Below are 51,869 nucleotides of genomic sequence, written 5' to 3' on the forward strand. Positions count from 1 at the left end.
GGGCTGCTGGCGGTGTCGCACCCGGCGCGGCGGCCGCGCTGGGAGCCGTCGCTGGGGCGGCTGACCTGGCCGAGCGGCGCGCAGGCGTTCGCTTTCTCGGCGGACCGGCCGGAGTCGCTGCGCGGGCCGCAGCACAGCCATGCCTGGTGCGACGAGATCGGCAAATGGCCCAAGGGGGAGGAGGCCTGGGACAATCTGATGCTGAGCCTGCGCCTGGGCACGCGACCGCGGGCGGTGGCGACGACGACGCCGCGGCCGGTGGCGCTGATCCGCCGGCTGGTGGCGGAGGACGGCGTGGTGCGGACGGGCGGGCGGACGGCGGCGAACCGCTCCGCGCTGCCGCCCGCGTTCCTGAAGGCGATGACGGAGAATCACGGCGGCACGCGGCTGGGCCGGCAGGAACTGGACGGCGAGCTGATCGAGGAAGTGGCGGGCGCCTTGTGGAGCCGCGCAGGCCTGGAGCGCAGCCGGCGGCGCGACGGGCCGGCGTTTCGCCGCGTGGTGGTGGGGGTGGACCCGCCGGCCTCCAGCGGCGGGGATGCATGCGGCATCGTCGCGGTGGCGCTGGGCACGGACGGCGTCGGCTATGTGCTGGAGGATGCATCGGTGGAGAAGGCGACGCCCGAGGCCTGGGCGGCGGCGGTGGCGGGATGCGCCGCGCGGCACGGGGCGGACCGGGTGGTGGCGGAGGCGAACAATGGCGGCGAGATGGTGGCCAGCGTGCTGCGCGCGGCGGATGCCAGGCTGCCGGTGAGGCTGGTCCATGCCGCGCGCGGCAAGGTGGCGCGGGCGGAGCCGGTGGCGATGCTGCATGCGGCGGGGCGCGTGCTGCTGCTGGGCGTGTTCCCCGCGCTGGAGGACGAGTTGTGCGGGCTGGTGACGGGCGGCGGCTATCAGGGGCCGGGACGCTCGCCGGACCGCGCCGACGCCATGGTCTGGGCGCTCAGCGAGCTGATGCTGGGCGGACGGGCCGAGGCGCGGGTGCGGGTGGCGTGAGCGCGGGCCAGCGGCGCTCGGCGGGCGCGCGCAGCAGGGCGGCGGTGACGCGTTCGCGGATGCGGTCGGCGCGGCCGAAGGCGGTGGGCGCATCGAGGCCGAGCGCGACATAGCGTTGCAGGGTCCGCTCGGTGGCGGCGGCAAGCCAGGGATCGGTGGCGGGCGTGTGCCGCATCAGCGTGTGCGTGAGCAGGGCGGCCTCGTCGAAAGCGGCGCAGAAGTCGGCCGCGGCCCAGCCGGCGGCGCCCGCGGCGCAGCGGCGGCTGCGGCGGGCGGCGGCGGCGGGGCCGCTGTCGGCAACGGTTTCGCGGCCTTGCGCGATGGCGGTGTCGAGGCTGGTCCTGTCGAGCGGCGGCGCCTCGCCGGGGAGCGGGGCAGGGAGATCGGGCGATGCCTCGGCAGCCGGCGCCGGAGGGGGCGGCGCGGGCGCGGCCACTGGCGCGCGCGCCTGGGCGCGCGGAAGGTCGAGTTCCTCGTTCTGGAGAACGAAGATCATGCCGACGGGCGCGGCGGTGAGCAGCAGGAGAAAGAAGCCGGGCAGCCATTTGTCGCCCGCGCCGCCGCGCTGCGGCTGCGAGGTCTTGGGCGCGGCGGGCCGGGCATGGGGATCGGCGCGGCGGCGCGGCTGCGGATGCGGGCCGGGGCGCGTGCCGGGACGCATGCCGGTGCGCGGGGGAGGGGGCGGGGCGAAGCGGGCGCGATCATAAGCGGCGCGAGGGCCGGGCTTGCCGAGCACGGCATAGGCCTCGTTGATCGCCTGGGCGCGCGAGCCGACGTCGACGCCGGGATTGGCATCGGGATGGAAACGACGGAGCAGTGCCTTCCACGCCCTGTGGATGGTGGCCTGATCCGCGGACGGAGACAGGCCGAGCACCGCATAATAATCCGGCATCGATGCCATGGGTGGCGAAACTCGCGAGAGTCCAAGCGTCTGAAACCATGACGATAGCAGCGGCGCGCGGCGCGCGCCACAGCGGGGAGCAAGCAAGCATGAAATGGTTCACCAAGGCCGCGCGCGACGGCGCGGGGGAAGGCGCGCGTCCGGCGCCGCTGAGCAATTATGCGACGGGCGCCGGGGCGGGTGTGCGCGGCGACTGGCCGGTGGGATACGAGGCGCGGGTGCGCGGGGCCTATGGCGAGAACCCGGTGGCGCAGCGCAGCGTCCGGCTGATCGCCGATGCGCTGGCCGGCGCGCCGATCACCGCGTCCGATCCGGCGATGTTGAAGCTGGTGCAGGCGCGCAGCGGGGGGCAGGCGCTGCTGGCGAGCGTGGCGGCGCAGGTGTTGTTGCACGGCAATGCGTTCGTCCAGGTGCTGCGCGATGCGGAAGGGCGGCCGGCGGAGCTGTTCGCGCTGCGCCCCGAACGGGTGACGGTGGAGCCGGATGCACGCGGCTGGCCGGCGGCGTATCTCTACCGGGTGGCGGGGGCGACCCTGCGGCTGAGGGCGGAGGGCGCACAACCGGATGTGGTGCATGTGCGCAGCTTTCACCCGCTGGACGACCATTACGGGCTGGGCGTGCTGGGCGCGGCGGCGGGCGCGGTGGCGGTGCACAATGCGGCGGCGCGGTGGAACAAGGCTCTGCTGGACAATGCGGCGCGGCCTTCGGGGGCGCTGGTGTACGAGCCGGGCGACGGCTCGGCGCTGAGCCAGGATCAGGTGGAGCGGCTGCGCGAGGAGCTGGACCGCAGCTTTTCCGGCAGCGGCAATGCCGGGCGGCCGATGCTGCTGGAAGGCGGCCTGAGGTGGCAGGCGCTGAGCCTGTCGCCGGCGGACATGGACTTTCCCGCGCTGAAGGCGGCGGCGGCGCGCGAAATTGCGTGCGCGTTCGGCGTGCCGCCGATGCTGCTCGGCCTGCCGGGCGACGCGACCTACGCCAATTACAAGGAAGCGAGCCGGGCCTTGTGGCGGCTGACGGTGCTGCCGCTGGCGGATGCGATCTTCGCCGCGCTGGCGGGCGGGCTGGCGGGATGGTTCGACGAGCCGCGGCTGGGCATCGACCTCGACCGGGTGACGGCGCTGGCGGAGGACCGTGAACGGTTGTGGCGGCAGGTGTCCGCGGCCGACTTCCTGAGCGCGGAGGAGAAGCGCGCGCTGCTGGGGCTGGGAGAAGCGGCATGACGGCGGGAACGGGCGGCGGCGTGCTGGCGCAGCTGATGGCGCAGGCGGCGGGCGAGGGCGCGGACCTGGTGGCGCTGAGGGCGATCGCGGAGGAGGCGGGCGAGCTGGGCGCGAGCCGGGCGCTGGCGCGGCTGGGGCTGAGCGACGCCGCGGCGGCGGGGGACATGGCGGAGCTGCGCGAACTGCTGGGCGCGTGGCGGGATGCCAAGAGATCGGCGTGGAAGGCGGCGGTGGCGTGGGTGCTGCGGGTGGCGGGCGCCTTGCTGCTGGCGGGGCTGGCGACGCGGCTGGGCTTCTGGGATTTCCTGAAGTGATGCGCCCCGGATCGATCAGGGTGGCGGGCTATGCCGCGGTGTTCGACCGGGTGGACCGGGGCGGCGACGTGGTGCGGCGGGGTGCTCTCGCGCGGGCTCGGGTGGTGCCGCTGCTGTGGCAGCATCGCGGCGCGCCGGTGGGGGTGATCGAGCGGATCGGCGAGGACGCGGCGGGGCTGCGCGTGGTGGCGCGGGTGGAGCATCCGGCGGCGGTGACGCTGGTGCGCTCGGGCGCGCTCCGGGGGCTGAGCATCGGGTTTCGCGTGCGCGCCGCGCGCACCGGCCGGGTGCGCGAGCTGACCGAACTGGAGCTGGTGGAGGTGAGCCTGGTGGCGCAGCCGATGCAGCCGCTGGCGACCGTGCTCCGGGTGGAGGAAGCCGCCGCCTGAGGCGAGCGGATCATGAGGTTCAATCGAGGGCGTGGCCGCAAGGCGCACGCCCTTTTCTTTGGGCGAGCGAAGGGAATGACAATGACGATCGAACAGGTTTTCGAGACGGTGGAAATGGGCGGCGCGGTGGCGCGGCCGGTGCTGGCGGGCGGCTCCGGCGAGGCGAGCGGGTTTGGCGGGTTCCTGCGCTCGGGGCAGACGCTGGAGGTGAAGGCGTTCACCGGCGCGAGCGGCGATGCGGGCGGCTATGCCGTGCCGCGCGAGGTGGACGCGAAGATCGACGCGACGCTGAAGAGCATCTCGCCGATCCGCAGCATCGCTTCCGTGGTGAAGGTGGGCTCGTCCGGCTATCGCAAGCTGGTGACCACCGGCGGCACGCCGTCCGGCTGGGCAGCGGAAACAGCGGCGCGGCCGGGCACGGACACGCCGGTGTTCGCGGAAATCGCGCCGCCGTCGGGCGAACTCTACGCCAACCCGAGCGCGAGCCAGGCGATGCTGGACGATGCCGCGTTCGACGTGGAAGCGTGGCTGGCGGGCGAGATCGCGACGGAGTTCGCCCGTGCCGAGGGTGCGGCGTTCGTGAACGGCAGCGGCGCCGGCCGGCCGCGCGGTTTCCTGGGGCAGCCGATTTCGACGGCGCCCGATGCGGCGCGGCCGTTCGGGACGCTGCAATATCTGCCGAGCGGGGCAGCGGGCGAGTTCGGCGGCACCTCGGCGGGCGAGCGGCTGATCGACCTCGTCCAGTCGCTGCGCGCGCCGTACCGGCAGGGCGCGGTGTTCGTGATGAACGCCGGCACGGTGGCGCGGCTGCGCAAGTTCAAGACCAATGACGGGCAGTTCCTGTGGTCGCCGAGCCTGGCGGCAGGTCAGCCGGCGACCCTGCTCGGCTATCCGGTGGTGGAGGCCGAGGACATGCCGGACGTGGGCGCCAACAGCCTGTCGATCGCGTTCGGCAACTTCAGGGCGGGCTATCTGATCGCCGAGCGCGAGGAAACGGCGATCCTGCGCGATCCCTATTCCAACAAGCCGTTTGTCAGCTTCTATGCGACCAAGCGGGTGGGCGGCTGCGTGAGCAACAGCGAGGCGATCAAGCTGATGAAGTTCGCCGCGAGCTGAGCTGCGGATTGCGGAAGCAATCCGCAGACTCGGCAAGGCCGGACAGCGGGGGCGGCCACGCCGCCCCCGTCTGACGGGCTTGCCGCCCCCACGGGAGTATACGGACATGGAAATGGCAAACGGCCTCGGCACCGCGGTGCTGGGGGCGGACGACCGCGTGCGCGCGACGGCGGCGGTGAAGGCCGCGCTGCGCGTGCACCTGGCGGAGGAGGACGGGCGCATCGGCGACGTGGCGGAAGCGGCGCTGGGGCTGGCGGAGCAGTTCACCGGCCGGGTGCTGCTTGCGCGGGCGCTGACGGAGACGGTGGCGGCGGACGGTTGCTGGCGGCGGCTGGCGGCGCGGCCGGTGCGCGGCATCGCGGGCGTGGAGGCGGGCGGGGCGGTGCTGCCGGTCGAGAGCTTCGCGGTGGATATCGACGGCGGCGGCACCGGCTGGGTGCGGGTGGCGGCGGGCAATGTCTCTCGCGCCACCGTGCGGTTCACGGCGGGGATGGCGGAGGGCTGGGACGCGCTGGCGCCGCCGCTGCGCGAGGGCGCGGTGTTGCTGGCGGCGCACCTGTTCCGGGAGGGCGAGGGCGCGCGGGTGCCGGCGGCGGTGGCGGCGCTGTGGCGGCCGTATCGCACGCTGTCGCTGCGCTGGGAGCGGCACGGGTGAGCGGCGCGGTGGAGCGGATCGGCGAACAGGCCGAGCGGCGCGGCGCGGGCCGGGTGGCGGCGGCGGTGCGCGGGGCGGTGCCGGGCGCGACCGTGCGGGAAGAGGGGAGCCGGGTGGTGATCGAGGGACGCGGCGTGCTTGACGAGCCGGCCTTGCGCTGGATCGGGAGCCTGGTGCGATGACGGCCGTGCAGGTGGTGCTGACCGCGGTGCGGGAGGCGCTGGCGGCGGACCCGGCGGTGGGCGGCCGGCTGAACGGCGTGTTCGATGGGCCGGTGAAGGGGGCGGCCTTGCCCCATGCCGAGATGGGCGAGGTGCTGGCGGGCGACTGGGGCACCAAGGACCGGCCGGGACGCGAGCTGCGCGTGGCGGTGGCCGTGCGCGATGCGGGCGACAGCGCGGCGCGGGTGCGCGAGGTCGCGGGTGCGATCGAGGCGCGGATCGGGGCGCTGCCGCGGATGCTGGACGGCTGGGAGGTGGCGAGCGTCGCGCCGGTGCGCTGCCGCGTGGCGGCGGAGGGCGCGGGGCGGTGGCGGGCCACCATTGAGATGCGGGTGCGGGTGCTGGCGGGGTGACCTGCCCTCACCTTCCTCTCCCCCGGGGAGAGGAGAGACAGGAGGAGAAAGAACATGGCGATCGAAAAGGGCAGCGCGTTTCTGCTGAAGGTGGGCGACGGGGCGACGCCGCCGGGCTTCACGACGGTGGCGGGGCTGCGCACCACGCAGCTGAGCGTCAATGGCGAGATGGTGGCGATCACCCACAAGGAATCGGGCGGCTGGCGCGAGCTGCTGTCGGGTGCCGGCGTGCGATCGGTCAGCGTGTCCGGGGCCGGCGTGTTCACGGGCTCTGCGGCGGAGATGCGGGTCAAGAGCAATGCGCTGGCCGGCACGATCGACGACTATCGGCTGAGCTTCGAAAGCGGGGAAAGCCTGACCGGGCGGTTCCTGGTGACGCGGCTGGATTATGCCGGCGATTACAATGGCGAGCGGTCCTACACGATGAGCCTGGAGAGTTCCGGGGCCGTGGTTTCCGGAGGGGTGTCGGCATGACTTCCGCTCACCCTGACCCTTTCCCCCGCGGGGAAAGGGAGCAGGTGGCCAATCGCTTTCGCGGCGAGGCGGCGGTGCGGGTGGCGGGGGAGAACCTGACGCTGCGGCCGAGCTTTGCCGCGCTGGTGGCGGCGGAGGCGGAGCTCGGGCCGCTGTTCGCGCTGGTGGAGCGGGCAGCGGAGGGACGGCTGTCGCTGGCCGAGCTGGTGGGGCTGTTCTGGCATTGCCGGCACGGCTGGCCCGGCGGGGTGAGCCGCGAGATGCTGGGCGAGGCGGTGGCGGCGGGCGGGCTCGCGGCGGCGGCGCCGGTGCTGAAGGTGCTGCTGGGCCAGATCCTGCAGGGGCGGTGATGTTCGGCGACGAGGCGGCGCGGCTGGCGGGGATGGCGGGCGCGGTGCTGGGCTGGTCGCCGGACCGGTTCTGGCGAGCAACGCCGGCGGAACTGGCGACGGTGGTGCGCGCGCTGACCGGCGACGCGGCGGCGGAGGGCGTGCCGCCGGACCGGGACACGCTGGCGCGGTTGAGGGAGGCATTTCCGGATGGATGAGGAGATCGAACGGCTGGTGGTGGCGGTGCGCGCCGACACCACCGGGCTGGCGCGCGACGTGGACGCGATGCGCGGCCAGCTGGAAGGGCCGCTGGCGGCGGGCGCGGACCGGGCGGGGCGGGCGATCGAGACGACCTTGCTGCGCGCGGCGCGGACGGGGAGCCTGGGGTTCGAGGATCTGCGGCGCACGGCCTTGTCGGTGCTGGGCGAGGTGGCGGCGGCGCAGGTGCGTGGCGCGGTGGGCGTGGCGACCGGCGGGCAGGGCGTCGGGGCCTCGCTGCTCGGGTTGCTCGGCGGGCTGGTCGGCGCACCGGGACGGGCAACGGGCGGGCCGGTCTCGCCGGGGCGGCCGTACTGGGTGGGCGAGCGCGGGCCGGAGCTGTTCGTGCCGACCTCAAGCGGGAGCGTGGCGGCGGCGTCCGCTCCGGCGGGGGCGCGGGAGGTGCGGGTGTCGATCGCGGTGCAGGCGGGCGGCGGTGATGCGCCGCGGGCGCTGGCGGCGTCGGGACGGCAGGTGGCGCGGGCGGTGAAGGCGGCGCTGGAGGGGTAGGCGCTTCGGGGCGGTGAAGGTTGGTTCACGCGGAGGCGCGGAGGCGCGGAGAAGGGTGAGCTCGCGCGAAGACGCGAAGACGCGAGGGGGTGGGTTGGTCGGGAGAGCTCCCGGGCTTCTCGTTGCCGAATGATGACGCGCTTTGCGCGTCCTTGCCTCTCTGCGCCCCTGCGCTTCCGCGTGAACCAACTTCTTTGCGTCTTCGCGTGAACGGAAAAGGAGTACGGCATGGGATATTGCCTCGTGGAGGAACGGCGGGCGGAGGGGGTGGTGAGCCGCTTCGACCCGCGGTTCTGGACGGTGAATTTCCCGCGGCCGATGATGGCGGCGGTGACGACCACGGCGCCGGATGCGCTGCGCGTGGATGCGGTGTTCTACCGCGCGGACGATCTGGCCGGGCTGATCTGGGAGGCCGAGGACCGGCACGACCATCCGCTGCTCGCCTATGAGACGGCGCGGGACTTTCGGGAATGCCGGCTGTCGTTCCGGTGGCGGTCGGGCGGGGTGCGCGCGCTGGATGCGGTGCATGGGCCGGTGCTGACGATCGAGGGGCGCGACGAGGCGGGGCAGCCGCGATCCTGGTATGTGCGGCTGTGGAACCATGCGACGGGCGCGCCGGAGGATGCGAAAGTCTCGATCGACTTCGCGGACGTAGCGGGCGGGTTCCTGTTGCCGGACGAGGCGGACCCGGTATGGGCGGGCGATGTCGACCGCATGTTCGTGTCGCTGGTGCCGCCGGACTACGACGGCACCGAGCGGCCGCTGGACGCGCCGGCCGAGGGCTGGGCGGAGCTGTCCGACATCCGCTGCGAGGGGCCGGGGTCCGTGCTGGCGATCGGCGACGCGGTGCTGCCGGAACACAAGCTGGGCATCGCCAGCGGCTATGACGACAGTTATCACCTGACGCCGGCGCGGCTGCTCAGGAACGCGCTGCACCTGGGCTATCGCGGGCGGCTGATCCACTATCTGGGGATGAGCCATTATTTCCGGCTCGAGGCGAACAGCGGCGGGTTCTTCGTGAGCCTGGCCGGCGGCGCGCTGAACGTGGCGGCAGCGGCGTGGCAGCGCGACTTTGCGAGCCGGGCGCGGGCGCTCGGGTTCGAGATCGTCTGGTCCTTGTCCTACGAGCTGCTGGACCAGCATTGCTGGGGCGACTGGAAGCAGCGGGCGGCGGACGGGTCGCCGGCGCTGACCGGATGGGTGCCGCCGTCCACCTTGCTGTCGCCGGCGCATGGCGGCGCGATGGCGTATCTGCAGGCGGTGGCGCGCGAGGTAATGGGGATCGCGCTGGCGGCGGGGCTCCAGCCGAAGTTCCAGGTCGGCGAGCCGTGGTGGTGGGTGAAGGATGGGAGCCCATGCCTCCACGACGCGGCGGCCAGGCTGGGCGCGGAGCGGATCGACCTGACCGCGCCGGTTTCGGAACGCGACAAGGCGAGGCTGGATGCGGCGGGGCTGCTGCTGTCGGATTCCACCGCGGCCTTGTGCGCGGCGGCCCGGCAAGCGGCGCCGGGATGCGAGACGCTGCTGCTGACGTTCCTGCCGACGGTGCTGGACCCGGCGATGCCGGAAGCGCGGCGGGCGAACCTGCCGGTCGGCTGGGCCGGCGCGTTCGATACGGTGCAGCTGGAGGATTACGACTGGGTGACGGCCGGGAACACGGCCGCGAGCGCGCGCGGGGCGCCGGTGGCGATGGCGCGGCTGGGCGTGGCGCGGGCGGAATATCTCGCCGGCTTCGTGCTGAATTCCGAGGACAAGGCGCAGTGGCGGGTGATCGAGGCGGCGGCGCGCGGGTGGCAACGCGGGCGCGCCTATCTGTGGGCGCTGCCGCAGGTGATGCGCGACGGGCTCGTGGTATGGGAGGAGGAGGAAAGCGTGCAGGATTTCGACGACGTGGCCTTTCCGCTGGCGCTGGGCCGGGAGGCGGAAGTGACGCCGGAGTTCTCCACCGCGATCCAGGCGACGGCGAGCGGGCACGAGACACGCAATGCGAGCTGGGCCGAGGCGCGCACCCGCTATGACGTGGGGCCGGGCGTCCGGAGCGAGGCGGACATCGCGGCGCTGCTGGCCTTCTTTCGCGCGCGGATGGGGCCGGCGCGCAGCTTCCGCCTGCGCGATCCGTTCGACTGGCGGGGCGAGCGGGAGCTGCTGGGGATCGGCGACGGCGTGGCGACGCGGTTCGCGCTGGCCAGAGCTTACGGCGAGGCGACGCGCGCGATCGCGCTGCCGGTGGCGGGCAGCGTGCGGGTGTTCGTGGGCGGTGCGCAGACACAGGCGTTTTCGGTGGAGAACGGGGCGGTGGCGCTGGACGCGGCACCGGCGGCCGGCGCGGAGGTGCGCGCGAGCTTCGACTTCGACGTGCGGGTGCGCTTTGCCGAGGACCGGCTTACCGTGAGCCGGGCGAGCTTCCTGGCGGGCGCGGCGCCGTCCGTGCCGCTGGTGGAGGTGCGGTGATGGCGCTGTTCACGACCGCCCTGTGCTGGCGGATCGCGCGGGGCGATGGCGTGACGATCGGGCTGACCAGCCACGATCGCGACCTGGAGGTGGGCGGACTTCTGTACCGCGCGAGCCCGGGCATGACGCCCTCGGCGGTGAAGCGCTCGGACGGGCTGGAGGCGGACACAATGGACGTGTCCGGCGCGCTGTCGAGCGCGGCGATCGGCGAGGCGGACCTGCTGGCGGGGCGCTGGGACGGAGCGAGGGTGACGCTGTTCGCGGTCGATTGGACGGGCGGCGATCCAGTGGAGATGGGGCCGGTGGAGATCGGCTGCGGATCGATCGGCGCGGTGGAAACGCGCGGCGGCGCGTTCAGCGCGGAGCTGCGCGGGGCGGCGGCGGCGTTCGAGGCGGCGGTGGCGGAAGCGACGTCGGCCGGGTGCCGGGCGGAACTGGGCGACAGGAGGTGCCGCGTGGCGATGGCCGGGCGGCGGATGATGGCGCGGGTGGTGGGGAGCGAGGGCGAGCTGCTGACGCTGGACCGGGCCGAGCCGGTGGCGGGCGGCTGGGGCGGCGGGCGGCTGCGCTGGTTCGGCGGGGCGAACAGCGGGCTGGCGGGGTGGATCGCAGGCTCGGTGGGCGCCCGCGTGACGCTGCGATCGGCGCCGGTGCTGCCGGTGGCGGCGGGCGATCTGGTGGAGGTGAGCGAGGGATGCGACAAGCGGCTGGAAACGTGCGCGGGGCGCTTTGCCAACGTGGCGAACTTTCGCGGGGAGCCGTTCCTGCCGGGAATGGACCTGCTGACCCGCTATCCAGGGGGGTGACCGCGCCCGGGCGCGGGGCCTGGCGGGTGATCGCGCGGGCGCGGGGCGCGATCGGCGCGCGGTTCCGCCTGCACGGGCGCGATCCGGAGCAGGGGCTGGACTGCGTGGGGCTGGCGGGCTGGGCGCTGGAGATCGGCAGCCTGCCGACCGGCTATGGGTTGCGCGGGGGAACGCGGGAAAGCGTGGAGGAGCGGTTGCGCGCGGCGGAACTGGGCGCGGTGGCGGAGCTGCGCGGGGGCGACCTGGTGCTGGCGGCGGCGGGGCCGGGGCAATGGCACCTGGCGATCGCCGTGCCGGGGGGCTGGGTGCATGCCGATGCGGGCTTGCGGTGCGTGGTGGAGCGGCCGGGCGCGGCGCCGTGGCCGGTGGTCTCGATCTGGCGGAGGGAATGATGGCGACTTTGGTGCTTTCGGCCGTGGGCACGGCGATCGGCGGGCCGATCGGCGGCGCGCTGGGCGCGCTGCTGGGGCAGGGGGTGGACCGCGAGGTGCTGCGCCCGCCGGGCCGGCAAGGTCCGCGGCTGACGACCCTGGCGGTGCAGACCTCCACCTATGGCACGCCGATCCCCAGGCTGTTCGGGCGGATGCGCGTGGCGGGCAGCGTGATCTGGGCGACCGACCTGATCGAGAGCCATGCGACGAGCCGGGCGGGCAAGGGGCAGCCGAGCGTCACCACCTACAGCTATTCCGCCTCGTTCGCCGTCGCCCTGTCGGCGCGGGCGATCCGGCGGGTGGGCCGGATCTGGGCGGACGGCTCGCTGCTGCGCGGGGCGGCGGGCGACCTGAAGGTGGCGGGCACCTTGCGGGTGCATCCGGGCGGCGAGGACCAGGCGGCGGACCCGCTGATCGCGTCGGCGGAAGGATCGATGGCGCCGGCGCACCGGGGGATCGCCTATGCCGTGTTCGAGAACCTTGAACTGGCGGAATTCGGCAACCGGCTGCCCTCGCTGACCTTCGAGGTGTTTGCCGACGAGGCTCCGGTGAGCGCGGGGTTCATCGCCGCCGAGCTCACGCAGGGGCGCGTGGCGGCGCGCGGAGGCACGATGCTGGACGGGTTCGCGGCCTATGGCGATTCCGCGCGCGGCGTGCTGGAAACGCTGGCGGAGGGCGGCGGCTGGTTCGCGCCGGCGGGTGACGGCTTCGTGCTGGCGCAGGACGAGGCGCCGGTCGCGACGCTGGCCGATGCGGGGCATGCGGCGGAAGGCGAGCGCGGCGCACGCGGGGCGCGGACGCTGGCGGCGGCGGAAACAGTGCCGCGGCGAGTGACGCTGGCCCATTACGACCCGGCGCGCGACTATCAGACCGGCGTCCAGTCCGCCTCGCGGCCCGGCGCCGGCGCGCGGGAGAAGCGGGCGGAGCTGCCGGCGGCGGTGGCGGCGGACACCGCGCGGGCGCTGGCCGAGCGGCGGCTGGCGGCGGCGGAGGCGGCGCGGGAGCGGCGGATGGTGACGGCGGGGCTGGACCGGCTGGCGCTGGCGCCGGGCGCGGTGGTCTCGATCGCCGGCGCGGGCGGGCGCTGGCGGGTGACGGGCTGGTCGCTGGAGAACATGGTGCTGTCGCTGAACTGCCTGCGGCTGCCCGGAGGACCGGGGCCGGTGCCGCGGGCGAGCCCCGGACGGGTGCTGGCCGCCGCCGACCGCCATGCGGGGCAGACGGTGCTGCAGGCGGTCGAGCTGCCGCCGCTGGGCGACGAGGCGCTGGCCGGGCCGATGCTGGCCGTGCTGGCGGCGGGGACGGGCGCGGGCTGGCGCCGGGCGGCCCTGCTCTACAGCCTGGACGGCGGCGCGCGCTGGATCGAGGCGGGAGGAACCGCGGCGCCGGCCGTGCTGGGGACAGTGACGGTGCCGCCGGGCGTTGCCTCCGCGCGGCTGGAGGACCGCCGCTCGATGCTGGAGGTCGAGCTGGCGGAAGCGGGCATGGCGCTGGCCGATGCCGATGCGGGCGGGCTGATGTCGGGCGCGAACCTGGCGCTGGTTGGCGAGGAGCTGCTGCAGTTCGGGCGTGCGGAGCGGATCGGCACGCGACGTTGGCGGCTGACGCGATTGTGGCGCGGGCGCCGTGGCACGGAGGCGGCGATCGGCGGGCAGGGCGCGGGCGCGCGCTTTGCGCTGCTCTCGGCCGACAGCGTGGCGACGATCGCCCTGCCGGCCAGCGCGATCGGCGGCACCGTGCAGGTGATGGCGAGCGGCGTCGGCGATGCGGAGCCGGCGATGGTGACCGTGGCGGTGACGGGAGCGTCCGTGCTGCCGCCGCCGCCCGTCGCCTTGCGGCGCGACGGCGAGGTGCTGCGCTGGACGCGGCGGAGCCGGACCGGATGGCGCTGGATCGATGGCGCGGACGCGCCGCTGGGCGAAGAGGCGGAACGCTACCACGTCACGCTGGCCACGGCCGGCGGCGCGGTGCTGCGCGAGGAGAGCGTCGGGACACCGGCGGTGGTGCTGGCGCCGGCGGAGCGGGGCGGCGACGTGCAGGTGACGGTGCGGCAGATCGGCACGTTCGGCCTTTCCGGCCCGGCGCGGATCGAGGGAGTGAGGAGAGAAGCATGAGCGACACGACGGACAGGCTGGCGCTGCCGCTGCTGGCGGCGGGGCAGGCGCAAAAGGAAATGGCGCACAACGAGGCGCTCGCGCTGCTCGACCTGCTGGTGCAGCCGGCGGTGGAGGCGATCGGGCTCGACCTGCCGCCGGCGGACCCGGCGGAGGGGGCGTGCTGGGTGGTGGGTCCGGCGCCGGTGGGCGACTGGGCGGACCAGGCGGGAGCGCTCGCCGGCTGGACCGCAGCCGGATGGCGGTTCGTGCCCGCGTTCGACGGGGCACGGGTGTGGAGCAGGCAAGGCGCCTGCGATGCCCGCTTCGTGGACGGGGCATGGCGGATCGGCGTGGTGCAGGGGCGAGCGCTGATGATCGACGGGCAACAGGTGGTCGGGCCGCGGGGCCCGGCGATCGCCGATCCGGCCGGCGGAACGATGGCCGATGCGGAGGCTCGCGCGGCTATCGGCGCGATCCTGACGGCCCTTCGCGCCCATGGATTGGTTGCGGCCTGAGCGCGAGAAAACTGTTGCGATCGGGCAACAGCCCCCGGAATTTGTTCGCTTGCGCGGAAACCAACCCAGAGGTAGTGAGTTTGCGCTGTCCGAGTGACAACCAAGAAAGGGGATTCAATGCGGAAGCTTGCCATTGCCATGGCGCTTGCCTCCACCGCGCTCGCCACGCCTGCACTTGCACGTGACGATTCGTGGTATGTCGGCATCGAAGGCGGCGCGATGATCGTCGAGGATATCGATTACGATATCGGCGCGATTGAGAATGCGGCGTCGGTCGATCACAATTATGGCTGGGACGTCGACGGCGTCATCGGTTACGATTTCGGTGGTTTCCGGGTCGAAACCGAAGTCGGCTATCGCCGCGCGTCGGTTGACAGCTACTCCTCGATCACGACCACGCCGTTCTTCAACGGTGCGGGCGCGCTCTCGAACTCGCCGGCGCAGAACTATGAGGGCGGCTACGGCCGGACCTCGGCGCTCAGCTTCATGCTGAACGGCCTTCTCGACTTCGGTGACGATGACGGCGTGCAGGGCTTTGTCGGCGGCGGCGTCGGCGTGGCTCGCGTGAAGGCGAACTACGCCGTCAGCGCCCGTGACTTCGTGGACGACTCCGACACCGTGTTCGCCTGGCAGGGCCTGGCGGGCATCCGTGCGCCGCTGAGCGACCATGTGGACGCCACGCTGAAGTATCGCTTCTTCAACGCAGCGAACGTCAAGCTGGTGGACGTGACCGGCCGTAACTTCGAGGGCCGCTTCCGCTCGCACTCGATCCTGGGTGGCCTGACCTACAACTTCGGTGAGCCGGCTGCTCCGCCGCCGCCTCCGCCGCCCCCGCCGCCGCCTCCCCCGCCGCCGCCGCCGCCGCCGGCTCCGGAACCGATCGTCTGCTCGCCTGGGCCGTACATCGTGTTCTTCGAGTGGGACAAGTCGGACATCACGCCGCAGGCGGCGTCGCTGCTCGACAACGCGATCTCGCAGTACCAGTCGTGCGGCAACGCGCAGGTCATGCTGGCCGGCCACGCCGACCGTTCGGGCTCCGCGAGCTACAACGTCGGTCTGTCGCAGCGTCGTGCAGACTCGGTCCGTGCGTATCTGTCGGCCCATTCGATCCCGGATGGTGCGATCAGCACGCAGGCGTTCGGCGAGAGCCGTCCGCGCGTCGAGACCGCCGATGGCGTTCGCGAGCTGGAGAACCGCCGCGTGGAGATCACCTACGGTCCGAACGCGGGCATGTAAGCGATCACCTTTCGGTGACTGGAACAGGGGAGGTCGGGCAACCGGCCTCCCTTTTTCTTTGTTCGCGGCGCGCCTGTGGGTGCAATGGCGCGATCTGCTCCGGCGGTTCCCGTCATGGCAGGCGTTGTGAGCTTCACCACCGCTCCACGATCCGGCGATCGCCGGGGGCGTGAAGGAGAATGGCGGCGCATGAGACGAGCTTTCCTGGCGAGCGCCTGGCTGCTGTCCGCCACCAGCCCGGCCGCGGCTGGCCAGTTCGATCCCCCCAGCCCGCAAGCGTTCATCCGCACCGAAGACCAGCAGCGCGCGCGATTGCTGAACACACCGTGCACGCCGGCGGATCTGGGACGCGGATGCTATCGGTACGACAACAGGCTGATCCGGGAAATTCCGTGCACCCTGCATTCCGCTCCTGGCGTGCTGGACTCGCTGCCGCTCGATCAATGTTACAAGATGGAGGAGCCGCGCCGGTACCGAGGCATCTGGATCGACGAGTTCGAGGGCCAGGCTTTCCTTCCGGAAGGCGCAAGTCCGCCGGAACGTCCGCGCGGCGATCCACGATCCCCGGGCTGGCGCGAGCAGGCGGAGCGCGCGCGAGCGGCACGAACCTGGCTTGATGTCAGCCGAACCGATCTACGCCACGACTTCCGGCCGGAAGGAAGACGGGTGCGCCTCGACTTTGTCGGCCGCAAGACGCTCTATCCGGGTGCCTATGGGCATATGGGCGGATCGGCCAACGAGATCATCGTCGATCGGGTGATTTCGGCGCAAGAGCAGCGCTAGCGGAACTCCCGGGCGAGCTCCTGCCACCCCCGCGCTGCGGCGCCGATCGGCGTGCAGGCTGGAAATCCTGCCTCGTTCGGCTAGAGGAGCAGCCTTCCCCAGGCGTGCCGCCTGCCAGCAAATGGACTTTCGATGCGCATCACCATGATCGGCTCTGGCTATGTCGGCCTGGTTTCCGGCGCCTGCTTCTCCGACTTCGGCCACGACGTGGTGTGCGTGGACAAGGACGCGAGCAAGATCGAGGCGCTCGAGGCGGGGCGGATGCCGATCTACGAGCCGGGGCTGGAGCAGCTCGTGGCCACCAACGTGGCGGCCGGGCGCCTGACCTTCACCACCGACCTCAAGAGCGCAGTGGCCGGTGCGGACGCGGTGTTCATCGCGGTGGGCACGCCGTCGCGGCGCGGCGATGGCCATGCCGACCTCACCTATGTGTTCGACGCGACCCGCGAGATCGCCGAGGCGGTAACCGGCCCGGCGGTGGTGGTGACGAAGTCCACGGTGCCGGTGGGCACGGGCGACAAGGTCGAGGCGATCCTGCGCGAGGTGCGTCCGGAAGTGGACGTCCAGGTCGTCTCCAACCCCGAGTTCCTGCGCGAGGGCGCGGCGATCGGCGACTTCAAGCGTCCCGACCGGATCGTGATCGGAACCGACAACGAGCGCGCGCGCGGCGTGATGCGCGCGATCTACCGGCCGCTCTATCTCAACGAGAGCCCGATCCTGTTCACCGGCCGACGCACGTCCGAGCTCATCAAATATGCCGCCAATGCGTTCCTCGCGACCAAGATCACCTTCATCAACGAGATCGCCGACCTGTGCGAGGCGGTGGGTGCCAACGTGCAGGACGTGAGCCGCGGCATCGGCCTGGACAATCGCATCGGCAAGAAGTTCCTGCATGCCGGGCCGGGCTATGGCGGGTCGTGCTTCCCCAAGGACACGCTGGCGCTGCTGAAGACCGGCGAGGATTACGAGGCGCCGCTGCGCATCGTCGAGGCGGTGGTGCAGGTGAACGACAGCCGCAAGCGCGCAATGGGCCGCAAGGTGATCCGCGCGCTGGCCGGCGACACCAACGCCGCCGCGCGCGAGGAAACGCGCGGCAAGACGGTGGCGGTGCTGGGCCTGACGTTCAAGCCGAACACCGACGACATGCGCGACGCGCCGAGTATCGCGATCATCCAGACGCTGCAGGATGCCGGCATCACGGTGCGGGCGCACGATCCGGAGGGCATGGAGGCCGCGCGGCGGGTGATGCCGGGCATCGACTACCGCACGGACGCCTATGACGCGGCGGCCGGCGCCGATGCGGTGGTGATCGTGACCGAATGGGACACCTACCGCGCGCTCGACCTCAAGCGGCTGAAGGCGGCGATGTCGGGCGACGTGATGGTGGACCTGCGCAACGTCTACCCGCCGGCTGATGCGGAGGCGGCGGGCTTCCGTTATTCCTCGATCGGGCGTGTGGCGCCGAAGGGCTGACCCTTTGCTGGACCCTGCCGTAGCGGCGGGGCAGGCGATGACCTTTCCCGGCGGGATGGTTGACGCCGCGCCGCGGCTTGGTCGAAAGCGGCCACAGGAGGGCTGACGCGACAATGCTGGAAATGCGACCCGATTGCGAGCGGTGCGGCGCGGACCTGCCGGCCAGCCAGGCGGGGGCGTTCATCTGCTCGTTCGAATGCACCTATTGCACCGAATGCGCGGAGGCGCTGGACGATCGCTGTCCCAATTGCGGCGGCGAACTGATGGACCGGCCGGCGCGCACGGGCAAGGCGCTGCAGGAGCATCCGGCCTCTACCGAGCGGCGCTTCCGCGGATGATCCCGCGCGTTCTGATCATCGCCGGATCGGACTCGGGCGGAGGCGCGGGTATCCAGGCGGACATCAAGACCGTCACCCTGCTCGGCGGCCATGCGATGACCGCGATCACGGCACTGACCGCGCAGAACACGCTGGGCGTGCAGGGCGTGCTGCCCGTGTCGCCGGAGTTCGTGGTGCAGCAGATCGATTCCTGCGTGGGGGACATCGGCGTGGATGCGGTGAAGATCGGCATGCTCGGCTCGGCCGAGATCGCCCATGCCGTGGCCGGCCGGCTGGAGGGTATCGGCGTGCCGATCGTGTTCGATCCGGTGATGGTGGCGACGAGCGGATCGGTGCTGGCGGACGACGCGACGGTCGCCGCGTTCGGGCGGCTGATGACGCTGGCGACGGTGGTGACGCCGAACCTGCCGGAGCTGGAGGCGCTGGGCGGTGAGCGGGCGGTGCTGGCGCAGGGGGCGGCGCTGCTGGTGAAAGGCGGTCATGCCGAGGGCGAGGAGGTGAAGGACCGGCTGGTGACGCCGGACGGCGAGCACCTCTGGATGCATCGCCGGATCGACACCCGCCACACGCACGGCACGGGGTGCACGCTCGCCAGCGCGATCGCGACGTGGCTTGCCGCGGGAGCGAGCCTGGCCGATGCGACCGGTCGCGCCATCGCCTTTGTCGAACAGGTCCTGGCCGCGGCGCCGGGCCTTGGCGCAGGGCACGGGCCGATGGGCCATGCCATGGGCCGCGTGCCGTTCGACGATATGCTGGCGGCGATCCATCCGGCGGGGTGGGACGGGGCGACCTTTGCCGCTAAACGGCAGCCATGCCCGGACTGAAATACGAGAAGCTGCATCCCGCGCCGGTCGTCGGCGTGGACGAGGCCGGGCGCGGGCCGCTCGCAGGGCCGGTGGTGGCGGCGGCGGTGATCCTGCCGCTGAAAGGGTGTCCCCGCGGCATCGACGATTCGAAGCGCCTGCCGGCGGCCGAGCGCGCGCGGCTGCACGATCGGCTGATTGGCTGCGCGGCGGTCGGCGTCGGCATCGTCGAGGCGGACGAGATTGACACGCTCAACATCTACTGGGCGACGATGAAGGCGATGACGCTGGCGGTGGAGGCGCTATGCGTTCGCGCCGGCTGTGCGCCGGGCCATGTGCTGGTGGACGGCAACCGGCTGCCGCGGTGGAGCTATCCGGCGACGCCGATCGTCGGCGGCGACGCGCTCAGCCGCTCCATCGCCGCGGCGTCGATCATCGCCAAGCATAGGCGCGACACAATCATGCTCGAACATGCCGCCGCGCATCCGCTGTACGGCTGGGCGAGCAACAAGGGCTATTCCGCGCCGGAGCATCTGCGCGCGCTGGCCGAGCACGGCCCGACGCCGCTGCACCGCCGCAGCTTCGCGCCGGTGCGCCTGGCCTGGGAAGCACGCGAAGGCGGGCGCCAGGGCGAGCTGCTGGTCGTGCCGGCGACGGCGGCGGGCTGAAGGGCCTCGTTCTTCCGGGAAGACCGGGAGAACCTGCGACACACTGAGCGCTTCCGGCGGAGCACGTCGGGCTTCGCGATGCGGGCGGCAGAGCTCGAGTGATCCGGCGTGGGGGCCGCGTCATGGTGAATCATTGCCCGCCGAGTCTTTTGAGTCACACACCAGAGCTTGGGGCTATGGATAAGTCTTGACTCAACATGTGCCGGCCTTCGCGGAATGTTCTGCGCCGTTAACGGGATGGCAGGGTTTTTCGTTAACCAATCAGCGCTTGACCGGAGTCCGCTTAGCCGCATTTTCATGCGCTCGAAGACGGGGGATTGGTGAATGAGTGTGCTCGAGATTGCGCGTGCGGTGCGCGCCCCCCGGACGGCGGCGACCGCGGCAGGGGAGGTCGTGCTGCCGCTCGACACCATCCTGCAGCGCGATTGCATCGGGGCGATGCGCGAGCTTCCGGCGGCGTCGATCGACATGATCTTCGCCGATCCGCCCTACAATTTGCAGCTGGGCGGCGACCTCAACCGTCCGGACGGCAGCCATGTCGATGCCGTGACCGACGCCTGGGACAAGTTCGACAGCCTGGATGCCTATGACCGCTTCACCCGCGCCTGGCTGGCGGAGGCCAAGCGCATCCTGAAGCCGAACGGCACGATCTGGGTGATCGGCAGCTACCACAACATCTTCAAGGTGGGCGCCGCGATCCAGGACCTGGGCTACTGGATCCTGAACGACATCATCTGGCGCAAGGCCAACCCGATGCCGAACTTCAAGGGGACGCGCTTCACCAACGCGCACGAGACGCTGATCTGGGCGTCGATGGGCGAGAAGGCGCGCTATACCTTCAACTATCGCAGCATGAAGACGCTGAACGACGAGCTGCAGATGCGCTCCGACTGGGAATTCCCGATCTGCGGCGGCGCCGAGCGGCTGAAGAAGGACGGGCACAAGGTGCATCCGACGCAGAAGCCGGAGGCCTTGCTGTACCGCATCCTGCTGGCCTGCACGAAGCCGGGCGACGTGGTGCTCGATCCGTTCTTCGGCACCGGGACGACCGGGGCGGTGGCCCGGCGGCTGGGGCGGCGCTGGATCGGGATCGAACGCGAAAGCCCGTATGTCGCCGCCGCGAAGGAGCGGATCGCCGCCGCCCTGCCGCTGGACGAATCGGCGCTGACCACGATGCAGAGCCCCAAGGCGGCACCGCGGGTGGCGTTTGGCACCATCGTGGAAACGGGCATGCTGGTGCCGGGCGCGGTGCTGATGGACGCCAAGCGCAAATACCGCGTGACGGTACGCGCCGACGGCAGCCTGCTCAGCGATTGCGGGCAGGTGGGGTCGATCCACAAGCTGGGCGCGAGCTTGCAGAACGCGCCGGCGTGCAACGGCTGGACCTTCTGGCATTACGAGGCGGAGGGCGCGCTGAAGCCGATCGATGCGCTGCGGCAGACGTATCTGCTGGCGACGCAGCCATAGTCGCGACACCTTGCAACTCCCCGTTCGTGCTGAGTAGGGGGCTGAGCTTGTCGAAGGCCCGTATCGAAGCAGGTGCCGCATGTCCTTCGATACACGTCTTCGCTTGCGCTCAGCCGCTACTCAGGACGAACGGGGGTGATATGAGCACATCCATGCACCTCCGCCCGATCCACTTCGTCGATACCCCGATCGGCCGCGATGGCGAGGTCGCGCGGCTGGCGGGGGGGATGCAGTGGTTCGCCGCCTATGAGGTGATCCGCTGGGCGGAGCGGCAGGTGGTGCCGATCGCCGAGTTCGAGCGGGTGCTGGGCAGCGAGGAGCGGGCCGTGGCCGTGCACCGGGCGATCACTGCCCCCCGGCCGCCGCTGGTGTTCGGCGGGCGCACCTTGCGGCTGGACCAGCCGCAGGTGGCGGGCATCCTCAACGTGACGCCCGACAGCTTTTCCGACGGGGGCAGGCTTGGCGACGACCCACAGGCGGTGGCGGAGGCGGGTTTCGCCATGGAGCAGGCCGGCGCCGCGCTGATCGACGTGGGCGGCGAATCGACCCGGCCCGGCGCGCCGGCAGTGTGGGAAGGCGACGAGGTGCAGCGGGTGGCGCCGGTGATCGAGCGGCTCGCGCGCGGCGGCACTCTGGTGTCGGTGGACACGCGCAAGGCGGCGGTGATGGAGGCGGCGCTGGCCGCGGGCGCGCACATCGTCAACGATGTCTCGGCGCTGGAATGGGACGACCGCGCAACGGAGATCGTCGCGAGGAGCGGCGCGCCCGTGGTGCTGATGCACTCGCCCGATCCGAAGGCCGGCGGGCATGGCCGGGTCGCCTACGCGAACGTGCTGACCGAGGTGTTCGACTGGCTGGAAGCGCGGATCGAGCGGGCGGTGGAGGCGGGGATCGATCGCGCGAAGATCCTGGTCGATCCGGGCATTGGCTTCGGCAAGTCGTTGCAGGACAATCTGGCGCTGCTGAACGGCCTAGCGCTGTTCCACGGGCTCGGCTGCGCGGTGATGCTGGGCGCCAGCCGCAAGCGGATGATCGGGGCCTTGTCGAGCGAGGCGCCGGTCGGGGAGCGGCTGGGCGGGTCGCTCGCGCTGGCGCTGAAGGGCGCGGACGCGGGCGTGCAGCTGCTGCGCGTGCATGACGTGGCCGAGACGGTGCAGGCGCTCCGGGTGTGGCGCGGCCTGAGGGATCAGGCGCTGGTCGGACGCTAGAACGTCACCTGCAGGTTGGTTTCCAGGAAGCGGACGGTGTTGGAGCGGGTGCCAACGGCATCGGGCGCGTCCTTGAGGAAGCGGCCCTTGAACAGCAGGGCGAAGTTGGTTTCCAGCCGGAGATGGTCCGGCACCAGCCAGAAGCGCAGCCGGCCCTCGATCTGGTGGCCGGCGAAGTTGCCGGAGCGGCCGGTTTCGTCGGTAAGGCCGGCGAACTCGTCAAAGCGGGAGGCGAGCCACACCGCGCGGTAATCGGCCAGCGCCTCCACCCTCTTGCCGGGCTTTGCCTCGAAGCGCACGCCGCCGGCGCTGATGTTCTCGCGCGCGAGCATCGCATAGGTGCCCGACGGGCCGAGATCGTCGCGCCGGCTGCCGAACAGCGTATCGAACCGGCCATAGCGGCCGCCGGGACGGTCGCCGCTCGCCCAGTCGTAGAACAGGCCGAGCCGGGCTTTCAGCGGGCCGGCGAAGGTGTAGCCCGCCGCACCGTGCACGAAGCCGGCGGAGACGGCGCGGTCGATCGCGTCGGGCTCCGTCGAGGGGCGGGCGCGGCCGAACTGATAGACGCCCTCCAGATCGTAATCGATCGTGCCGGCCTTGCCCTCGCGGAACAGGCGGGCATCCAGCGTGTGCAGGCGGCGGTCGGCGGTTTCGCGCCGGGGCGAATCGTGTTCGGCAAGGCGATACCAGGCGAGTTCGGCCTGTGTCTCCCCGAACAGCTTCTTGCGCTGGAAGTGCGCGCCGAACAGCACGTTGTCGAACGTCTCGCGGTCAAGCACCACCTTGTTGCGGCGGATCTCCCGTGCGCTGTCCGGCAGATGCTCCTGCGGCAGGACGTAGAACAAGGCGAGCTCCGTGCGGGTATCGGGCTCCAGATCGACGCGCAGTCCGGTGAAGCCGTTCACCGTGTTGCGGTACTCGTCGGTGGCGATCAGCCGGCCGGAGCCGAGGTTGAGGAGAAAGCGGCCGCCCTGCGCCGCGACCTTGCTGCCGGTGCCCAGCGCATCGTTGAGCCGAAGCTTGGCATAAAGCTGGGGCAGTTCCACCGCATTGACGTCGTCGCGTCCGATCAGCGTGCCGGGGCCGATATCATAGGCGCGGCTGTCGATCAGTTCGGCGCCGATCGCGAACGGGCCGGGGCCATATTCCACCGCGATGCCCGTGCGCACGGTGAAGGCATCCTCCGACGCCTTGTAGTCCGGACGGGGCCGCCCGGTGACGGTTTCGTAGCGGGCGCGGGTGGAGGCGGAAAGGATCAGCCCGTTGGCGTCCTGCTTGGGCGCGGTCTCCTCCTTGCCCGGCTTTTCGGTGGACGAAGCGGGCGAGGCGGGCGGCGACTGGGCAAAGGCGGAGGCGGGCAGGCCGAGCAGAAGCGCCGCACCGGCGACGATCGACGAGCGCCGGACCGACCGGCCCTTCCACACGTACCTGCGCTGCGCGTGCATCCTGCCCCCCTTTTCAGGATCGCTGCGAGCAATGTTAAGCAACATGCCGGAGACGATCGGCGCATGAATACGCCGGGGGTGCACAAGTTCCTTCAGCTCACCGCAAAGAATATCGTGCGCGGAGATCGAGGTGAAACCATCGAGAACGAAAGCGGAAACGTGACCTGTACTGTCATCCAACCGTCACGCGACTGCAATCTTCAGCGCAAAGCTATGCCGCGTTGTCGATGCCCAGCTCGCCCAGCTTGCGGTACAGGGTGGAACGCCCGATGCCGAGGCGGCGAGCGACCTCGGTCATGCGGCCGCGGTAATGGCCGATGGCGAGGCGGATCACGTCGGCTTCGATCTCGTCCAGCGGGCGCAGATTGCCGTCGGGGCGGAAAAGGGTGACGCCGCCGGATGTCGCCATGCCGGCCGGCGCAGGCGCGGCGTTGCGGCCGGCGCCCAGCGCGGCGATCTGCGGGAAGTCGGCCACGGTCAGCGCGTTGGCCTCGCACAGCACGGCGGCGCGGAACAGGGCGTTCTGCAACTGGCGGACGTTGCCCGGCCAGTCGTAGCGGGAAAGCAGCGTCAGCGCCTCGTCGGTGATGCCGAGCGGGCGGAGCCCGGGCTGCTGCGCGATGCGGGCCAGCAGATGCCGGGCGAGCGCCGGAATGTCGCCGATCCGCTCGCGCAGGGGCGGGATCGTCACCTGGACGACGTTCAGCCGGTAGAAGAGGTCCTCGCGGAAGCGGCCGGCCTCCACCTCCTCGGCCAGCCGCTTGTTGGTGGCGGCGATGACGCGCACGTCCACTTCGCGGGCATGGCGCGCGCCGAGCGGCTGGATGTCGCCGTTCTGCAGCACGCGCAGCAGCTTGACCTGCGCCTCCAGCGGCATCTCGCCGATCTCGTCGAGGAACAGCGTGCCGCCGTCCGCTTCCTGGAAGCGGCCGATCTTGCGCTCGAACGCGCCGGTGAACGCGCCCTTCTCGTGACCGAACAGTTCGGATTCGATGAGGTTGGGCGGCAGCGCGCCGCAGTTCACCGTCACCATCGGCTTCTTGGCGCGGGGAGAGGCGGCATGGACCGCCTCCGCCACCACTTCCTTGCCGACGCCGGATTCGCCTTCCAGCAGCACCGGCACGCGGGCGCGGGCGGCCTTGGCGGCGATGGCCAGCGCGGCGCGGAAATCGGGCGCGGCGCCGACGATCTCCTCGAAGGCGAGCAGCGCCGGGATCTTTTCGGATAGGGGACGCAGTTCGCCGCCCTGCGTACCGGCCACCGCGGCATCGAGCGCCGAGAGCAGGCGTTCGGGGGCGAGCGGCTTGACCAGGAAGTCCGTGGCGCCCGCGCGCATCGCGTTCACCGCCTGCGCCACCGAGCCATCGGCGGTGAGCAGCAGGATCGGCAGCGCCGGGCGCCGGGCGCGCAGCTCGATGATGAGCGCGGTCGCCTCCGCCTCCGACTGCCAATGGTCGAGCAGGATCGCGTCCAGCTGCATGCCGTCCTGCGTGCCGAGCTGCGCCACGGCCATTTCCGCGTCGGCGGCGAAGATGGTGCGCCAGGCGCGCCGCCCGGCGATCGCCGCCACCAGGCGCCGCTGGGCGGGCTCGTCGTCGACCAGCATCAGCAGCCGCTGTCCGTTGCGCATCATCGTTCCACTGTCCCCCTGGTCCCGGATCGGGATAAGGCGAAGCGGTAAAGGTCGGCTTAAGCGGCTTGCCGGGCCGGCGCGCGCAGGGACTTGAGGCGGACGAGGCGCCCCGCTAAGCAACGTTCATCCAAGGGAGAACACGGTACCATGGCCGATCGCGGCGAATTGCAGGCGCACGAGGCGACCTATAACGGCATGATCCGCATGCTGAAGTTCGGCACCGGCGTGGTGGTGGTGATCGTCCTCGCGGTGATCTGGCTGATCGCCGGCTGATCGGCGCCGCTGCATGAAGATCGCCGCCCTCCGCGAAACCGCCGCCGGAGAGCGGCGCGTTGCCGTCACGCCGGAAACGGCGAAGAAGTTCATCGCGCTGGGCGCCGAGGTGGCGGTGGAGGCAGGGGCCGGCGCTTCCGCCTCGATCGCCGATGCCGATTTTGCCGCGGCCGGCGCGACACTGGGCGACGCCGCCGCGACGGTGGCGGGGGCGGACATCGTGCTGGGCGTGCAGGGGCCGTCGCCCGCGGCGCTGGCGGGCGCGGCGCCGGGCGCCTGGGTGGTTGCCGGCCTCAACCCGTTCGGCACCGGAGAAGGCGGAGGGCGCGAGCGGGTGGACGCCTATGCCGCGGCGGGCCTGGAGGCGCTGGCCATGGAGTTCATGCCGCGCATCACGCGCGCGCAATCCATGGACATCCTGTCCTCGCAATCGAACCTTGCCGGCTACAAGGCGGTGCTGGACGCCGCGGCGGAATATGGCCGCGCGTTTCCGATGATGATGACGGCGGCGGGCACCGTCTCGGCCGCGCGCGTGTTCGTGATGGGCGTGGGCGTCGCCGGATTGCAGGCGATCGCGACGGCACGGCGGCTGGGCGCGCAGGTTTCCGCCACCGACGTGCGTTCGGCGACCAGGGAGCAGATCCTGTCGCTGGGCGCCAAGCCGGTGTTCGTGGAGAAGGTGGCCGGCATCGAAGGCGAGGGCGCGGGCGGCTATGCCGGCGAGATGTCGCCTGAATATCAGCGCGCGCAGGCGGAACTGGTGTCGAGCCATATCGCCCGGCAGGACGTGGTGATCACCACCGCGCTGATCCCGGGCCGCCCGGCGCCGCGGCTGATCTCCGACGCGCAGATCGCCACCATGCGGCCGGGCTCGGTGATCGTCGACCTGGCGGTGGAGAGCGGCGGCAATGTCGAGGGCGCGATCGCCGGCGAGATCGTGGAGCGCCACGGCGTGAAGATCGTCGGCCACCGCAACGTGCCGTCGCGCCTGGCCGCCGATGCCTCCGCGCTGTTCGCGCGCAACCTGTTCAACTTCCTGTCCGCCTTCTGGGACAAGGAAGCGGGCCGGCCGGTGCTGGACGAAGAGATCGGCGATGCGGTGCGGCTGACCAGGGCAGGCCAGGTGGTGCATCCGAGGCTGGTTTCGTGACAGGCAATCCTCCCCTGCAAGGGGAGGTGGCGCGCGCAGCGCGTCGGAGGGGTGATGCCCTCTCGATGGCGCGACACCCCTCCGTCAGGCCTGCGGCCTGCCACCTCCCCTTGCAGGGGAGGATGTGAGTGCTGCAGGGGACTGGAGATACCCAGCAAAGGGCACGAATGCTGCGGCAGCAGATGTCGCCTGCCGAGATCGCCTTGTGGCTCGCCCTGCGGGGCAAGCCAAATGGGCTGAAGTTCCGCAAGCAGCATCCCTCCGGCCCCTACGTGGCCGATTTCTACTGTCATGCAGCCCGGCTGGTGATCGAGGTCGATGGCGAGGCGCATGGCTGTGGCGATCGGCCGATGCGCGATGCTGCACGGGACCGGTGGTTCGCGGAACGAGGGCTGGAGACGTTGCGAGTGCCGGCTGTTGAAGTTCTGAAGGATTGCGATGCCGTGACGCGCGGCGTCTGTTCCGTTGCTGCCGAGCGCATCGCGCGAGCCGATCAAGGAAGCTGATATGGACTTCATCTCGATCCTGTCGATCTTCGTGCTGGCGTGTTTCGTCGGCTATTACGTGGTGTGGTCGGTGACGCCGGCGCTGCACACGCCGCTGATGGCGGTGACCAATGCGATCTCGTCCGTCATCATCGTCGGCGCGCTGATCGCGGCGGCGGCGAGCGGGGCCGGGGCGGCGGGCGGCACGTCCAAGTGGCTGGGGCTGCTGGCGGTGGTGCTGGCGAGCGTGAACATCTTCGGCGGATTCGCCGTCACGCAGCGGATGCTGGCGATGTACAGGAAGAAGGCGCCGGCGGGCGCTCAGAAGTAGGTCGTCATCCCGGCGAAGACCGGGACACACCGCGCCGCAAGCGCTGGTGGAGAGAGGGATCCCGGCCTTCGCCGGGGTGACGGAAAGAGGGGCGGGGCCAAGTGGAACATACGACAGCAGTGAACCCGTGGGTGGCCCTGGCCTATCTGATCGCGGGCGTGTGCTTCATCCTGGCGCTGCGTGGCCTCTCCAGCCCGGCGACGAGCCAGCGGGGCAACCGGATGGGCATGATCGGCATGGCCATCGCCGTCGTCACCACGCTGGTGACGCATGTGCCGGTGAACCGCATGGGGCTGGTGCTGACCGGGCCGGAGGGCGAGGTGCTGACGGCAGGGTCGTTCGTCGCCAGCATCGATACGCTTGCGGTCGTCGAGATCCTCGCCGCGATCCTTGTCGGCGCGGTTATCGGCATCGTCACCGCGCGGCGGATCGCGATGACGGCGATGCCGCAGCTGGTCGCCGCGTTCCACTCGCTGGTCGGCCTCGCCGCGGTGCTGGTGGCGTGCGCGGCGTTCCTCAATCCGGTGGCGTTCGGTATCGCGGACGTGGTGACGCCGCTGATCGGGCCGCCGTTCGCGACGATCCACCCCGTGAGCCGGATCGAGATGATCCTGGGCGTGGCGATCGGCGCGATCACGTTCTCGGGATCGGTGATCGCCTTCCTGAAGCTCAACGGCAACATGGGGGGCAAGCCGATCCTGTTGCCGCAGCGGCACGCGATCAACCTGGGCGTGGCGCTGGCGATCGTCTGGTTCGCGTTCGGTTTCTGGATGAGCCAGTCGCCGTTCGACTTCTGGATGGTGACGATCCTCTCCTTCGCGATCGGCTTCCTGCTGATCGTGCCGATCGGCGGGGCGGACATGCCGGTGGTGGTGTCGATGCTGAACAGCTATTCGGGCTGGGCGGCGGCGGCGATGGGCTTCACGCTGCACAATTCGGCGATGATCATCACCGGGGCGCTGGTGGGCTCGTCGGGCGCGATCCTGAGCTACATCATGTGCCGGGCGATGAACCGCTCGTTCCTCAGCGTGATCGCCGGCGGGTTCGGGGCGAGCGCAGAGCCGGGCGGCGCGGCGGCGGCGAGTGACCGGCCGTGGAAGCGAGGGAGCGCGGAGGATGCCGCGTTCCTGATGCAACAGGCCGAGCAGGTCATCATCGTGCCCGGCTACGGCATGGCGGTGGCGCAGGCGCAGCATGTGCTGCGCGAGATGGGAGACAAGCTGAAGGAGCACGGCGTGCGGGTGAAATACGCCATCCACCCGGTGGCCGGGCGGATGCCGGGGCACATGAACGTGCTGCTGGCGGAGGCGAACGTGCCCTATGACGAGGTGTTCGAGCTGGAGGACATCAACTCCGAGTTCGCGCAAACCGACGTTGCGTTCGTGATCGGCGCCAACGACGTGACCAACCCGGCGGCCAAGACCGACAAGAGCTCGCCCATCTACGGCATGCCGGTGCTCGACGTGGAGCGGGCCAAGACGGTGCTGTTCATCAAGCGCAGCATGGGCGGCGTGGGCTATGCCGGCGTCGACAACGACGTGTTCTACCGCGACAACACGATGATGCTGCTGGCCGATGCGAAGAAGATGGTCGAGGAGATCGTCAAGAACCTCGATTGATGCCCCCGGCATCGGTTCTTGCCGATCTCCGTCAAGAACCTAGATTGATGCCCCCGGCATCGGTTCTTGCCGATCTCCGTCAAGAACCTCGATTGATGCCCCCGGCATCGGTTCGGCGAAGGCGGGCATTCACGGCGGCAGCGCGCGTGTTTGCCGTGGGACGGCGGGTCCGGGTTCCTGCCGACACGGGGATGACGGACCGGGCGATCGCTCCGTTGCGGAGCTAGTGCGGGCCTGTTCGCTCCGCTACGGCGGGAGCTTGCGGCGTTGATCCCGATCGACGTGGCATGAGGTGATCGAGAGCAGGGGCAGGATCGCGCATGGAGTATGACAGCTCGGTAACCCGCGTGGGGGCGCAGGCGGGTCTCGGAGCGCCGATGCTGGTGATCGCCGAGGAAGGGAACGGAGCCGAGGCCTGGACGACGGCCGCGGCCCTGATCGGCGGGCGCGTGCTGGAGCGGCTCGGCTGGGAGGCGGTCGGCGCGCGGCTCGGCAGCCATGCGGTGCGCCCGATCCTGCTGGTGGACAGCTGGAGGGCGGACGAGGCGGTGCTCGCCGAGGCGCTGCCGCGGATCGACACGTTCGCGCGCGCGGGCGGCGTGCCGGTGGTGGTGGCGCTGCAGGAGTCGCACATCGACATCGTCGCCGCGACGCTGATGAGCCCGGGCGTGCAGCTGCTGTGCGGGCCGAGCATGGCCGAGCGCGTGGCGGCGCTGGCCGTGGCGGCGGAGGCCTGGGGCGCCGCGCCGACGCTGCACGATGCCGCGCACGAGGGCGAGGCCGAGCGCCTGCAACGGCTCAATGCGGAGATCGCGCGCATCGCCGAGCTGCTCGCCCGGCTGACGCGCGGCGAGGCCGGCGGGGCATCGGAGGCGGGGGACGCCCTGGCCGATCGCCGGCGCGGCTTTGCGGCGGAACCGGCGGCGGCGGAGGTGGCGATCGATGCCGCGGAGGTACGCCGGGCGATCCGCGTGCGGCGGCTGCGCGAGCAGTTCTTCGCCGCGGGCCTGTTCGAGGACCCGGCCTGGGACATGCTGCTGGACCTGTTCGCCGCGGAGCTGGAGGGGAACCGGGTGTCGGTGTCCAGCCTGTGCATCGCCGCGGCGGTGGCGCCGACCACGGCGCTGCGCTGGATCGGCAAGATGAGCGAGGCCGGGCTGTTGGTCCGCTCGCCCGATCCCCGCGACCGGCGCCGCGCGTACATGGCGCTGTCCGACCAGTCGCGCGGCGCGCTGCACGGATACGTCGCAGCCTTGAAGCGGCAGGGCCTGGCGCTGGCCTGAGACGGCGGTTCGGGCGCGCGTGCGTTCGGGGAGCGGGCGCTACGGCGGGCAGAAGCCGGGCATCGTCGCCCGCGGGCCAGTCGCCGGGCAGCGCGACACCTGCACACCGCCGCTTGCCTCCGCCGCCGCGCCGGGGCATGGAGGCGATCCCGCAGGGGCGATTAGCTCAGTTGGTAGAGCGTCTCGTTTACACCGAGAATGTCGGCGGTTCGAGCCCGTCATCGCCCACCATTTCCTCCGGCCGCCGCACCGGCGTGGCGGCGTTCTCGCCGACCACGGTGATCCAGCGATCGACCCGCCAGCCGGTGACCAGGCCCTGGGTCACGTACGGGTCGGCCCCGGCAAAGGCGGTGGCGGCGGCTTCCGAATCAAACAGGAGCAGCGCCTCCGCCGGCGGATCGCCCACCGCGCCGCCGAGGAGCAGGCCGGTTCCGGTCGCCTCCCAGGCGAGCGACAGGTGCGCGTCGCGCAGCGCGGCGCGGCGATCGAGATAGTCGGGGGCCAAAGTGTAGCGCAGGAGGAAGTGCGCCATCCGGCCGGCGACCTCAGAATTCGCGGACGAGGCGCAGCGCCTGGGCGAGCCAGGGCGCTGCCGGCACCGACACCGGCCGCGCGCCGGCGGCGGGGGAGAGGACGGTGAGCGCTCCGTTGTCCACGGAGAGCAGGCGGCCGAAGAGGAAGCGGCCGGCCGGCTGCGGCACCAGCACGTCGCGGTGCAGCGCCTGCGCAAAGGCATCGGGCGACAGCCGTTCGCACCAGATCTGGTCGCCGGAGCGATAGTCGCCGATCCCGGCCGCCACCGTGATCGCGACCAGGCCGGGGGTGATCGGCGGCGGGGCGAGCACGGCAGCGCGCTTGGGCGCATGGGCGCCATCGACGCCGAGGATCGCAGCGACCGGCAGGTCCGCGCGATCCGGCAGCGAGACGAGATCGGCGGCGGTGACGCCGAGCGCGGCGGCGATGCGGTTCAGCCAGCCGACCGACACGGTGCGCGTGCCGGTTTCGAGGCGGCCGATGGTCTGCGCCGTGGTGGGGGGAACGCAGGCCTTGGCGACCTCTTCCAGCGTCATGCCCTTGGCGCGCCGGACTTCGCGAATGGCAGTGATCATTTCCAACAAAATCCTAACCAGATCGGTTTTTCGCTTTCCTACATCGGGGGCGCCGTGACAAGAGGCTAATTGCGAACACAAGGGGAACGACAATGCGCGAGCTGGCGGAACGGAGCCTGGACGAGTTCGGCGTGGTGCCGGAAGGCGGGCGAACGCGCGCGAACGCCCGGCGGGTAACGGTGAACGTCGCCGAGTCGCCGCTCGGCTGGCTGAAGGCGCGCGGGATGGTGGACGATCGCCAGTTCGAGGCGGGCGAGCGGCTGCGCGCGGATTACGAGCGGGCGGCGCTGGGCCCGCGGGTGACCATGCGGTGGACGGCGCGGGTGGACGGCGCGGGCGCGGGGCTCGATCCGGCGGAAGCGCAGCTGGCGGCCAAGCGGCGCTTCGATGCGGCGGTGACGGCGGCGGGACCGGGCCTCAGCGACGTGCTGTGGCGGGTGGTGTGCGCGGGCGAAGGGCTGCCGGCGGCGGAGCGCGCGCTCGGCTGGCCGGCGCGGGCGGGGCGGCTGGTGCTGGGCCTGGCGCTCGACCGGGTGGCCGACCATTACCGGCTGGCGTGAGGAAATGACGCCCTCAGGTCACCAGGCGGCGCAGGCCGGCCAATGTGTCCGCCTCGGCCGCGGGCTTGTCGGTGCGGATGCGGGCGATGCGCGGGAAGCGCATGGCGAGGCCGGACTTGTGCCGTTTCGATTCGTGGATCGAATCAAAGGCGATCTCCAGCACGAGGGTCTTTTCCACCTCGCGCACGGGGCCGAAACGGTTGAGCGTGTTCTGGCGGACGAAGCGGTCGATCTCGGCGATCTCGGCGTCGCTGATGCCTTGATACGCCTTGCCGACGGGGAGCAGCTCGCCGTCTTCGGTCCAGCAGCCGAAGGTGTAATCGCTGTACCAGGACGAACGGCGGCCGTTGCCGCGCTGCGCGTACATCATCACGCAATCGGCGGTGAGCGGATCGCGCTTCCACTTGTACCACAAGCCGGCGCGGCGGCCGGAAATGTAGGGAGAGTCGCGGCGCTTCAGCATCACGCCCTCGATCGCCGCGTCGCGCGCGCCGGCACGGATGCCTTCCAGTTCGGTGAAGTCGCCGGCCTCGATCACCGCCGACAGATCGAAGCGGGTGGGATCGAGCCGGGCGGTGAACGCCTCCAGTCGCGCGCGGCGTTCGTGCCAGGGCAGCTCGCGCACGTCCTGCGTGCCGTCGAACAGGATGTCGTAGAGGCGGACAAAGGCGGGATAGTCCTCCAGCGTCCTGGCCGACACCTGCTTGCGGCCGAGCCGTTGTTGGAGGGCGTTGAAGCTGCCCGCTTCCCCTCCCTGGAACTCGCCGCGGACGAGCAGCTCGCCGTCGAGCACGCCGGGGGTGGCGAAGGCGGAGGCGACTTCCGGAAAGCTGTGCGTTACATCGTCGCCCGCGCGGCTGTAGAGCCGGGTCTGGCCGGCGACATGGACGAGCTGGATGCGGATGCCGTCCCATTTCCACTCGGCGGCATACTCGGCGAGGTCGACGCGCAGGTCCTCCAGCGGATGGGCGAGCATGAAGGAGCGGAACACGGGCACATCGGCGGCGGTGGGCTGTGCGCCGGTGCCCTCGGCCCAGTCGAACAGGGCGGTGTAGGGCGGATCGATGCCGTGCCACACCTCTTCCACCGCCTCCACCTCCAGCCCGAACGCTTGCGCCAGTGCGGTCTTGGCGAGGCGCGCGGAGACGCCGATGCGCAAGCTGCCGGTCGCCATCTTGAGCAGGGCGAAGCGTTCGTCGGGCTCCATCCGGTCGAGCATGGCGGCCAGCGCGGCCGGCGCATCGGAGCGGGACATGGTGTTGAGCCGCTCCACGACTTGGGTGACGGAGATCGGCTCGGCGGGTTCGGGCGGCAGGGCCGGTGCGGGCCAGAGCAGCGACATCGTCTCGGCGGTGTCGCCGACGAAATCGCGGCTCATGCGGAACAGCACGGGATCCACCCGCGCCTCGATCAGCGCGCGCAGCACGGCGGGCTTCACGGCGGGCAGGTCGAGGTCGCCGGTCAGCGCCGCCATTGCCCAGCCGCGTTCGGGATCGGGCGTCGCGCGCAGGTAATCGGCGACGAGCTTCAGCTTCGCGTTGCGCGAGCGGGTGTAGATCAGGGCATCGAGCAGATCGGCAAAGGCGCGCATGGTGGCGAAACGCCCGGGGCCGCGCCGGGCTCCGGGGGAGGGGCTTGGCGGGGGGGGCTTGGCGGGGCGGGTGGGCTCCGGCTAGGGCGAGGGCATGCGCCTTGCCGTTCGCCTGCTGCTGATCCTTGTCGCACTGGGGCTGGCGGTGGCGGGCTATGCTTATTCCGAGTCGCGGCGCGAGGCGGTGGTACGGCGAATGTCGATCACCTTGCCGCGCTGGCCGGAGGGCGCGCTGCCGGTACGCGCGGTGCTGATGAGCGACCTGCATCTCGGCAACGCCTCCACCGACGAGGCGCGGGCGGCCCGGCTGATGGATCAGGTGAACGGGCTGAACCCGGACCTGGTGCTGATCGCGGGGGACTTCATCGCCGGCCATGACGCGGCCGAGGCGGCGAAGCAGGGGGCGGCGCTGGCGCGGGTGCTCGGCCGGCTGCGTGCGCCGTGGGGCACGATCGCGGTGCTGGGCAATCACGACCATTGGACGGGTGCGGCGGCGGTGCGGCGTGCGCTGGCCGCGGCGCATGTCACCGTGCTGGCGAACGAGGCGGTGGAGGCGGGGCCGCTGGCGATCGGCGGGCTGGACGATGCCTATACGCATCGCGAGGACGTGGCGCGCACCGCGGCGGCGATGCGGCGGCTGGCAGGCGCGCGGCTGGTGTTGAGCCACTCGCCGGACGTGGCGCCGCGCCTGCCGCGCGACCTGCCGCTGCTGCTGGCGGGGCACACGCATTGCGGGCAGGTGGTGCTGCCGCTGATCGGCCCGCCGCAGGAAGTCGCCTCACCGCATTATCGCTGCGGCGCGGTGCGCGATCCGGGGCGGCTGACGGTGGTGACGGCGGGACTGGGGACGAGCAGCGCGCCGTTCCGGCTGAACGCGCCGCCGGACCTGTGGCTGCTGACGCTCGGGGGCGAGGGGGAGTAGCAAGCGGCTTTGTTCTCCCGCGCAGGCGGGAGCCCAGGGCCAGGAACGTCTGTGCCTGCGGCCCTGGACTCCCGCTTTCGCGGGAGAACGGCTCGTCAGTCCAGCGCGTCCTTGACCTTCTTGCCGGCGAAGAGGCCGACCGCGAGGAGCACGAGGAACGCGATCAGCGCGATCACGAACAGCACCTTGGCGATGCCGGCAAAGGCGCTGGCCGCCCCGCCGAAGCCGAGCAGCGCGCAGACGCCGGCGATGACGAGGCAGAGGATGGCGAGGCGGATCATGAGGAGGCTCCCTGTTGTGCGGTGCAGCAACGCACCAGCGGGTCAGGCGTTGCGGCTGGCCTCGAACAGGAACCACGCGCGCTCCTCGGCAAGGTCGGTCCATTCGTCGAGGATGCCGCTGGTGGCATTGTCCCTGGCCGCATCGACCACGTCCTTTGCCTCGCGCAGCGCCTCCACCAGCTTCAGATTGTCCTGGCGCAGCTCGGCCAGCATGTCCTGCGCGGAGACGAAATCCAGGTCATTGTCCTTGATCGTCTGGTGCCGCGCGATGTCGCCGATCGAGCGCAAGGTGGTGCCGCCGGTCTTGCGCACGCGCTCGGCAATGGCATCGGTGGTGCCCAGGATCTGCGTGGCCTGATCGTCCAGCATCAGGTGATAGTCGCGGAAATGCGGGCCGGACACGTGCCAGTGGAAGTTCTTGGTCTTGAGGTAGAGGGCAAAGGAATCGGCGAGGATGCCGTTCAGCGTTTCGGCGACCGTTTTCGCGGCGTTGGACTGGAGATCGGTAGGCGTGGCGAGCGGAGCGGCGGGGGTGGACATCATGGTCTCCATGCGGATGGAAAGGTTCGTTGCGCAAACGATCCGATGGCGAAAACGCTCCCGCCGGGTGGACTATACTCTCGTTCAGTGTGATCGGTTCAGACGAGGCGCAGCGCGGAAAGTCCGGTGACGATGGCGGTGACCGCGAACAGGGCGGCACCGGTCCAGCGCAAAGCAGCCAGCGGCACCCGGCGGCGCGCCCGCTCGCCGGCGAGGAGCGCGGGCACGTTCACCGCCAGCGCGCCGATCAGCGCGCCCACCGCGGCAAGCCAGGGCGCGGGGCTGCGCGCGGCGATGGCGAAGGTGAGAAACTGGGTGCGGTCGCCCGCGGCCAGGATCAGGATGCCGAGAAAGGCGGTGACGACCGGCGGCAGGCGCCAGCCCTCCAGCCGGTCGGGCGGCTTGATGCGGGTGACCATCGCCGCCGCCGCGGACAGCAACGCGAGCGCCAGCAGCAAGGTTTGCGCGTTGGGCGAAAGCTTCGGCCCGATCCACGCACCGGCGCCGGCGGCGACCGCCTGCACGATCGCCAGCGCGAGCGCGAGCCCGAGCAGGACCGCGAGCGGGCGCCGGGTGCGATCGGCGAGGATCGCGGCGAGCCAGGGCGTGCGGTCGCCGGGTTGCGATACCAGGGCGGCGAGCAGGGCCGCCATCAGCGCGTCCACCGTTCAGCCGGCGAGGCGAACCGAGCAGGCGGCGGCAAAGGCGTCCTGCGCGTGGCGGTCGGTGCGGCCGCTGGCGGCGGCCTCGGCGAGCAGCGCGATCCAGCCGTGGATCAGCGGCCCGCCTTCGCCGCGGGCAAGCGCCGCCTCCAGCGCGCGGGCGACCGCGGCGGCGGGACGCAGGCCGGCGGCATCGAGGCCGCAGCGCAACCGGTGCGCTTCGGCGGCGAGCGCCGCGGGCGGCAGGGTGCGACAATGACGCGCAAAGGTTTCGAGCCGTGCCGTCCAGTCCGTCATCGCGTGCCTCCCTGTGACGCGATCCTGCGCGCGGGAGGGTAAAGGGCGCGTTTATGCGGCGCGGCGCTTGACTCGAACGGTGCTTTCCGCCAAGCGCCCCCGTCTGTCAGCGGCGCGCGCAAGCGGCCGCCTCTCGTCATTACAGGATTTGGGCCATGGCAAAGCCGGCAACCGTCAAGATCAAGCTCGTCAGCTCGGCTGACACCGGCTTCTTCTACGTCACCAAGAAGAACCCGCGCACCAAGACCGAGAAGCTGAGCTTCAACAAGTACGACCCGATCGCGCGCAAGCACGTCGAGTTCAAGGAAGCCAAGATCAAGTAAGCGCCGGCGGGCGGTTCATCCGCCGGTTTGCGTGTGCAAGGGGCTGCCGGGCAGAGGCCTGGCGGCCCTTTTGGCATGTCTGCTGCTGATCCCATCGGGAATGGCCTGGGACACAAACGCCCCGTCATGCCGGATTCGTTCCTGCATGCACCTCACCGCATTCCCCACGGCTGCGGCTGTGCGGCACCGTGGACCCCGGACACGTCCGGGGTGACGGGACAGGTGTGGCGAGGCCGATCAGGCCAGCAGGTCCGCATATTCGGGATGCCGCTGGATGTAGGCGGCGACGAATGGGCATTGCGGCACCACGCGCAGGCCCTGGTCACGCGCGGCGTCCAGCGCGCCGCGGATCAGCTTGCTGCCCACGCCGTGCCCCTCGATCGCGGGCGGCACCACGGTGTGGGTGAAGACGATCACGTCGCCTTCGCGCTGATAGGCGGCCACGGCGGTCTCGCCGGACACCTCCAGGGTGAATTGCTGTTCGGCGCGGTTGTCGATCACGGAAGGCATGGGCGACAGAACGTCGCTGTGCCCGATTGGTGCCGTCAGCCGCAGGTGAGGCGCACGACCCCGGCCGGCTTGTCGAACACCAGGGCGGAACAGCGCCCCAGCACGTCCGCGCCCAACGACAGGCGATCGCGCGATGGATCGTGCTTGCCCTTGGCGACGACCACGACCTCGTCGGGATCGGCCTCCTTGTCCGGAATGCCGGCGGTGCTGCCGAAATCCGCGGTGCGGGCCAGCAGGTGCGCGATCGACAGCGGGCCGACCTCCAGCGGTTTGGCCAGGTCGAGCGGGCGCGCCGGGCGGGAGATGCCGAAAACGATCGGCACCGGCTCCGCCTTGCCGGACAGGGTGCCGCCATTGCTCTGCGCCAGCCGCGCGGCGGCGCCGGCGGTGGCGAGCGTGTGGGCCCCGTGCGGATCGAAGCGCACGCGCATCGGCTGGCCGCCGACATCGAGACGCGCGAATCGCTCGCCCCAGCCCGCCGCCATCCCGCCCTGGTCCATCATCGGCAGCGCCACCGTGCGCTCGCCGGGGCGGCCCGGGCCGAGCACGAAGCGCACCACCGGCTCGTCCAGTCCGCCGGGGCCGATCACACCGTCGACGTCCGGGGCATAATGCGGCTGCGTCCAGCCGATGCGCCGCCGCAGCGCGGTGCCGTCGCCCAGCTCGATCCGGGCAACGGCGGTGCGGCCGGTCACCCGCTCCGGCCCGACCCGGTAGCCGATGCCGAACATGCCGGGCTTGAGCCCGGCGCGCGCCGCGGCCTCGGCATGGATCAGCGGCATGGCGGTGGCGGCGGGATCGATGCGCAGCCGCAGCGTCGCCGCGCCGATCCGCGCGGCAACCACGCCGTCGCCGGAAACGGTGCGCTCGGTTGCGGGCGGCGCCGCCGCCAGGAGGAGGAGCAGGAGGGGTGCCACATGCCGCATGTTCGTTCGTCCTTGCTGCCGATGGCCGAGTGCAGCAGGCGATTGTGTCGGCGCGATGGCGGCGCGCCGGCACAGGCCCTCGACCGGCCGGCCCGGCGCGCCTACATCGCCGGCAATGGCCCTCGACCCTCTTCCCACCCTGCAGCGCGTGTTTGGCTTTCCCGATTTTCGCGGCGTGCAGCGCGACGTGGTGGAGCGCGCGCTGGCCGGGCAGGGCACGCTGGCGGTGATGCCGACGGGGGCGGGCAAGTCGCTGTGCTACCAGTTGCCGGCGGTGATGCTGGAGGGCACCTGCGTGGTCGTCTCGCCGCTGATCGCGCTGATGCACGACCAGCTGCGCGCCGCCGAGGCGGTGGGCATTCGCGCCGCGACGCTGACGAGCGTGGACGAGAACCAGGCGGAAACGCGCGCGCGCTTCCTGTCGGGCGAGCTGGACCTGCTGTATGTCGCGCCGGAGCGGGCATCGGGCGGGGGGTTCCGCGACCTGCTGTCGCGCGGCAAGCTTTCCCTGTTCGCGATCGACGAGGCGCATTGCGTGTCGGAATGGGGGCATGATTTCCGCCCCGACTACCGGCTGCTGAAGCCGCTGATGGAGGCGTTCCCCGCCGTGCCGCGCCTTGCGCTGACCGCGACGGCGGACGCGCATACGCGGGCGGACATCCTCGATCAGCTCGGCCTGCCGCACGAGGGCATGATCGTCGCCGGGTTCGACCGGCCGAACATCCGCTACGCGATTTCCCCGCGCGACAACATCAACCGGCAGCTCGCCGACCTTGTGGCGGCGCAAGCGGGGCCCGGCATCGTCTATGCCCAGACTCGCGCGGCGACGGAGAAGCTGGCGGCTGCGCTCGCGGCGACGGGGCGGCCGACGCGCGCCTATCATGCCGGGCTCGATCCGGCGGTGCGCGCGAAGAACCAGGCCGATTTCGTCGCCAGCGAGGACATGGTGATCTGCGCCACGATCGCGTTCGGCATGGGCATCGACAAGCCGGACGTGCGCTTCGTCGCGCATGCCGGCCTGCCCAAGTCGATCGAGGCCTATTACCAGGAAACCGGCCGTGCCGGACGCGACGGCGACCCGTCGGTGGCGCACCTGTTCTGGGGCGCGGAGGATTTCGCCCGCGCCCGCCAGCGGGTGGCCGAGCTCGATCCCGAGCGGCAGGCCGGCGAGCGCCAGCGCCTGTCCTCGCTGGGCGCGCTGGTGGAGACGGCGGGGTGCAGGCGCGCGATCCTGCTGCGGCATTTCGGCGAGCACCCGCCGGCCACCTGCGGCAATTGCGACAATTGCCAGAGCCCGCCGGCCTCCACCGACGCGACCGAGCTGGCGCGCAAGTTCCTGTCGGCGGTGTTCCGCACCGGGCAGGGCTTCGGCGTCGGCTATATCGAATCGATCCTGAAGGGCGTCTCCACCGAGCGCAGCCTGATGAACGGGCATGAAGCGCTGAGCGTGTTCGGCATCGCCACGCCGGAGGAAGCGCCGCTCATCAAGGCGGTGGCGCGCGCGCTGCTGCTGCGCGATGCGCTGCGCGCCAACGATTTCGGCGCGCTGGAATTCGGGCCGGGCGCGCGCGGGCTGCTGAAGGGCGGCGATACGTTGTCCCTGATCGAAGCGCCCAAGCGCGAGCGGCGGCGGCGCGGCGCGGGCGCGGCGGCCAATCCGGCGGGCGATCCGTTGTTCGAAGCGCTGCGCGCGAAGCGGCGCGAGCTGGCGCAGGAGGCGGGGGTGCCGCCTTATGTGATCTTCCACGATTCGGTGCTGCGCGACATGGCCGCGGTGCGCCCGCGCACCTTGTCCGACCTCGGCCGCATTGCCGGGATCGGCGCGCGCAAGCTCGATGCGTACGGCGCGCCGTTCCTCCAGGTGATCCGCGAGGCGGCGTGATCGCGGTCGCGCTCCTGCTGGCGGCCGGCGCGCCGCCGCTGCCTGTGGCGGTGCGCCGGTTCGCGGCGCGGCATGCGTCGTGCGTCCACTGGCAGGGCGAGGAGCCGTATGACGCCGCGCGCGGCCGCGAGATCGCGCGGGGCCTGCGGCGGGAGTGCGGCGGGCTCGACGCGGAGCGCCGGCGGCTGTTGAGGCTCCATGCCGCGGACCGGCGCGCCGTGGCTCGATTGAACCAACTGGAGGACGTGGGATCATGAACATTCGCCCCGTAGACGATCGCATCTCGGTTGCGCCGCAGATCCGGCCGGAGGACGTGCCCGCGCTCGCCGCCGCCGGCTTCGTGGGCATCGTTAACAACCGGCCCGACGACGAGGAGCCGGGCCAGCCGTTCGGCGCGGAGATCCGTGCGGCGGCGGAAGCGGCGGGGCTGTCCTACCGGGCGATCCCGGTGACGCATGCCGGCTTCTCGCACCCGCAGGTCGATGCCATGGCGCAGGTGCTGGCCGATGCGAACGGCCCGGTGCTGGCCTATTGCCGCTCCGGCACGCGGTCGTGCAACCTGTGGGCGCTGGCCGCGGCGAAGCAAGGCGGCGAGCCCTCGGCGATCACCGCCAAGGGCGCCGGGGCGGGGTACGACCTGTCGGGCATCCGGCCGCTGCTCGACCAGCTTTCCGGCGGCGCATGATCCTGGGCATGACCGCGGCACAGATCGCCGCGGCGCTGCTTGCGCTGGCGGGGTTGCTGGCGATCGCCCGCGCGCGGCGGGTGGCGGAGGTGCGCTTGTCGACGCCGGCGGAGGCGCGCGCGCGGGCGGAGGAATTGCTGGCCGGCTTCGAAGGCCGCGCGGCGCTGGTCGGCGCGGACGGGCGCGCCGCTCTGGTGGCGGGAGACGGCGTGGTGGCGGTGCTGCACCGGCGCGGCCTGAAGCTCGCCGCGTACCGGTTGTTGCCGCCGCTGGACGTGGTGGCGGCGGTGGAGGGCGTCGCGGTGCGCACCGGAACCGCGCTGGGCGAGGTGACGCTGCTCGGGGTGATCGAGCCGGATGTGCGCGCGGCCGAGGCGCAGGCGCTGCAGGGCGGCGGCACGCTGCACCGGCTGTTCCCGGCGGACGATTGAGCGGCGGTTTGGCGTGGACAAAAAAGGCCCGGTGACTTTCGCCACCGGGCTGAGGTCGTCCGCAGGAGGAACGAGGGTGGGGGCCGGCCCACTCGCCGGCCCCGATCTTCAGTAATTGTAGGCGCGCTCGCCATGTTCGCCGACGTCGAGGCCTTCCATCTCGACCTCGGGGGTGACGCGCCCGCCGGTCACCGCCCTGGCGATGAAGAAGGCGATGGTGGTGCCGACGGCGGCCCACAGGATGGTGACGACCACCGCGGTGAGCTGCACGACGAGCTTGGCGCCCATATCGTAATCCGCCGCACCCGGCCCGCCGAGCGCGGGGGCGTAGACGATGGCGGTGCCGATCGCGCCGACCATGCCGCCGATGCCGTGCACGCCGAACGCATCCAGCGAGTCGTCATAACCGAGCTTCGGCTTCACGATGGTCACCGCGACGAAGCAGACGATCGAGGCGATCGCGCCCAGCACGATGGCGCCGAACGGTCCGGAATTGCCGGCCGCCGGGGTCACGGCGACCAGCCCGGCGACGATGCCCGAGCAGAAGCCCAGCGCCGAGCCCTTGTGGCCCGCGGCGCGCTCGGCAAGCATCCAGAACAGGCCGCCGGAAGCAGTGGCGACAAAGGTGTTGATCATGGCGAGCGCGGCCGAGCCGTTGGCCTCCAGCGCGGAGCCGGCGTTGAAGCCGAACCAGCCCACCCACAGGAGGCCGGTGCCGACCGCGGTCAGCGTCAGCGAGTGCGGCGCCATGCGCTCGGTGGGGAAGCCGATCCGCTTGCCGAGCAGCAGGGCGAAGACCAGCGCGGAGACGCCCGCATTGATGTGCACCACGGTGCCGCCGGCGAAATCCAGCGCGCCGGCGTCGAAGAACCAGCCGCCGGCCGCCCACACCATGTGCGCGATCGGGAAATAGGTGATCGTCAGCCAGACGAGCGCGAACACCATCACGGCGGAGAACTTCACGCGCTCCACCACCGATCCCAGCACCAGCGCGACCGTGATCGCGGCAAAGGTCATCTGGAAGCAGATGAAGACATATTCGGGGATCTCCACGCCCTTGGTGAAGGTCGCCGCCTGGCTGGTGGAGTCCACGCCGCGCAGGAACAGCTTGCCGAGGCCGGAGATGTACGGCTTCAGCCCGTCCGATGCATCCGGGCCGAAGGCGAGCGTGTAGCCCCACATCACCCAGACGAGCATGGCCAGCGCGGCGACGGCGCCGATCTGCGTCATCACGCTGAGCATGTTCTTGGTGCGGGCAAGGCCGCCGTAGAAGAGCGCGAGGCCCGGCAGGATCATCATCAGCACGAGCACGGTGCTGGTCATCATCCAGGCGGTGTCACCCTTGTCCACGGTGGCGGCGGGCGCCGCGGCGGGCGCCTGCAGCGCGGCGTCCTGCGCCCAGGCGGGCAGGGCGGCGAAGAGGGCGAGCCCCGCGCCCGCCATCGTGCCGCCGATCTTCGGTGTCGAAAGCTTCATCCCGTCCCCCCCTCAAAGCGCGCTCTGGTCGGTTTCGCCGGTGCGGATGCGCACCGCCTGGCCGACATCGAGCACGAAGATCTTGCCGTCGCCGATCGCGCCGGTGTTGGCGGAGGACTGGATCGCCTCCACCACGCGGTCGGACAGGTCCGACGCGCAGACCACCTCGATCTTGATCTTGGGCACCATGTTGGTGCTGTATTCCGCGCCGCGATAGATTTCGGTCTGGCCCTTCTGCCGGCCAAAGCCCTTCACCTCCGTCACGGTCATGCCCGCAACGCCGAGCTCGGTGAGCGCCTCGCGCACCTCGTCGAGCTTGAATGGCTTGATGATCGCTATGACCAGCTTCACTGCCGCCCCCCCTTCCGGTTTGTCCCGAAAGTGTCACAGCAATGGCCGTGCCAAATGCCCGCACGGCGGCAAAGCGGGCGGACAGGCCGCCGCGTTGATTACCAAACGGTAACTTTTTGAGCAGCGCCGCGCTGCTGCCCGTTATTTAGGCAGCAGGGCCTGCGCCTCGGCGAGGTCCTCGTCGTCCACCATCACGCGGGTGGCGATGAACAGATAGGAGCCGTCGCCAATGCTCGTCTCGCCGTCAAACGCGATCGCGGGGATGCCCTCGCTTTCCAGCCGGCCGATCAGGATGTGCGCTTCGTTGCGGTTGAAGCGGCCGAGTTCGACCAGGGACATGGAAGCTCCTGCGTTGACGCGCACGGACCATGCGCATAGCTTACCTGTATGAAGCAGGATCGTATCACACCGGCCAAGCGGCGCCCTGTGAACCTGTCGCTGGACACCGGCATCGTCGCGGCGGCGCGAGAGGTCGGTATCAACCTGTCGCAGGTCAGCGAAGCAGCCATCCGCACCGCGACAAGGAAGGAGCAGGAGCGACGCTGGCAGGAGGAGAACCGGGCAGCGATGGAGTCCTCCAACGCTTGGGTTGAGAAGAACGGACTGCCCTTCGCAAAATACCGCATGTTCTGATGGCCAAGTTCGACGTGTACAGAACGCCTGATGGCTGGTTAGCGTTGGATTGCCAGGCCGACACCCTGAATTTCCTGACAACCCGCCTGGCGGTGCCGCTCGTGCCGAAAGGCGACGCGCCACAGCCAGTGGATCGGCTCAATCCCATGTTCGTCGTCGATGGCGAGGCGGTCATGATGGTGACGCAGTTCGCCGCTGCCTTGCCGAACACCGAGTTGCGTCACCTTGTGACAAGTCTTGCGACCCACGAATACGAAATCGGTTCCGCCTTGGACATGTTGATATCCGGCTTCTGAGCCACGGATCAGGCGGTGGCGGTGCCACCTACGGTCAGGCCTTGCAGCAGCAGGGTGGGCTGGCCGACGCCGGCCGGCACGCTTTGCCCGCCCTTGCCGCACATGCCGATGCCTTCGTCCAGCGCGAAGTCGTCGCCGATGCCGATCACCTTGGTCAGCGAGGTCGGGCCGTCGCCGATCAGCGTGGCGCCCTTGATCGGGGCGCCGATACGGCCGTTCTCCACCTTGTACGCTTCGGTGCAGGAAAAGACGAACTTGCCAGACACGATGTCCACCTGCCCGCCGCCGAAGGACTTGGCAAAGATGCCGTTCTTTACGCGCGAGAGCAGCTCTGCGGGATCGTCCCTGCCGTTCTTTAGAAAGGTGTTGGTCATGCGCGGCATGGGGGCGTGCGCGAAGCTTTCGCGGCGGCCGTTGCCGGTCGCCTCCACGCCCATCAGCCGGGCGTTGAGCCGGTCCTGCATGTAGCCCTTGAGGATGCCGTCCTCGATCAGGATCGTCTCGCGCGTGGGCGTGCCCTCGTCGTCGATCGACAGCGAGCCGCGGCGGTCGGCGATCGAGCCATCATCCACCACGGTGACGCCCGGCGCCGCCACCCGCTCGCCGATGCGGCCGGAAAAGGCCGAGGTGCCCTTGCGGTTGAAGTCGCCCTCCAGGCCGTGGCCGATCGCTTCGTGGAGCAGGATGCCGGGCCAGCCGGGCCCCAGCAGCACGGTCATCTCACCGGCGGGCGCAGCCACCGACTCGAGGTTGACCAGCGCCTGGGCGAGCGCCTCGTCCACCGCCCGGTTCCACGTCTCTGGCGCGAACAGGTCGTCGTAGAGGTAGCGGCCGCCGATCCCGAACGAGCCGGTTTCGCGCCGGCCATTGTGTTCGGCGACGATCGCGACGTTGAGGCGGACGAGCGGGCGCACGTCGGTGGCGACGAAGCCGTCCGGGCGCACGATCTCCACCACCGACCAGCTGCCCGACAGGTTCACCGACACCTGCACCACACGCGGGTCGCGCGCGCGGGCGGCGGCGTCGATCGCCTGGCACAGGTTCACCTTGTCGGCGAAGGGAACGAGGTCGAGCGGGTCGGCGTCGGTGTAGAGGTGGCGGTTGGTGCCCGGCGGGGGCGGGGCCTTGGCGGAGGCGGTGGGGTCGATCAGCGCCATGGTCTGCGCCGCGCGGCCGATGGCGGCGGCGCTGATCTCGTTGGCATGCGCGAAAGCCGTGGTCTCGCCCGACACCGCGCGCAGGCCGAAGCCGGACTGGGTATCGTAGGCGGCGGTCTTCAGCCGGCCGTCGTCAAAGCCGAACGCCTCGGTCTTGCGATACTGGAGGTACAGTTCGCCGTCATCGGCCCTGGCCAGCGCGGAGGCGGTGAGGCGCTGAACCTCATCGGCGTCGAGCTGGCCGGGATGGTAGAGGAACGAGCGCGGATCGGCGGAGCTGGTCATGGAAGGGATATAGGGTGGGGCGGGAGATTGTCGAACCCTCTCCCCAAACGTCGTCACCCCGGCGCAGGCCGGGATCCACGTCCGTTCCCACGGGCGGCAGCTCCGATGGCGAGGAACGGGGACGCCAGCCTGATCGCGGTCGCGCGTTGCACAACCCCATGTTCGTCATCCCCGCGGAGGTGGGAATCCAGATGCGCAGGTTCCTGAAAAAGCCGCGCCGTTGCGGCTCTGGATGCCCGCCTGCGCGGGCATGACGAGGTATGAAGGCAGCGGAGCGGCGACGAGTTGGCCTACAAAGGCTCTCCAAGCATTTTGAAGGACGCGGGCAGCCTCGCCTGCGTCAGCGCGGGACTCAGAGGCTCGCGCCCTCGGAGATGTCCGGCAGCGTCGACTGGTCCGCGCCGTCGGCCGGGCCGCCGATCAGCACGAAGCGACGGTCGCAATAGCCGCAATCCACATAGCCATGCTCGTCGATCTCGAGGTAGACGCGCGGATGGCCGAGGGCGGCGCCGCCGGGAATGTCGGTCGCGCCGTCGCAAACGACACGGCGGGTGTGGACGCGCAGGGTTTCGGGCGGGGCGATCATGCCAGTGTCGTTAGCAAGCGCGGCCACCGCCCGCAATTGCTTCGCGCGGGGCGCCGGCCTATCGGCGAAGACATGACCCAGGCCGCCATCGCCATCGACCAGTTGTGCAAGACCTATGCGGGCGGAAAACGCGCGCTGGACGGCGTCTCGCTGGAGGTGCCGCGCGGCACGATCTTCGGCCTGCTGGGCCCGAACGGCGCCGGCAAGTCCACGCTGATCAACATCCTGGCGGGCCTCGTCAACAAGACGAGCGGCACGGCCTCGATCTGGGGCTTCGACATCGACCAGCACCCGCGCAACGCCAAGGCGTCGATCGGGATCGTCAACCAAGAGATCACCTTCGATCCGTTCTTCACGCCGGTGGAGATGCTGGAAATCTATGCCGGGCTCTACGGCGTGCCGAAAAAGGAGCGGCGCTCCATGGAGCTGCTGCGCGCGGTGCATCTGGAGGACAAGGCCAACGCCTATGCCCGCACGCTTTCGGGCGGCATGAAGCGGCGGCTGATGGTGGCCAAGGCGATGGTGCACTCGCCGCCCGTGCTGGTGCTGGACGAGCCGACCGCGGGCGTCGACATCGAGCTGCGCCAGCAACTCTGGACCTATGTGCGGCGGCTGAATGCGGAGGGCGTGACGGTGGTCCTGACGACGCACTATCTCGAGGAAGCCGAGGAATTGTGCGACCGCATCGCCATCATCAACGGCGGGCGGGTGATCGCCAACGAGCCGACGCGCGAGCTGGTCGGCAAGGCGCAGGAGAAGATCGTCGCCGTCACCGTGGACCGCGACGTGGCCGAGGTGCCGCAGAACGCCTGCTTCCAGAAGATCCAGCTGAAGGGCGCGCGAACGCTGGAGATCACCTATGCCAAGGACCGGGTGAATGCCGGCGAGGTACTGGGCGCGGTGACGGCGAACGGGTACGGCATTGTCGACGTTTCCACCAAGGAAGCGGACCTGGAGGACGTGTTCCTGAACCTGACGCGGGCGGCGAACGCGGGCTGACCGGCACACCGGAGACCCAGCGGTCCTCAAGCCTTGGCCGGCAGCTGCGCGCCTCTCCAAACGAAGGCCGAGCGTTTGCGAACCTCGTCATGCCGGACTTGTTCCGGCATCCACGGCGCGGCGAGAGATGCGGATGTTGCTTCTGCGGACCCGTGGACCCCGGAACGGATCCGGGGTGACGATGCGTGCGGGGCAGCCACGCCGAGTCTCGCTTTCGGCAGGAGCGTTAACCGGGCACGTCCTTCACCCTCCCAGCTTCGTGAGCACGAAAGCGAGCAGGAAGCCGGCCACCGCGATCAGGCCGGAATATTCGTGCGTTGCCTCCGTCGCCTCCGGGATCATCGTGTCCACCAGCATGGCGAGGATCGCGCCGGCGGCAACCGCGGTGGTGCCGGCGATCAGGTCCGGGCTGGCACCCGCCAGGAACAGGTTGCCGAGCATCGCCGCCAGGCCGGACGCCAGCGCGATGCCGCCCCATACGCCGAAGATGTAGCGGGGCGAGCGGCCCGCCTTGCGCATGCCCGCCGCGCTGGACAGCGCTTCGGGCACGTTGGACAGGAACACCGCCGCGACCGTCACCAGGTTCACCCCGCCACCGCCCAGCAGCGACACGCCGATGACCACCGATTCGGGGATGCCGTCGAGCAGCGCGCCCACCGCGATCGCGACGCCACTGTCATCGCCGGCGTCGGGCTGCCGCTCGTCCGGGTTGGAGCCCGATCGCTTGCGGTGCCGCGCGCCGGCCCGCGACAGCGCGACGGTGGCGGCGGTGTAGGCGACCGCGCCGCCGAGAAAGCCGAGTGCGGTCGAGTCGAAGCCGCCCTGGCGATAGGCCTCGTCCATCAGGTCGAAGGCGACGGCGGAGATCAGCACGCCCGATCCGATCGCCATGACGCCTGCGATCAGCCGCTGCGGCAGGTGGGCGACGAAGGGGATGGCCGCGCCCAGCAGCAGCGCCGAGCCGCCGACCAGACCCCAGAACCCGGCAGCAAGCGCTCCATTCATGACGTGCCCAACGCTTCGCACCGCCCATGGTTCTGCGCGTTCAGCCGGGCAGGGTGGGCGCTTCCGATCGGATGCACGGATCGTAGCGCCCGCGGCGCGTGCTCCCGCGCCGCATCAGCTCGGCCGCCTGCGCCGGCCTGCGCGCGGCGTCGAGATGGTTGGCGACGATCTGGAGCGTGGCAAAGGCGACGCAAGGATATGCACGCGCCTCGGGCAGCAGGCGCGGTGCGCCGGTGCGACGCGCGGTTTCGCGATCGAACAGAGTGGTGCGATCGCCCAGTCGCAGGATCACGGCATCGCCGCCATTATTGGCATCACCGGCTTCGCGCGCGCAGTCTGAGAGCTTGGGCAGCGCGCGAGCCGGCACGTCCACCGGCGTCGCCGCACCGCGCGGATCGGACCGCGCCAGTGCCGCCGCACGGCACGCGGCGGCATCGCCGGCGGGCACCCATCGGCGAAAGCCGCCGTGCTCGCTCCGGTCATCGGCAAGGTCGAGCGTATCGACATAGCTGGCCGCCAGGAACCACTCGGGCGGGTCGGGCGACAGGTCGCCGGCGATCACCAGATGACGAGGATACGCAGCCGGCAGTCGCACCTTCGGCAGCGCCTGAAGCTGTGCCCGGCGCTCGGCAAGGGCATGATCGGCGCGAAGATTGCCTGCCCAGGGCAGCACGAATTGTCCCAGCGCGATGCCCAACCCAAGCGCGATCAGCCACGGCCGGCGGGTCCACAGCCCGGCGGCGACTCTGCGCCGCCCGCCAGCAGCAGCACCGCCACCTTGACGAGCAGAAGCACCTGTCCTGCTTCCAGCAAGCGCACCAGAAAATCCATCGCCGCCCCTCTGCCCGCGCAAGCACCGTCATTGACGGCGAACCGTCACCATCCGGTGTCGGAACAGCCTGGCCGCGCCGTCAGCGGCGGCGCGCGCTCTGCCGGGCGACGGCGAGCATCGCTTCCGCGGCGATCACCTCGCCGGTTTCCCCCGAAAACACCGTGGCGCGCTCGGCGGCGCGCAGGCGGTCGATCGCGCGGGCGATGGCCGGCGCGGTCCAGCGGGTGAGCGCGCGGGCGATCACCGGGCGGTCGCGGAAGAACACGCCTTCCACCACGCGCGCGGGCGCGGCGCCGCCGTCCACTTCCGCGCGCAGTTCGGCCAGCGTCATCAGCCGGCGCACCAGCGCGCGCAGGACCGGGATGGGCGAGGTGCCGGTTTCCGCCAGGCGGGTCAGCTCGGCGCCGGCTTCCTCGCAGCGGCCGTCCAGTGCGGCGTCCACCGCCACGCCGATCTCCGCCTCGCCAAGGTCGGCGCCGACCGCCTCCAGCGCGGCCATGTCGAGATCGCGCGGGCGTTCGGGATCGGCATCGAGGAACAGCGCCAGCTTCTCGATCTCGCGGGTGATGACGGCGCGGTCGTTGCCGGCGGCGGCGGCGATGCGCGGCAGCGTCTCGGCGGCGGGGCGCAGGCCGGCGTCGCGGGCGATCTGCGCCACCATCTGTTCGGCGGCCTGACCCTCGGGCGCGTACAGCGCCAGCGCCATGGCGGCGGGATGGCCGAGCGCGAGCTTGGCGAGTTTGGAGGCGGCCTTGATCGAGGGCGCGATCATCACCGCCGGGTTGCCGGCGCGCGGCGCGTCCAGCAGCAGGGAGACGGCCTCCACGCTTTCCTCGCCGGCCCCGGCGACGCGGATGTGGCGCTTGTCGCCGAACAGCGACAGGGCAGCGGCCTCGTCGGCGAGACGGCCGGGATTGCCGCGCAGCTGCGCCGGTTCCAGATCCACGCGCTCCGCCCCCGGCCCCATCGTGCGGGCGAGCAGCGCGGCGAGGTCCTGCGCGCCGGATTCGTCCGGGCCGAACAGCAGGAACAGGCGGACGTCGCCGCCGCCGCGCTCCAGGGCGGCGCGAACCTGCGCCGCGCTGGCCTTCACGGGTTCACGTCGGCCGGAACGCTTGCCGCGCCCGCCGGGCCGCCGGTGGCGACCGATGCGCCGCCGCGCGTGGCGAACAGCGCCAGGCGGCCGGTGATCTCGTCGGCGACGATGGTGGCAAGCCGCTCCATCGCGGTGTCCTCCGCCGCGATGGTGGCATATTCGGAGTTCACGACGTCGATCCCGGCGTCGGAGCCGGCGGTGGCGTCCAGCACCACGGCGCCCTGCGTGAGGTCCACCAGCTGGTAGCGGGCGCGCAGGATGCGGCGCTCGCGGGTGACCGAATCGTCCTGCCGCACGCCGAGGCCGGTGATGCGGTCCTCCAGCTTCACTTCCAGCCGGTAGCGAGGGCTCGTGCCGCGATTGCCCAGCCGGTCGTTCAGCGCATTGGCCATCAGCCAGCCCGACTTGCCCTGGATCGGCGCGACCTCGATCGCCGACAATGCCGTGGCGACCTTGCCCGAGCCGCCGCCGGCATACATCGGGTGCAGCCCGCAGGCGGACAGCGGCGCGAGCGCCAGGAGGAGCGCGAAACGCTTCATGCCCGTTCCCCTCATGCGACCAGGTTCACGAGGCGGCCGGGCACCACGATCACCTTCTTGGGCGCGCGGCCTTCGAGAAAGCGGACCACGTTCTCGCTGGCGAGCGCGGCGGCCTCCACCTCCTCGCGCGCCATGTCCCTGGGCAGGGTGAGCGTGTCGCGCAGCTTGCCGTTGACCTGGATGGCGATGGTCACCTCGTCCTCCACCAGCAGCGCGGCATCGACCTGCGGCCAGGCGGCGTCGGCGATCAGGCCCTCGTTGCCCGCGGCGGCCCAGGCCTCCTCGGCGATGTGCGGCGCCATGGGGGCGACCAGACGCATCAGCGTCGCCACCGCCTCGGTGCGGGCGGCCGACGGCGGCGCCTTCTCGATCGCGCTGGTGAGTTCGTAGAGCTTGGCCACTGCCTTGTTGAACGACAAAGCCTCGATATCTTCGGCGATGCCGGCGATCGTCCCGTGCAGCTTGCGCGACAGGGCCTTGTCCTCACCCCCAAGGATTTCGGCGCCGGGCGCGTTGCCTTCGAACAATCGCCACAGCCGGCCGATGAACCGCCACGATCCCTCGATGCCGGACTCGCTCCATTCCAGATCGCGCTCGGGCGGCGAATCGGAGAGCATGAACCAGCGTACCGCGTCCGCGCCGTATCGATCGACGATGCCGGTGGGATCGACCGTGTTCTTCTTCGACTTGGACATCTTCTCGACGCGGCCCACCGTCACCGGCGTGCCGGTGGCGGTTTCCACGCCGGACTGCACCTCGTCGGGCGACAGCCAGCGGCCATCGGCGGACTTGAAGGTCGCGTGCGTCACCATGCCTTGCGTGAACAGGCCGGCAAACGGCTCGGCCACGTCCAGCAGGCCGAGATGCTGGAGCGCGCGCGTCCAGAAACGGGCGTAGAGCAGGTGCAGGATCGCATGCTCCACGCCGCCGATGTACTGGCCGACCGGCAGCCACTTCTCGGCCGCGGCCTTGTCAAACGGCTTGTCCTTGGGCTGGCTGGCGAAGCGCACGAAATACCAGGACGAATCGGCAAAGGTATCCAGCGTATCGGTTTCGCGCCGCGCCTCACCGCCGCAGGACGGGCACGCGACATGCTTCCACGTCGGATGGCGATCCAGCGGGTTGCCCGGCACGTCGAAGCCGACGTCCTCGGGCAGGACCACGGGCAGCTGGTCCTTGGGCACCGGCACCGCGCCGCATGCCTCGCAGTGGATGATCGGGATCGGCGTGCCCCAGTAACGCTGGCGGCTGACGCCCCAGTCGCGCAGGCGATAGACGGTGGAGCCGCGGCCCCAGCCGCCGGCCTCCGCGCGGGTGATGACCTCGCGCTTGGCGTCCTCCACGTCCATGCCATCGAGGAAGTGCGAGTTCACCAGCGTGCCCGGGCCGGTATAGGCCTCGTCCCCCTCGAAGGCGGACGCGGCCTTGTCGCCGTCCGACACGACGCGGGGCACCGACAGGCCGTATTTGCGCGCGAAATCCAGGTCGCGCTGGTCGTGCGCGGGCACGCCCATCACCGCGCCCGAGCCATATTCCATGAGCACGAAATTGGCGATGTAGACCGGCAGGCGACGTTCGGGATCGAACGGGTGCAGCGCGCACAGGCCGGTGTCGAAGCCCAGCTTCTCCTGCGTGTCCAGCTCGGCCGCGGTGGTGCCGCCCTGC

At 71.1% G+C, this 51,869-nt stretch carries 64 protein-coding genes and 1 tRNA gene (2 of these 65 only partly in view); 42 read left to right on the plus strand and 23 right to left on the minus strand.

Annotated elements, in window-relative coordinates:
* Window positions 1–996 carry the 3' portion of a DNA-packaging protein gene (locus DVW87_RS14575; RefSeq protein ID WP_239017931.1) on the plus strand. It extends 324 nt beyond the left edge of the window, so 996 of the gene's 1,320 nt are visible here — the last part of the coding sequence; its start codon lies beyond the left edge, outside the window; the stop codon is at window positions 994–996.
* Here DVW87_RS14575 and DVW87_RS14580 read toward each other — a convergent pair.
* Complete coding sequence (locus DVW87_RS14580) at window positions 944–1,897, minus strand: J domain-containing protein (RefSeq protein ID WP_114688539.1); 954 nt, start codon at window positions 1,895–1,897, stop codon at window positions 944–946. The genes DVW87_RS14575 and DVW87_RS14580 overlap by 53 nt on opposite strands.
* Before the next feature lie 89 nt (window positions 1,898–1,986).
* Here DVW87_RS14580 and DVW87_RS14585 point away from each other — a divergent pair, with 89 nt between their 5' ends.
* From DVW87_RS14585 to folP, 24 genes are all read left to right on the plus strand, one after another.
* A complete protein-coding gene (locus tag DVW87_RS14585; protein ID WP_114688540.1) occupies window positions 1,987–3,117 on the plus strand; it encodes a phage portal protein in 1,131 nt (376 codons plus the stop codon).
* Window positions 3,114–3,431: a DUF6127 family protein gene (locus DVW87_RS14590; protein WP_114688541.1), complete on the plus strand. Its 318-nt coding sequence runs from the start codon at window positions 3,114–3,116 to the stop codon at window positions 3,429–3,431. Before DVW87_RS14585 ends, DVW87_RS14590 begins: the two co-directional genes overlap by 4 nt.
* On the plus strand, window positions 3,431–3,820 hold the full coding sequence (locus DVW87_RS14595; protein WP_114688542.1) for an HK97 family phage prohead protease: 390 nt from the start codon (window positions 3,431–3,433) through the stop codon (window positions 3,818–3,820). Before DVW87_RS14590 ends, DVW87_RS14595 begins: the two co-directional genes overlap by 1 nt.
* A gap of 81 nt (window positions 3,821–3,901) precedes the next feature.
* Window positions 3,902–4,936, plus strand: a complete 1,035-nt coding sequence (locus DVW87_RS14600; protein ID WP_420822348.1) for a phage major capsid protein — start codon at window positions 3,902–3,904, stop codon at window positions 4,934–4,936.
* Between the two features lie 106 nt (window positions 4,937–5,042).
* The gene (locus DVW87_RS14605; RefSeq protein ID WP_239017932.1) at window positions 5,043–5,591 is read left to right on the plus strand and encodes a head-tail connector protein; all 549 of its coding nucleotides are present in this window, start codon (window positions 5,043–5,045) and stop codon (window positions 5,589–5,591) included.
* A complete protein-coding gene (locus DVW87_RS14610; RefSeq protein WP_114688544.1) occupies window positions 5,588–5,773 on the plus strand; it encodes a hypothetical protein in 186 nt (61 codons plus the stop codon). The genes DVW87_RS14605 and DVW87_RS14610 overlap by 4 nt, the downstream gene beginning before the upstream one ends.
* Entirely contained in the window at window positions 5,770–6,165 is a 396-nt protein-coding gene (locus DVW87_RS14615; RefSeq protein ID WP_114688545.1) for a DUF3168 domain-containing protein, read from the plus strand. The genes DVW87_RS14610 and DVW87_RS14615 overlap by 4 nt, the downstream gene beginning before the upstream one ends.
* Window positions 6,166–6,219: 54 nt before the next feature.
* Window positions 6,220–6,639, plus strand: coding sequence for a phage tail tube protein (locus DVW87_RS14620; RefSeq protein WP_114688546.1), 420 nt, complete (start codon window positions 6,220–6,222; stop codon window positions 6,637–6,639).
* Window positions 6,640–6,683: 44 nt separating this feature from the next.
* On the plus strand, window positions 6,684–6,989 hold the full coding sequence (locus tag DVW87_RS14625; protein ID WP_239017933.1) for a GTA-gp10 family protein: 306 nt from the start codon (window positions 6,684–6,686) through the stop codon (window positions 6,987–6,989).
* Window positions 6,989–7,186: a phage tail assembly chaperone gene (locus tag DVW87_RS14630; RefSeq protein WP_114688548.1), complete on the plus strand. Its 198-nt coding sequence runs from the start codon at window positions 6,989–6,991 to the stop codon at window positions 7,184–7,186. Before DVW87_RS14625 ends, DVW87_RS14630 begins: the two co-directional genes overlap by 1 nt.
* Complete coding sequence (locus tag DVW87_RS14635; protein WP_114688549.1) at window positions 7,179–7,736, plus strand: tail tape measure protein; 558 nt, start codon at window positions 7,179–7,181, stop codon at window positions 7,734–7,736. The genes DVW87_RS14630 and DVW87_RS14635 overlap by 8 nt, the downstream gene beginning before the upstream one ends.
* Before the next feature lie 228 nt (window positions 7,737–7,964).
* The gene (locus DVW87_RS14640; protein WP_114688550.1) at window positions 7,965–10,187 is read left to right on the plus strand and encodes a DUF2460 domain-containing protein; all 2,223 of its coding nucleotides are present in this window, start codon (window positions 7,965–7,967) and stop codon (window positions 10,185–10,187) included.
* Entirely contained in the window at window positions 10,187–10,993 is an 807-nt protein-coding gene (locus DVW87_RS14645) for a DUF2163 domain-containing protein (RefSeq protein WP_114688551.1), read from the plus strand. The genes DVW87_RS14640 and DVW87_RS14645 overlap by 1 nt, the downstream gene beginning before the upstream one ends.
* A complete protein-coding gene (locus DVW87_RS14650) occupies window positions 10,990–11,385 on the plus strand; it encodes a peptidoglycan endopeptidase (RefSeq protein WP_239017934.1) in 396 nt (131 codons plus the stop codon). Before DVW87_RS14645 ends, DVW87_RS14650 begins: the two co-directional genes overlap by 4 nt.
* On the plus strand, window positions 11,352–13,538 hold the full coding sequence (locus DVW87_RS14655; protein WP_338056390.1) for a GTA baseplate fiber-binding domain-containing protein: 2,187 nt from the start codon (window positions 11,352–11,354) through the stop codon (window positions 13,536–13,538). Before DVW87_RS14650 ends, DVW87_RS14655 begins: the two co-directional genes overlap by 34 nt.
* Window positions 13,535–14,035, plus strand: a complete 501-nt coding sequence (locus DVW87_RS14660) for a DUF2793 domain-containing protein (protein ID WP_114688553.1) — start codon at window positions 13,535–13,537, stop codon at window positions 14,033–14,035. Before DVW87_RS14655 ends, DVW87_RS14660 begins: the two co-directional genes overlap by 4 nt.
* Window positions 14,036–14,152: 117 nt before the next feature.
* Complete coding sequence (locus tag DVW87_RS14665; protein WP_114688554.1) at window positions 14,153–15,271, plus strand: OmpA family protein; 1,119 nt, start codon at window positions 14,153–14,155, stop codon at window positions 15,269–15,271.
* Between the two features lie 189 nt (window positions 15,272–15,460).
* Window positions 15,461–16,054, plus strand: coding sequence for a hypothetical protein (locus DVW87_RS14670; RefSeq protein WP_114688555.1), 594 nt, complete (start codon window positions 15,461–15,463; stop codon window positions 16,052–16,054).
* A 132-nt stretch (window positions 16,055–16,186) separates the two neighbouring features.
* Window positions 16,187–17,527 carry a UDP-glucose dehydrogenase family protein gene (locus DVW87_RS14675; RefSeq protein ID WP_114688556.1) on the plus strand — a complete coding sequence of 447 codons (1,341 nt, stop codon included), beginning with the start codon at window positions 16,187–16,189 and terminating at the stop codon, window positions 17,525–17,527.
* A gap of 113 nt (window positions 17,528–17,640) precedes the next feature.
* A complete protein-coding gene (locus DVW87_RS14680) occupies window positions 17,641–17,865 on the plus strand; it encodes a DUF1272 domain-containing protein (protein WP_114688557.1) in 225 nt (74 codons plus the stop codon).
* On the plus strand, window positions 17,862–18,689 hold the full coding sequence (thiD, locus tag DVW87_RS14685; RefSeq protein WP_114688558.1) for a bifunctional hydroxymethylpyrimidine kinase/phosphomethylpyrimidine kinase: 828 nt from the start codon (window positions 17,862–17,864) through the stop codon (window positions 18,687–18,689). Before DVW87_RS14680 ends, thiD begins: the two co-directional genes overlap by 4 nt.
* Complete coding sequence (locus DVW87_RS14690) at window positions 18,677–19,336, plus strand: ribonuclease HII (protein ID WP_114688559.1); 660 nt, start codon at window positions 18,677–18,679, stop codon at window positions 19,334–19,336. Before thiD ends, DVW87_RS14690 begins: the two co-directional genes overlap by 13 nt.
* A 324-nt stretch (window positions 19,337–19,660) precedes the next feature.
* Window positions 19,661–20,803, plus strand: a complete 1,143-nt coding sequence (locus DVW87_RS14695; RefSeq protein WP_114688560.1) for a site-specific DNA-methyltransferase — start codon at window positions 19,661–19,663, stop codon at window positions 20,801–20,803.
* A gap of 140 nt (window positions 20,804–20,943) precedes the next feature.
* Window positions 20,944–22,011, plus strand: coding sequence for a dihydropteroate synthase (gene folP, locus DVW87_RS14700; protein WP_239017935.1), 1,068 nt, complete (start codon window positions 20,944–20,946; stop codon window positions 22,009–22,011).
* Here the strand turns inward: folP and DVW87_RS14705 are convergent.
* Together DVW87_RS14705 and DVW87_RS14710 are read right to left on the minus strand one after the other, a co-directional pair.
* On the minus strand, window positions 22,008–23,456 hold the full coding sequence (locus tag DVW87_RS14705; protein WP_114688561.1) for an alginate export family protein: 1,449 nt from the start codon (window positions 23,454–23,456) through the stop codon (window positions 22,008–22,010). The two genes, folP and DVW87_RS14705, sit on opposite strands and share 4 nt — an antisense overlap.
* A gap of 211 nt (window positions 23,457–23,667) precedes the next feature.
* On the minus strand, window positions 23,668–25,089 hold the full coding sequence (locus DVW87_RS14710) for a sigma-54-dependent transcriptional regulator (RefSeq protein WP_114688562.1): 1,422 nt from the start codon (window positions 25,087–25,089) through the stop codon (window positions 23,668–23,670).
* Window positions 25,090–25,236: 147 nt separating this feature from the next.
* Here DVW87_RS14710 and DVW87_RS14715 point away from each other — a divergent pair, with 147 nt between their 5' ends.
* The 7 genes from DVW87_RS14715 to DVW87_RS14745 all read left to right on the plus strand — a co-directional run bounded on the left by DVW87_RS14715 (window position 25,237) and on the right by DVW87_RS14745 (window position 30,461).
* Window positions 25,237–25,362, plus strand: coding sequence for an aa3-type cytochrome c oxidase subunit IV (locus DVW87_RS14715; protein ID WP_114688563.1), 126 nt, complete (start codon window positions 25,237–25,239; stop codon window positions 25,360–25,362).
* 13 nt (window positions 25,363–25,375) lie between these two features.
* Entirely contained in the window at window positions 25,376–26,512 is a 1,137-nt protein-coding gene (locus DVW87_RS14720) for an NAD(P) transhydrogenase subunit alpha (protein WP_114688564.1), read from the plus strand.
* A gap of 203 nt (window positions 26,513–26,715) precedes the next feature.
* Window positions 26,716–27,018, plus strand: coding sequence for an endonuclease domain-containing protein (locus DVW87_RS14725; RefSeq protein WP_239017936.1), 303 nt, complete (start codon window positions 26,716–26,718; stop codon window positions 27,016–27,018).
* Between the two features lies 1 nt (window position 27,019).
* The gene (locus DVW87_RS14730; RefSeq protein WP_114688566.1) at window positions 27,020–27,328 is read left to right on the plus strand and encodes a proton-translocating transhydrogenase family protein; all 309 of its coding nucleotides are present in this window, start codon (window positions 27,020–27,022) and stop codon (window positions 27,326–27,328) included.
* Between the two features lie 101 nt (window positions 27,329–27,429).
* Complete coding sequence (locus DVW87_RS14735) at window positions 27,430–28,947, plus strand: NAD(P)(+) transhydrogenase (Re/Si-specific) subunit beta (protein ID WP_114688567.1); 1,518 nt, start codon at window positions 27,430–27,432, stop codon at window positions 28,945–28,947.
* Window positions 28,948–29,267: 320 nt separating this feature from the next.
* Entirely contained in the window at window positions 29,268–30,230 is a 963-nt protein-coding gene (locus DVW87_RS14740) for a hypothetical protein (RefSeq protein ID WP_114688568.1), read from the plus strand.
* 155 nt (window positions 30,231–30,385) lie between these two features.
* A tRNA-Val gene (locus DVW87_RS14745) sits at window positions 30,386–30,461 on the plus strand.
* Here DVW87_RS14745 and DVW87_RS14750 read toward each other — a convergent pair.
* Together DVW87_RS14750 and DVW87_RS14755 are read right to left on the minus strand one after the other, a co-directional pair.
* Window positions 30,418–30,762 (minus strand): YciI-like protein, encoded by a 345-nt coding sequence (locus tag DVW87_RS14750; RefSeq protein ID WP_114688772.1) that lies wholly within the window; start codon window positions 30,760–30,762, stop codon window positions 30,418–30,420. The two genes, DVW87_RS14745 and DVW87_RS14750, sit on opposite strands and share 44 nt — an antisense overlap.
* Before the next feature lie 13 nt (window positions 30,763–30,775).
* Window positions 30,776–31,339: a helix-turn-helix domain-containing protein gene (locus DVW87_RS14755; protein WP_114688569.1), complete on the minus strand. Its 564-nt coding sequence runs from the start codon at window positions 31,337–31,339 to the stop codon at window positions 30,776–30,778.
* A gap of 92 nt (window positions 31,340–31,431) precedes the next feature.
* Here DVW87_RS14755 and DVW87_RS14760 point away from each other — a divergent pair, with 92 nt between their 5' ends.
* Entirely contained in the window at window positions 31,432–31,899 is a 468-nt protein-coding gene (locus DVW87_RS14760; protein ID WP_114688570.1) for a DUF6456 domain-containing protein, read from the plus strand.
* A 13-nt stretch (window positions 31,900–31,912) separates the two neighbouring features.
* On the opposite strand, the gene DVW87_RS14765 is transcribed toward DVW87_RS14760, so the two are convergent.
* On the minus strand, window positions 31,913–33,490 hold the full coding sequence (locus DVW87_RS14765) for a cisplatin damage response ATP-dependent DNA ligase (RefSeq protein WP_114688571.1): 1,578 nt from the start codon (window positions 33,488–33,490) through the stop codon (window positions 31,913–31,915).
* 94 nt (window positions 33,491–33,584) lie between these two features.
* Between DVW87_RS14765 and DVW87_RS14770 the strand changes: the two genes are divergently transcribed.
* Window positions 33,585–34,412 (plus strand): metallophosphoesterase, encoded by an 828-nt coding sequence (locus DVW87_RS14770; protein ID WP_114688572.1) that lies wholly within the window; start codon window positions 33,585–33,587, stop codon window positions 34,410–34,412.
* 95 nt (window positions 34,413–34,507) lie between these two features.
* Here the strand turns inward: DVW87_RS14770 and DVW87_RS14775 are convergent, their stop codons facing one another.
* From DVW87_RS14775 to DVW87_RS14790, 4 genes are all read right to left on the minus strand, one after another.
* Window positions 34,508–34,693, minus strand: a complete 186-nt coding sequence (locus tag DVW87_RS14775; protein ID WP_114688573.1) for a DUF1328 domain-containing protein — start codon at window positions 34,691–34,693, stop codon at window positions 34,508–34,510.
* A 42-nt stretch (window positions 34,694–34,735) separates the two neighbouring features.
* Window positions 34,736–35,236, minus strand: a complete 501-nt coding sequence (locus DVW87_RS14780; protein ID WP_114688773.1) for a Dps family protein — start codon at window positions 35,234–35,236, stop codon at window positions 34,736–34,738.
* 95 nt (window positions 35,237–35,331) lie between these two features.
* Window positions 35,332–35,898, minus strand: coding sequence for a TMEM165/GDT1 family protein (locus DVW87_RS14785; RefSeq protein WP_114688574.1), 567 nt, complete (start codon window positions 35,896–35,898; stop codon window positions 35,332–35,334).
* Window positions 35,899–35,901: 3 nt separating this feature from the next.
* Entirely contained in the window at window positions 35,902–36,192 is a 291-nt protein-coding gene (locus tag DVW87_RS14790; RefSeq protein WP_114688575.1) for a hypothetical protein, read from the minus strand.
* A gap of 155 nt (window positions 36,193–36,347) precedes the next feature.
* Between DVW87_RS14790 and rpmG the strand changes: the two genes are divergently transcribed.
* Complete coding sequence (rpmG, locus tag DVW87_RS14795) at window positions 36,348–36,515, plus strand: 50S ribosomal protein L33 (protein WP_114688576.1); 168 nt, start codon at window positions 36,348–36,350, stop codon at window positions 36,513–36,515.
* Window positions 36,516–36,752: 237 nt separating this feature from the next.
* Here rpmG and DVW87_RS14800 read toward each other — a convergent pair whose 3' ends face one another.
* Both DVW87_RS14800 and DVW87_RS14805 read right to left on the minus strand, forming a co-directional pair.
* The gene (locus tag DVW87_RS14800; RefSeq protein WP_114688577.1) at window positions 36,753–37,025 is read right to left on the minus strand and encodes a GNAT family N-acetyltransferase; all 273 of its coding nucleotides are present in this window, start codon (window positions 37,023–37,025) and stop codon (window positions 36,753–36,755) included.
* Between the two features lie 35 nt (window positions 37,026–37,060).
* Entirely contained in the window at window positions 37,061–37,951 is an 891-nt protein-coding gene (locus DVW87_RS14805; RefSeq protein ID WP_114688578.1) for a hypothetical protein, read from the minus strand.
* 115 nt (window positions 37,952–38,066) lie between these two features.
* Between DVW87_RS14805 and recQ the strand changes: the two genes are divergently transcribed.
* The 4 genes from recQ to DVW87_RS14820 are packed head-to-tail and all read left to right on the plus strand — an operon-like array spanning window position 38,067 to window position 40,949.
* Window positions 38,067–39,833 carry a DNA helicase RecQ gene (recQ, locus tag DVW87_RS14810; protein WP_114688579.1) on the plus strand — a complete coding sequence of 589 codons (1,767 nt, stop codon included), beginning with the start codon at window positions 38,067–38,069 and terminating at the stop codon, window positions 39,831–39,833.
* Window positions 39,830–40,090, plus strand: coding sequence for a hypothetical protein (locus DVW87_RS18145; protein ID WP_181814868.1), 261 nt, complete (start codon window positions 39,830–39,832; stop codon window positions 40,088–40,090). Before recQ ends, DVW87_RS18145 begins: the two co-directional genes overlap by 4 nt.
* The gene (locus DVW87_RS14815; protein WP_420822349.1) at window positions 40,087–40,518 is read left to right on the plus strand and encodes a protein tyrosine phosphatase family protein; all 432 of its coding nucleotides are present in this window, start codon (window positions 40,087–40,089) and stop codon (window positions 40,516–40,518) included. The genes DVW87_RS18145 and DVW87_RS14815 overlap by 4 nt, the downstream gene beginning before the upstream one ends.
* Complete coding sequence (locus DVW87_RS14820) at window positions 40,515–40,949, plus strand: hypothetical protein (RefSeq protein ID WP_239017937.1); 435 nt, start codon at window positions 40,515–40,517, stop codon at window positions 40,947–40,949. Before DVW87_RS14815 ends, DVW87_RS14820 begins: the two co-directional genes overlap by 4 nt.
* A 108-nt stretch (window positions 40,950–41,057) precedes the next feature.
* On the opposite strand, the gene DVW87_RS14825 is transcribed toward DVW87_RS14820, so the two are convergent.
* The 3 genes from DVW87_RS14825 to DVW87_RS14835 all read right to left on the minus strand — a co-directional run bounded on the left by DVW87_RS14825 (window position 41,058) and on the right by DVW87_RS14835 (window position 43,115).
* A complete protein-coding gene (locus DVW87_RS14825; RefSeq protein ID WP_114688580.1) occupies window positions 41,058–42,425 on the minus strand; it encodes an ammonium transporter in 1,368 nt (455 codons plus the stop codon).
* A gap of 12 nt (window positions 42,426–42,437) precedes the next feature.
* Window positions 42,438–42,776 carry a P-II family nitrogen regulator gene (locus DVW87_RS14830; RefSeq protein WP_114688581.1) on the minus strand — a complete coding sequence of 113 codons (339 nt, stop codon included), beginning with the start codon at window positions 42,774–42,776 and terminating at the stop codon, window positions 42,438–42,440.
* A 141-nt stretch (window positions 42,777–42,917) separates the two neighbouring features.
* Entirely contained in the window at window positions 42,918–43,115 is a 198-nt protein-coding gene (locus DVW87_RS14835) for a putative signal transducing protein (RefSeq protein WP_114688582.1), read from the minus strand.
* 48 nt (window positions 43,116–43,163) lie between these two features.
* Between DVW87_RS14835 and DVW87_RS14840 the strand changes: the two genes are divergently transcribed.
* Both DVW87_RS14840 and DVW87_RS14845 read left to right on the plus strand, forming a co-directional pair.
* Window positions 43,164–43,409, plus strand: a complete 246-nt coding sequence (locus tag DVW87_RS14840) for a type II toxin-antitoxin system CcdA family antitoxin (protein WP_114688583.1) — start codon at window positions 43,164–43,166, stop codon at window positions 43,407–43,409.
* Window positions 43,409–43,705, plus strand: a complete 297-nt coding sequence (locus tag DVW87_RS14845; protein ID WP_114688584.1) for a CcdB family protein — start codon at window positions 43,409–43,411, stop codon at window positions 43,703–43,705. Before DVW87_RS14840 ends, DVW87_RS14845 begins: the two co-directional genes overlap by 1 nt.
* Before the next feature lie 8 nt (window positions 43,706–43,713).
* Here DVW87_RS14845 and tldD read toward each other — a convergent pair whose 3' ends face one another.
* On the minus strand, window positions 43,714–45,147 hold the full coding sequence (gene tldD / locus DVW87_RS14850; RefSeq protein WP_114688585.1) for a metalloprotease TldD: 1,434 nt from the start codon (window positions 45,145–45,147) through the stop codon (window positions 43,714–43,716).
* Between the two features lie 352 nt (window positions 45,148–45,499).
* Window positions 45,500–45,733, minus strand: a complete 234-nt coding sequence (locus tag DVW87_RS14855) for a zinc-finger domain-containing protein (protein ID WP_114688586.1) — start codon at window positions 45,731–45,733, stop codon at window positions 45,500–45,502.
* Between the two features lie 72 nt (window positions 45,734–45,805).
* On the opposite strand from DVW87_RS14855, the gene DVW87_RS14860 reads away from it, so the two are divergent.
* A complete protein-coding gene (locus tag DVW87_RS14860) occupies window positions 45,806–46,732 on the plus strand; it encodes an ABC transporter ATP-binding protein (RefSeq protein WP_114688587.1) in 927 nt (308 codons plus the stop codon).
* 243 nt (window positions 46,733–46,975) lie between these two features.
* Here DVW87_RS14860 and DVW87_RS14865 read toward each other — a convergent pair whose 3' ends face one another.
* From DVW87_RS14865 to leuS, 6 genes are all read right to left on the minus strand, one after another.
* On the minus strand, window positions 46,976–47,737 hold the full coding sequence (locus tag DVW87_RS14865) for a ZIP family metal transporter (RefSeq protein WP_114688588.1): 762 nt from the start codon (window positions 47,735–47,737) through the stop codon (window positions 46,976–46,978).
* Between the two features lie 40 nt (window positions 47,738–47,777).
* On the minus strand, window positions 47,778–48,410 hold the full coding sequence (locus DVW87_RS14870; protein WP_147276278.1) for a hypothetical protein: 633 nt from the start codon (window positions 48,408–48,410) through the stop codon (window positions 47,778–47,780).
* 35 nt (window positions 48,411–48,445) lie between these two features.
* Window positions 48,446–48,568 carry a hypothetical protein gene (locus DVW87_RS18515; protein WP_275402089.1) on the minus strand — a complete coding sequence of 41 codons (123 nt, stop codon included), beginning with the start codon at window positions 48,566–48,568 and terminating at the stop codon, window positions 48,446–48,448.
* 80 nt (window positions 48,569–48,648) lie between these two features.
* On the minus strand, window positions 48,649–49,662 hold the full coding sequence (holA, locus tag DVW87_RS14875; RefSeq protein WP_114688590.1) for a DNA polymerase III subunit delta: 1,014 nt from the start codon (window positions 49,660–49,662) through the stop codon (window positions 48,649–48,651).
* Window positions 49,659–50,204, minus strand: coding sequence for an LPS assembly lipoprotein LptE (gene lptE / locus DVW87_RS14880; RefSeq protein WP_114688591.1), 546 nt, complete (start codon window positions 50,202–50,204; stop codon window positions 49,659–49,661). Before lptE ends, holA begins: the two co-directional genes overlap by 4 nt.
* Window positions 50,205–50,215: 11 nt before the next feature.
* Window positions 50,216–51,869: the 3' portion of a leucine--tRNA ligase gene (gene leuS / locus DVW87_RS14885; RefSeq protein ID WP_114688592.1), read on the minus strand. 881 nt of this gene lie beyond the right edge of the window; only the last 1,654 of its 2,535 coding nucleotides appear in the window; its start codon lies off the right edge, out of view; it ends in the stop codon at window positions 50,216–50,218.

This window comes from Sphingomonas aracearum, assembly GCF_003345355.1.
Classification (GTDB): Bacteria; Pseudomonadota; Alphaproteobacteria; order Sphingomonadales; family Sphingomonadaceae; genus Sphingomonas; species Sphingomonas aracearum.

What these genes read in the sequence shown, in the direction of transcription:
- tldD (WP_114688585.1), bottom strand. Translation starts at nt 45,147, where the DNA reads ATGACCAGCTCCGCCGATCCGCGCTCGTTCCTCTACCATCCCGGCCAG.
- DVW87_RS14645 (WP_114688551.1), top strand. Translation starts at nt 10,187, where the DNA reads ATGGCGCTGTTCACGACCGCCCTGTGCTGGCGGATCGCGCGGGGCGAT.
- DVW87_RS14755 (WP_114688569.1), bottom strand. Translation starts at nt 31,339, where the DNA reads ATGATCACTGCCATTCGCGAAGTCCGGCGCGCCAAGGGCATGACGCTG.
- DVW87_RS14765 (WP_114688571.1), bottom strand. Translation starts at nt 33,490, where the DNA reads ATGCGCGCCTTTGCCGATCTGCTCGATGCCCTGATCTACACCCGCTCG.
- DVW87_RS14760 (WP_114688570.1), top strand. Translation starts at nt 31,432, where the DNA reads ATGCGCGAGCTGGCGGAACGGAGCCTGGACGAGTTCGGCGTGGTGCCG.
- DVW87_RS14635 (WP_114688549.1), top strand. Translation starts at nt 7,179, where the DNA reads ATGGATGAGGAGATCGAACGGCTGGTGGTGGCGGTGCGCGCCGACACC.
- DVW87_RS14590 (WP_114688541.1), top strand. Translation starts at nt 3,114, where the DNA reads ATGACGGCGGGAACGGGCGGCGGCGTGCTGGCGCAGCTGATGGCGCAG.
- DVW87_RS14585 (WP_114688540.1), top strand. Translation starts at nt 1,987, where the DNA reads ATGAAATGGTTCACCAAGGCCGCGCGCGACGGCGCGGGGGAAGGCGCG.
- DVW87_RS14660 (WP_114688553.1), top strand. Translation starts at nt 13,535, where the DNA reads ATGAGCGACACGACGGACAGGCTGGCGCTGCCGCTGCTGGCGGCGGGG.
- DVW87_RS14820 (WP_239017937.1), top strand. Translation starts at nt 40,515, where the DNA reads ATGATCCTGGGCATGACCGCGGCACAGATCGCCGCGGCGCTGCTTGCG.
- DVW87_RS14840 (WP_114688583.1), top strand. Translation starts at nt 43,164, where the DNA reads ATGAAGCAGGATCGTATCACACCGGCCAAGCGGCGCCCTGTGAACCTG.
- DVW87_RS14815 (WP_420822349.1), top strand. Translation starts at nt 40,087, where the DNA reads ATGAACATTCGCCCCGTAGACGATCGCATCTCGGTTGCGCCGCAGATC.
- DVW87_RS14750 (WP_114688772.1), bottom strand. Translation starts at nt 30,762, where the DNA reads ATGGCGCACTTCCTCCTGCGCTACACTTTGGCCCCCGACTATCTCGAT.
- DVW87_RS14855 (WP_114688586.1), bottom strand. Translation starts at nt 45,733, where the DNA reads ATGATCGCCCCGCCCGAAACCCTGCGCGTCCACACCCGCCGTGTCGTT.
- DVW87_RS14670 (WP_114688555.1), top strand. Translation starts at nt 15,461, where the DNA reads ATGAGACGAGCTTTCCTGGCGAGCGCCTGGCTGCTGTCCGCCACCAGC.
- DVW87_RS14620 (WP_114688546.1), top strand. Translation starts at nt 6,220, where the DNA reads ATGGCGATCGAAAAGGGCAGCGCGTTTCTGCTGAAGGTGGGCGACGGG.
- DVW87_RS14740 (WP_114688568.1), top strand. Translation starts at nt 29,268, where the DNA reads ATGGAGTATGACAGCTCGGTAACCCGCGTGGGGGCGCAGGCGGGTCTC.
- DVW87_RS14805 (WP_114688578.1), bottom strand. Translation starts at nt 37,951, where the DNA reads ATGCGGCATGTGGCACCCCTCCTGCTCCTCCTCCTGGCGGCGGCGCCG.
- DVW87_RS14640 (WP_114688550.1), top strand. Translation starts at nt 7,965, where the DNA reads ATGGGATATTGCCTCGTGGAGGAACGGCGGGCGGAGGGGGTGGTGAGC.
- DVW87_RS14825 (WP_114688580.1), bottom strand. Translation starts at nt 42,425, where the DNA reads ATGAAGCTTTCGACACCGAAGATCGGCGGCACGATGGCGGGCGCGGGG.
- DVW87_RS14720 (WP_114688564.1), top strand. Translation starts at nt 25,376, where the DNA reads ATGAAGATCGCCGCCCTCCGCGAAACCGCCGCCGGAGAGCGGCGCGTT.
- DVW87_RS14605 (WP_239017932.1), top strand. Translation starts at nt 5,043, where the DNA reads ATGGAAATGGCAAACGGCCTCGGCACCGCGGTGCTGGGGGCGGACGAC.
- DVW87_RS14775 (WP_114688573.1), bottom strand. Translation starts at nt 34,693, where the DNA reads ATGATCCGCCTCGCCATCCTCTGCCTCGTCATCGCCGGCGTCTGCGCG.
- recQ (WP_114688579.1), top strand. Translation starts at nt 38,067, where the DNA reads ATGGCCCTCGACCCTCTTCCCACCCTGCAGCGCGTGTTTGGCTTTCCC.
- DVW87_RS14615 (WP_114688545.1), top strand. Translation starts at nt 5,770, where the DNA reads ATGACGGCCGTGCAGGTGGTGCTGACCGCGGTGCGGGAGGCGCTGGCG.
- DVW87_RS18515 (WP_275402089.1), bottom strand. Translation starts at nt 48,568, where the DNA reads ATGGATTTTCTGGTGCGCTTGCTGGAAGCAGGACAGGTGCTTCTGCTC.
- thiD (WP_114688558.1), top strand. Translation starts at nt 17,862, where the DNA reads ATGATCCCGCGCGTTCTGATCATCGCCGGATCGGACTCGGGCGGAGGC.
- DVW87_RS14580 (WP_114688539.1), bottom strand. Translation starts at nt 1,897, where the DNA reads ATGGCATCGATGCCGGATTATTATGCGGTGCTCGGCCTGTCTCCGTCC.
- DVW87_RS14705 (WP_114688561.1), bottom strand. Translation starts at nt 23,456, where the DNA reads ATGCACGCGCAGCGCAGGTACGTGTGGAAGGGCCGGTCGGTCCGGCGC.
- DVW87_RS14715 (WP_114688563.1), top strand. Translation starts at nt 25,237, where the DNA reads ATGGCCGATCGCGGCGAATTGCAGGCGCACGAGGCGACCTATAACGGC.
- lptE (WP_114688591.1), bottom strand. Translation starts at nt 50,204, where the DNA reads ATGAAGCGTTTCGCGCTCCTCCTGGCGCTCGCGCCGCTGTCCGCCTGC.
- DVW87_RS14675 (WP_114688556.1), top strand. Translation starts at nt 16,187, where the DNA reads ATGCGCATCACCATGATCGGCTCTGGCTATGTCGGCCTGGTTTCCGGC.
- DVW87_RS14630 (WP_114688548.1), top strand. Translation starts at nt 6,989, where the DNA reads ATGTTCGGCGACGAGGCGGCGCGGCTGGCGGGGATGGCGGGCGCGGTG.
- rpmG (WP_114688576.1), top strand. Translation starts at nt 36,348, where the DNA reads ATGGCAAAGCCGGCAACCGTCAAGATCAAGCTCGTCAGCTCGGCTGAC.
- folP (WP_239017935.1), top strand. Translation starts at nt 20,944, where the DNA reads ATGAGCACATCCATGCACCTCCGCCCGATCCACTTCGTCGATACCCCG.
- DVW87_RS14845 (WP_114688584.1), top strand. Translation starts at nt 43,409, where the DNA reads ATGGCCAAGTTCGACGTGTACAGAACGCCTGATGGCTGGTTAGCGTTG.
- DVW87_RS14690 (WP_114688559.1), top strand. Translation starts at nt 18,677, where the DNA reads ATGCCCGGACTGAAATACGAGAAGCTGCATCCCGCGCCGGTCGTCGGC.
- DVW87_RS14600 (WP_420822348.1), top strand. Translation starts at nt 3,902, where the DNA reads ATGACGATCGAACAGGTTTTCGAGACGGTGGAAATGGGCGGCGCGGTG.
- DVW87_RS14835 (WP_114688582.1), bottom strand. Translation starts at nt 43,115, where the DNA reads ATGTCCCTGGTCGAACTCGGCCGCTTCAACCGCAACGAAGCGCACATC.
- DVW87_RS14710 (WP_114688562.1), bottom strand. Translation starts at nt 25,089, where the DNA reads ATGATGCGCAACGGACAGCGGCTGCTGATGCTGGTCGACGACGAGCCC.
- DVW87_RS14730 (WP_114688566.1), top strand. Translation starts at nt 27,020, where the DNA reads ATGGACTTCATCTCGATCCTGTCGATCTTCGTGCTGGCGTGTTTCGTC.
- DVW87_RS14665 (WP_114688554.1), top strand. Translation starts at nt 14,153, where the DNA reads ATGCGGAAGCTTGCCATTGCCATGGCGCTTGCCTCCACCGCGCTCGCC.
- DVW87_RS14865 (WP_114688588.1), bottom strand. Translation starts at nt 47,737, where the DNA reads ATGAATGGAGCGCTTGCTGCCGGGTTCTGGGGTCTGGTCGGCGGCTCG.
- DVW87_RS14680 (WP_114688557.1), top strand. Translation starts at nt 17,641, where the DNA reads ATGCTGGAAATGCGACCCGATTGCGAGCGGTGCGGCGCGGACCTGCCG.
- DVW87_RS14780 (WP_114688773.1), bottom strand. Translation starts at nt 35,236, where the DNA reads ATGATGTCCACCCCCGCCGCTCCGCTCGCCACGCCTACCGATCTCCAG.
- DVW87_RS14790 (WP_114688575.1), bottom strand. Translation starts at nt 36,192, where the DNA reads ATGACGGACTGGACGGCACGGCTCGAAACCTTTGCGCGTCATTGTCGC.
- DVW87_RS14770 (WP_114688572.1), top strand. Translation starts at nt 33,585, where the DNA reads ATGCGCCTTGCCGTTCGCCTGCTGCTGATCCTTGTCGCACTGGGGCTG.
- DVW87_RS14695 (WP_114688560.1), top strand. Translation starts at nt 19,661, where the DNA reads ATGAGTGTGCTCGAGATTGCGCGTGCGGTGCGCGCCCCCCGGACGGCG.
- DVW87_RS14860 (WP_114688587.1), top strand. Translation starts at nt 45,806, where the DNA reads ATGACCCAGGCCGCCATCGCCATCGACCAGTTGTGCAAGACCTATGCG.
- DVW87_RS14800 (WP_114688577.1), bottom strand. Translation starts at nt 37,025, where the DNA reads ATGCCTTCCGTGATCGACAACCGCGCCGAACAGCAATTCACCCTGGAG.
- DVW87_RS14595 (WP_114688542.1), top strand. Translation starts at nt 3,431, where the DNA reads ATGCGCCCCGGATCGATCAGGGTGGCGGGCTATGCCGCGGTGTTCGAC.